This is a genomic window from Streptomyces sp. A0642 (assembly GCF_004795105.1).
In the GTDB taxonomy this organism is placed as follows: domain Bacteria; phylum Actinomycetota; class Actinomycetes; order Streptomycetales; family Streptomycetaceae; genus Streptomyces.
Genome location: NZ_SSBL01000008.1, coordinates 57,672 through 115,342 on the forward strand (window position 1 = coordinate 57,672; position 57,671 = coordinate 115,342).

Here is a 57,671-nt window from a genome sequence, read left to right on the forward strand (position 1 = left end):
TCGGCCGCCTCGCGGCCGGTCACGTAGTTGACCACCACGTCGGCTCCGGCCCGCCCCAGCCCGATGGCGGTCGCCTTGCCGATGCCCGAATTCGCACCAGTCACCAGGGCTGTCTGGCCCTTCAGCAGGCCGGCCGGCAGAGCACCCCGTACTGCCCCGGCGTGGGAATCCATGACGCTTCGTCTCCTTGCTGCGGCACTCCGGCCCGCCCGGCTCCTGCCCGGCAGGCGGGGTACAGGCAATCACCGATGGGCGCGGCCGTACCCCCGGCGGGCCGCTGCCGAGCCGTGGGGCGGGGCAGCTTCCCCCGGTTGGCCTCACCCCGGCACCGGCCGGTCAGCTCATGCGCTCACGCGGACTGCCATGCCGTCAGGCCCCATCGGAGGACGTGGGTCTCGCCCCGGTTCAGTACCTCGGCCCCGGGGCCGCTGCGAAAGGCGTCGGGCGGGCAGGACATCGGCTCCACCGCGACGCCTCTCCGGCGTTCGGCCGCCGCCAGGGTGTCGCCCGTGTAGATCTGCACGTACCGGACGCCTGCACCGAGCCGGACGTCCAGTCCATGGGCCCCGGAGGGGTGCGCCAGGCGTACGACGTCCGGTTCCCCGTCGACGCGGTCGAGGCTGAAGGCGGTGTCCAGCCTCGTGGCGCCGATGGGACGAGCCGTACGGAAGTCGAACGCCGAACCTTCGACGGGCTCCCGGCCGGTCGGCAGCCCTCGGTCGTCGGTGAGAACGCGCTCCCGTGCGGGAACGGTGAGCACCAGGGCGTCGACCACATCGGTTCCGAGCATGAGATACGGGTGCTGCCCCACGCCGTAGGGGGCGGGCCCGTTCCCCACGTTGGCCGCGGAGATCGTGACGTCGAGGCCGGCGGGGCCCAGCCGGTATTCGGCGGTCACGTCCAGCGAGAACGGATAGCCGGGTTGCGGACGGATGACCGTGCCCGCCCGCAGCGACTCCTCGCTCCGGGTGAGCAGCCGCCACGGGACCCAGCGGACGAGGCCGTGGATCGCGTTGCCGTTCTCCGGTTCGGTGAGCGGGAGCTGGAGGTCCGCCCCAGCGAAGCGGTAGCGGCCGTCGCCGATGCGGTTGGGCCACGGGACGAGCAACTGCCCTCTTCCGCCGGTGACGGGGGCGTCGGCGGCGAAGCCGTCCAGCAGGGCCCTGCCGTCCACCTCGTACTGGCGCAGGGCGGCGCCCAGTTGGACGACGACGGCCGTCTGCCCCTCCCACCTCAGGGTCCACTGTTCACCTGTCGGGCTCACGGGAGCCGCCTCTCCCCCGGCGCTCCCGCGAACGGGGGCGGGCTGCAACGACGAAGCCAGCTCGGCGACGATCGCCTCGGGCGGCTGGTCGATCTCCACCACCAGCGGGTGCTCGTCCGGTTCCGGCTCCTCGAAGGCGGCGATCTGGCTCTCCAGCAGCGCGGCCGGGAAGAAGTGGCCGCGCCTGGCGGCCAGCCGGGACCGGATCAGCTCCGGAGCACCGTGCAGATACACCAGGCGCACCTGCGGCCGCCCGCGCCTCAGACGATCACGGTAGGCGCGCTTGAGGGCGGAACAGGTGACGACCGCCGGCCGGTGCGCGGCGATCTCGTGGTCCAGCCATGCGGAGACGGCGTTCAGCCAGGGGTCGCGGTCGGTGTCCGTGAGTGCCTGACCGGCTGACATCGCGGCCCGGGCGGCCGGGGAGTGGAATTCGTCCGCGTCCCGGTAGGACCAGCCGAGCCGCTCGGCGAGAAGCCGGCCCACCGTCGTCTTGCCCGAGCCGGACATGCCGACGATCAGCGCCAGTGGAGACGGCGATTCGCCGGCCCCGGCATCCGCGGCTCCTGCCGGCGACCCGGACGTCAGATCCTCCCCGGGCCGGGGGCCCTGCGCGGGCCCGGTGCGTCGAGTGCCCGGGGCGGCGCCTGCGGCAGTCCTCCGCCGCTCGTGGCGCGGGGTGCGGTTCGCTCTCTCGTCATACGGGTTCCTCCGCATCACGTGGCCGGTGCGACGGAGGTCGCCCGCCCGGGTGGCCGGTACCTCCAATCTCGGCCCCCCGGCCCGATGGCGCATCTCGGGCGGGGGCCGGGAACACGGCCTCAGGTGGTCCGGGCGGTTGTGCCGACGACGGCCGCGCTCCGGCCCGCCCCGGGGAGAAGGACCGGGTGCGGGGCGGTGCGGTCGGTGCGGTGTCGGCTCAGCCGAGCGGGTCGGTGGTGTCGCGCAGGGTGGCGACAGCCGGGGCGTACATGCGGGCCTTGATCGTGCCGAGGGTGTCGCCGGCCTTGTCGACCTGTGCCTGGGCGATCTCGATCGCGGTGGAGCGCACGGAGTCCTCGCCGACCGCGTGGTCGACGATGCCGGCGGCCTCGGCATCGGACCCGCCGTAGCGGTGGGCGGTGATCATGGCCCGGTGTGCGGTCTGCGGCGCCAGCCGCGCCTGGATGAGGGCGGCCATGCCGGGAGTGAAGGGGATGTTGATGTCCGCCTCGGGCAGACACCAGTAACCGCGGTCGGCGCGCATGACGCGGAAGTCGTGGGCGAGCGAGAACATCGCACCGGCGGCGAAGGTGTGCCCCTGCAGCGCGGCCACCGTGACGACCGGCAGCGACAGGACCCGGGCGAGGAGCTCGTGGACCGCGACCACGTAGTCCTGATGCTGGTCGGCATGGGCGAACAGCCAGTCCAGGTCGAGCCCGTTGGAGTAGAACTTGCCGGTGGCGGCGGTGACCAGCGCGCGCGGCCCCTCCGCTTTCTCCACTTCGTCGAGCGCGGCGCCGACGGCGGCGAGCCAGTCGGGATGGAAGCGGTTCTCGCCGTCTCCGAGGTCGAGGACGAAGACGTTGTCGTGGCGGTCGAGCGAGGGCATGGCGACTCCTTCGGACTGAGCTGACATGGGTCGAAGAGGAGTGCGGGCTGCGTCCCGGGCAGCGGTCCGGCTTCCGGACCCTCCCGCAGGGCGTGGCGGAGAAGGCCGTGGATCTCGGCGGCGGCCTCGATCGGGCCGGTGCTCGGCTCGGCCCGGCACGGGATCACCACGCCTTCGCCCGCGGCGATGAGGAGACACCGAGCCTGCGGCCGCGTTCCGCCGCAGCGGAGCGGCGGCGCCGAGGAGCATCCGCTCCCGACCGTCGCTTCTGCGCCGGCTCACCCGCCCCACCTCCACACGGCCGGGCGAGCCGCACATGGACTACCCACCGGTAACTTATGGGGTCCCTCGCAGCACAGGCAAGTGCGAGGACCGCGGAATTGCTCAGCCACGGAATTGCCCGACCACGGAGTTGCTCGGCCGCGGCCACAAGACAGCGCCGTCCGGCGGCTCTCGGCTCAGGCGAAACCGCCTAGGGCGAATCGACACGTCGGCGTCGCGTCCCGGGGCGGCGAAGCCGACGACCGTGAAGCCGCCGAGAACACCTCGCCGCACCCGGTCCGGGGACGCCGGGAATCAGGCGCCGCTTGTCGCGAGGGGGTCGCAGCTTCGGAGCCCCGTGACGTAGTTGCCGTCCGTTCCGTAGCCGGCGAAGGTCGCCCAGGCACCGGGCGCAAGGACGCGGCACGGGGCAGACTGGCCGTTCGTGTACTCGGCCGTGACGGCGACGGTCTCGCCGCAGCCGTTGAAGACATCGGTGTAGCGCCAGCTCTGGTAGGACTGCACGCACTCCGGAGCGGGGACGTCGGTCGCGGCCGAGGCGGACGGGGCGGCGGTCAGCGCCACCAGGAGCCCGGCCGCGGTCATCGCGCCGAGGGTGGCCGGTCGGGATATGCGCTTCAGGAGGTTCGTCATGCCCCGCATCCTCGACGGGGCCGACGGTTTGCGCAAACTCTTGCAAGAAGTTTCAGCCATGGCCGGGCGTCGAACCTTAACCAACACGTCAGAAGGCATTCTTGCGCCTGCAACACGTTTCACTGATCCACCGGCTGAGCGAGGAAAGATCCGGCGTCAGCGCGCCCTCGCTCCCCCTTGGCGGCGTCGGCCACTGCCCGTAACGCCGCAGGAACCGCAGCTCAGCGTGACCGATAATCGACGCCCCGCGAGCAGCGCGGCGAGCGGGGCCGGGGCGGCCCTCGCCGCGCCCGGCCGGAGCAAGGACGACGGCGGCACCGCGGGCCGGGGCGGCGGAGCTCCACTCGAGCGCCGGGGCGTCCGCGGCAGCGTTTACCGCCCCTCTCATCGGCGTTGCCGCCCGGGAGCCGATCGTGGCGGTCTCGAATTGGCTGGGCCATATGAACGCGTCGATCACCTGCGGATCTATGCGCACATGATGCAGGAGGCCGATGGCCGGGGCAGGACTGCGATGCAGGCGTGGTTCGAAGGCTAAAAGATCTCCCCAGACCCTCCCCGCGCCCCTGACTGCACGAGCAAGGCGCCCCATCCGAGACCCGGAGCGGGGCGCCCCTTCGTGACCTTAGAGGAGGTCGAGGCCCCGCAGAACTGCCCTCTGAGCTGCGGAAACGCGGACCGGCCAGAAGATGTAACAGACACCCCCCGTACCGCTTCTGACCTTGCCGTTCGCGTCGTAGCGCTTCGTACGCAGCCAGATGTTCTCCCACTCGGCGCGCAGGTAGACCCGCCGCACCGCCTCATCACTCGGCGACGCCGGGTCGTTGGCGATCACATCGCCGTCCTCGGTGAAGCCGATCACCGTCATCAGGTGGCCGGACGTGCCGTAGCCCGCGCCGGTCAGTTCGGTCTTGAGGAACGACTGTGACGTGATGACCGGGATTCCGGCCCGGACCAGGGTCTCCAGGTCCTCCAGCGAGCCGAGCCGGGTCACCGCGGCGTTCATGTCCTCGTACGTCGCCGCATAGGCGGCGTTGAACGGCCAGTTCCCGCAGCCCTCGTACTGATGGTCGTACGTGAAGCGCGCGGCGTGGCAGACCTGGGGGTCCTCCAGGCCCGGCTTGACCCAGGCGAGGTCCTCGGCTGTGGGCCTGCGGCCCCAGTACTCGATGATCATCTGCGAGGAGGTGGGACTGCACCACGCCTCGCCGCCGTTGTCGTACTCGGGGTACTGCCCCACGTGCACGTTCTGCGAGTAGCGCGGCACCGGCAACTCCCGGGCGAGGCCGGGGGCGGAAGCGGGCACGGTGAAGCGGTCGGGGATGTCCGAGGCCATCGCGCCGACGCGCCACACCGTCGGCGTGAGCCGGGTGCCCGGCGTGCGGTACAGGGTCAGCCGCAGCCGGTACGAGAGCAGGCGCAGGCCGCTCGCCGCGTCGTCCACCGAGAAGGTGTCGGTCCAGATGGAGCTCTTGCCGTCGGTCTGGTCGTCGACCGAGGTACGGCGGATGTCCCCGTCGCCCGCGGCCCAGCGGCCCATGACGTACCAGGGGGTCTCGGTCCCGTCCGAGTAGTCGCCCCGCAGTTCGATCTGGATCCAGGTGCCGGCGGGCGTGTCCGCGTTCCAGGAGGCGATCACCTCGGTGGCCGGGACGGTGGAGCGGTGGACCGGTGAGGTCCAGGTCGCGTAGTCCCAGGCCGCGGTGGTGCCGGTGTGCGGGTCGGTGTAGTCGGTACGCCCCAGCGGGTGTCCGATCACCAGCCCCGCGCGGCGGCCCGCGACGGCACGGGTTCCCGCGCCGGATCCGCAGCGCCACTCGGTGTACGTCGACCAGAATCGGTTGTCCACGGAGGAGGGCGCCGCCGAAGGCGCGTCGGTCCGGGTACGGGGTTGAGCAGCGGCGGAAGCGGAAGCGGCGGACGACACCGCTCCGGTGCCGGCCGCCGCCGCGATCGCGGCGGTGAGCACGGTTCTGCGTGAGGTCGGACTGGGCATGGGCGAGACCCCCGGTCGTCAGAGGAATGGGGCTGCGGGTGCACGACAGTGCGCCAACTATTGCGGGTCGGCCCCCGTTTCGGCCAGCGATTCGGCCCGTGCCGAAGGACCAATATGGGTCTGGACCACTGGCGTGACCTGGGGTTGCTCCGCACCGGCTCGTAGGCTGGGGCCATGAACGACCTCTCGCGCCTCGTCGCACGCCTGCGCGCCCTGCCGCCGTCCTGCGGGCCGGTCCGGCTGATCGCCGTCGACGGCCACGCGGGATCCGGCAAGAGCACCTTCGCCGCCCGGCTCGCGGCGGCGCTCGGCGACGCCCCCGTGCTGCACCTGGACGATCTGGCCACGCACGAGGAACTGTTCGGCTGGACCGGAAGGCTCCGGGACCAGGTGACCGGCCCGCTGTCGCGCGGCGAGACCGCCCGCTACGCGCCGTACGACTGGACGGCGCGCAGCTTCGGGCCCCCGCGCTCGCTGGCCGCGGCCCCGCTGGTGGTGATCGAGGGCGTCGGCGCGGGACGGCGGGACCTGCGCCCGGCTCTCGCGCACCTGCTGTGGATGGACCTGCCGGCCGCGGAGTCCTGGGAGCGGGGCCGGCGGCGCGACGGACCGGCGCTGAGCGCCTTCTGGAACGGCTGGACGGCTGCCGAGGCGGCTCATTTCTCGGCCGATCCCTCGCGCCCCTGGGCCGATGCTCTGGTACGTCAGTTGCCTGTGGGGTACGAGTGGCTGGAGGGAACTCCCGCGACAGCAGGAATGAACCATTCCGTCACTCAGTGCGACGACCCGGTGCGGCCATACTGAGCAGTCGGAAAACAGACCGGAAGTGCCTCAACTCTGCTTGACCCGGGGGCGGTACAGGTCTTACGTTCTCAATGTGCGGCTTTTCGGAGCCCCCGCAGACGCGAAGCCCCCGGTTGTTCCCCCGTGATCGGGGGCTTCGCTCTGCGCCTGGCGCCCGTTTCCGTCTTCCTCGCACCCGCTTTCGCCTACCGTGGGTAATGGCCGCCTTCGGCTTGCGGCGCCCTTAGTCGCATACTCCCTGCGCAGGTACGATGCCTCTCGGTGCGGTCAATTCCCGTCCATGGCACAGTGATTCGGCGCGCCCCGGCGGACCGGCGTGCCCGGCGGGACATCCTGGGGGCACGGTTTGTGGGGGACCTGATGGACATCGGCACGCAGGGCACACAGGCCCCGGCCGACCTCGCGTGGCTGCGCGGCGTGGACGCCTACACGATGGGCGCTTATCCGCAGGCCGAGGAGGAGTTCAGAGCCGCGGTGCGGCTCGATCCCGGCATGGCGGACGCCTGGCTCGGCCTTCACGCGCTGCGGGTCGACACGACGGCGGCGCTGCTGCACATGTACCGCCACCGCGACCGGTTCGGCGACCAGCGCGGGCGTTACCGACGCACCCTCAACTCCTGGTACTGGCTCGGCTGGTGGGTACAGCCGGTCCTGGAGAGCCCGCGCGACCTGCTGCTCGCGCACGCCTCGCACTGGCTGGACGGCCGTCATGTCCCCGAACTCGACCGGGCGCTGGCGGGACTGCCGCCGGTGGACGCCGACCCGCAGGTCCGCTTCCTGCACGCCTGCCGTTCCTACCTCGTCAAGGACTGGGACCAGCTCGTACGCCATACGGAGCAGCTGCTCGACGATCCGCTGCTGGGCATCGAAGCAGGGCTCTTCGGCGGGATGGCGCGGGTGCGGCTGGAGATGTACGGGCAGGCCGAACCCCTGCTGTCCACCGCACTCATGCGCTGCCGAAGCGAGCAGCCCCAGCGCAAGGAACTGCGCTACTGGCTGGCCCGCGCGCACGAGGGCACCGGCCGCAGCGCGGCCGCGCTGCCCCTGTACCGGGCGGTCCACCGCATCGACCCCGCGTTCATGGACACCTCCGCGCGGCTGGCCGCGATCGCGGACTACGACGGGCTGGACGGCTCCGAGGAGGCGTCCGGCCTGGCCGCCGTCTCGCTGACCGGGCTGGGCGCGGACGGGGCGTTCGCGGAAGCCCAGCCGGACGGCGACTCGCTGCTGGGCACCGATCTGGTGGACGGCAGGGAGCTGCGGCCCGGCGGCGAGGCGCCGAACCTGCCGGGCGTCGGGGCGCCGGCGGGCGGGGCACGACAGAAGCGGGCGGCCCCCACGCCGCACCCGTTCCCGGCGGGACCCGCCGATCCGGTGCTGCTCGCCGAGGCGCTGGCGGAGCTGGAGCGGATGGTCGGTCTGGAACCGGTGAAACGGCAGGTCAAGGCGTTGTCGGCGCAGCTGAACATGGCGAGACTGCGGTCGGGCCAGGGGTTGCCCGTACAGCCGCCGAAGCGGCATTTCGTCTTCTCGGGGCCGTCCGGGACCGGCAAGACGACGGTGGCCCGGATCCTCGGGCGGGTGTTCTACGCGCTGGGTCTGCTGGGCGGGGACCATCTGGTCGAGGCCCAGCGGGCGGACCTGGTCGGCGAGTTCCTGGGGCAGACGGCGGTCAAGGCCAACGAGCTGATCGACTCGGCACTGGGCGGGGTGCTCTTCGTCGACGAGGCGTACAGCCTCTCCAACACCGGGTACAGCAAGGGCGACGCGTACGGCGACGAAGCCCTGCAGGTCCTCCTCAAGCGCGCGGAGGACAACCGGGACCATCTCGTCGTCATCCTGGCCGGCTACCCGGAGGGCATGGACCGGCTGCTGTCCACCAACCCCGGGCTCTCGTCCCGCTTCACCACCCGGGTGGACTTCCCCAGCTACCGCCCGCTGGAACTCACCTCCATCGGCGAAGTGCTGGCCGCGGAGAACGGGGACGCGTGGGACGAGGAGTCGCTGGAGGAGCTGCGCTCCATCAGCGGCCATGTCGTCGACCAGGGATGGCTGGACGAGCTGGGCAACGGGCGTTTCCTGCGCACGCTGTACGAGAAGAGCTGCGCCTACCGCGATCTGCGGCTCTCGGGGTACGCGACGGTGCCGACGCGGGACGATCTGGCGACGCTGCGGCTGCCGGACCTGATGCAGGCGTACGGCGAGGTGCTGTCCGGGCGGGGCCCGGTGGGGCGGGACCGGCAGGAACCGCCCGAGGTGTGAGCGCCTCCTGCCGGCCCGGCCGGGCCTACCCGACCAGGGCGGACAGTTCGTCCGAGCCGGTCTGCCGTTCCTCGGTGCGGCGGGGCTCCGAAACCCGGTGGGCCGGGTCCCGTACCTCTCCGACCAGCATTTCCAGTACGTCCTCCATGGCCACGAGGCCCAGGACGCGGCCCGACGCGTCGGCGACCTGCGCCAGATGCGTCGCCGCGCGGCGCATCACCGTCAGGGCGTCGTCCAGGGGCAGTTCGGCCCGTACGGTCGCCATGGGGCGCCACACGTGCTGCGGGACGGCCCGCTCGCCGTCCTCCAGGTCGAGGACGTCCTTGACGTGCAGGTAGCCCATGAACGGGCCGCCGCCCTCCGCGCAGACGGGGAAGCGCGAGTAGCCGGTCCGTACGGTGAGCTCCTCGATGCGGCGCGGGGTGACGGACGGGTCCACCGTCACCAGCGACGCCCGGCGCAGCAGCACGTCGGTGACGGGCCGGCTGCCGAGTTCGAGGGCGTCCTCCAGCCGTTCCTGCGCCTCCGGCTCCAGGAGCCCGGCCTGTCCGGAGTCCTCGACGAGCCGGTTGAGCTGCTCGCTGGTGAAGACGGCCTCCACCTCGTCCTTCGGCTCGACCCCGAAGATCCGGAGCACCAGCCGGGCGCAGGCGCCGAGCGCCGAGGTGACCGGCCGGCAGAGGCGGGCGAAGCCGACGAGGCCGGGGCTGAGCCACAGCGCCGTCTTCTCCGGGGCCGCCATGGCCAGGTTCTTCGGGACCATCTCGCCGACGACGAGGTGGAGGAAGACGACGAAGGCCAGCGCCAGCACGAAGCCGAGCGGGTGGATCATCCCCTCCGGCAGGTGCCCCGCGTGGAACACCGGCTCCAGCAGCCGGGCGACGGTGGGTTCGGCCACGGCGCCGAGGGTCAGCGAGCAGATCGTGATCCCGAACTGGGCGGCCGCCATCATCTGCGGCAGGTTCTCCAGGCCGTGCAGCACCTGGCGGGCCCGGCTCGACCCGGCTGCCGCCAGGGGTTCGACCTGGCTGCGGCGCACCGAGACGAGGGCGAACTCCGCCCCGACGAAGAAGCCGTTCGCCAGGACGAGAAGCCCGGCGAAGACCAACTGGACCAGGCTCATCGTGCGGCCTCCAGAACACGGCGGGACGCCCGCGGCGCGGCGGCCGGTGCGGGTGCCTCGGCCAGGCGCACGAAGCGGACCTTCTCGGCCCGGTAGTGGCCGACCTCGCGGACGGCGATCCGCCATCCGGGCAGTTCGGCCCGGTCACCCGGGGCGGGAATCCGGCCCAGCAGGTCGGCGACCAGCCCGGCGACGGTCTCGTAGGGGCCGTCGGGGACGTCGAGGCCTATCCGGTGCAGGGTCAGCACGCGGCAGCTTCCTTCGGCGTCCCAAGCGGGCCGCCCGTCCTCGGCGGCCGCGGCGGTCAGCTCGGGGCGGTCGGCGCCTTCGGCGTCGTGCTCGTCGCGCACCTCGCCGACGAGCTCCTCGATGATGTCCTCCAGCGTGACGACTCCGGCGGTGCCGCCGTACTCGTCGACCACGACGGCGATCGGCTGCTCGTTGCGCAGCCGCTGGAGCAGCTGCTCGACGGGCAGGGTCTCGGGCACCAGCAGCGGCGGCACGGCGATCCGGCCCGCGGGGGTCCGCAGACGGTCCGGGGCGGGAACGGCCAGCGCGTCCTTGAGGTGGACCATGCCGACGACCTCGTCGATGCGCTCCCGGTAGACGGGGAAGCGGGAGAGGCCGGTGGCGCGGGTGAGGTTGAGGACGTCCGCCGCGGTCGCGGAGGACTGGAGGGCACTGACCTTCACGCGCGGCGTCATCACGTGCTGGGCGGTGAGCCCGGCGAGCGACAGGGTCCGTACGAAGAGGTCCGCGGTGTCCTGTTCGAGGGTGCCGGCCTCGGCCGAGTGCCGCGCGAGGGAGACCAGCTCCCCCGGCGTACGGGCGGACGCCAGCTCCTCGGTGGGCTCGACGCCCAGGAGCCGTACCAGCCGGTTGGCGACGGTGTTCAGCAGTCCGATCACCGGGCGGAAGACCCGGGTGAATCCCAGCTGGGGTCCGGCGACGAACCGTGCGACCTGAAGCGGCTTGGAGACCGCCCAGTTCTTCGGTACGAGTTCGCCGATGACCATCTGGACGGCTGCCGCGAGCAGCATGCCGAGGACCACGCTGATGCCGGGGACGGCGCCGCCGGGCAGGCCGGTCAGGGACAGCGGGGCGTGCAGCAGCCGGGCCAGCGCCGGCTCGGCGAGCATGCCGACCACCAGCGAGGTGATCGTGATGCCGAGCTGGGTGCCGGAGAGCTGGAAGGAGAGTTCGCGCAGGGCGTCGACGACGGTGCGGGCCCGTCGGTCGCCCTCGGCGGCGGCGCGCTCGGCGTCCGCCCGTTCCACGGTGACGAGCCCGAATTCGGCCGCCACGAAGAATCCGTTGGCGAGGATGAGGAGGAATGCCGCACCGAGAAGCAGCAGGGGGGTGGTCATGCCGCCGCCTCCACGGAAGGGGCGGCGCAGGTACTACCGGACGATCCGTCCATTGCTGGAGGGAGTCACTCCTTGGGTCGCAGGAAAGCCCCGCGGGCTCGAAGGCCTCTGGTGCGGGGCGGGGCGCACAGGGCGCCACCGCCCTCCAGAGTAATCAACGAGCGGCCCGTCGGGGCAGGGGGCTCAGCGGTTGTCCGTGCCGGTGCCGTGGTTCTCGGCGAGGGCGCGGAGCGTGCGGGCGTCGCGGATGGCGTGTTCCCTGGCGATTCCGGGCTGGATGCCGAGGGCGGGCATGCTGGTCCCGTCGCTGAGGTCGAGGAAGACCCACGGGTCGCCGACGCGCAGGTTGACGCGCACGATCTCCGCCCAGGACAGCCGCCGGGTACGGGTGATGTTGACCACGGTCACCCCGCTGTCGTCCGCCACGATCTTGGGGCGGCTGAGCAGTGCCAGGACACCGAAGAAGAGCAGCGCCGTGAAGACGAAGCTGACCCTCTCTCCCCCGCTGAGCTGTTCCAGGGTGAACGCGACGACGGTGATGACGGCGAACATCGCCGCCCCGACGCTCAGCAGGACCACCCGGGTGAGGGTGGGCCGGAAGGTGACCGGAAGGGCGGGCAGTGCAGGGGCTGGCATGGTCTTCTTCCGTCTCCCGCCGTCAGAGGCGGCAGGCGTGGATGGCCGTGGTGAGGATGGCGCGGGCGCCGAGGTCGTACAGGTCGTCCATGATCCGCTGCGCCTCCTTCGAGGCGACCATGGAACGGACGGCGACCCAGCCCTCGTGGTGCAGCGGGGAGATGGTCGGCGACTCCAGGCCCGGGGTGAGGGCGACGGCACGTTCCAGGTGCTCGACGCGGCAGTCGTAGTCCATCATCACGTAGCTGCGGGCCACCAGGACGCCCTGCAGACGACGCAGGAACTGCTGGACCTTCGGGTCGTCGGCGGGGGCGCCGCTGCGGCGGATGACGACCGCTTCCGACTTCATGATCGGCTCGCCGATGACTTCGAGTCCGGCGTTGCGCAGGCTGGTGCCGGTCTCGACGACGTCGGCGATGATCTGGGCGACGCCCAGCTCGATGGCGGTCTCCACGGCTCCGTCGAGGTGGACCACGGAGGCGTTGACGCCGGTGTCGGCGAGGTGCTTGGCGACGATGCCCTCGTAGGAGGTGGCGATCGTCATGCCGTCGAAGTCCTGCGGGCCGGCGGCGATGCCGGGCTTGGTGGCGTAGCGGAACGTGGAGCGGGCGAAGCCGAGCTGGAGGATCTCCTCGGCATCGGCACCGGAGTCCAGCAGCAGGTCGCGGCCGGTGATGCCGATGTCGAGGCGGCCCGAGCTGACGTAGATCGCGATGTCGCGCGGCCGCAGGTAGAAGAACTCGACCTGGTTGTCGGGGTCGACGAGGACGAGTTCCTTGGACTCCTTGCGCTGCTTGTAGCCCGCCTCATGGAGCATCGCCATCGCCGGCCCGGAGATAGCACCCTTGTTGGGGACGGCGATGCGCAGCATGAGGTCGGGTTTCCTTTGCGAAAGGGGCGGCTGGAACGTGCGGACGGGCGCGGAGGTCGTGCTCAGGGGCGGGCGCGGGTGCCGTGCTCAGAGATGGGCGTAGACGTCGTCGAGGGAGATTCCGCGCGCGACCATCATCACCTGGACGTGGTACAGCAGTTGCGAGATCTCCTCGGCGGCCGCGTCCTTGCTCTCGTGCTCGGCGGCCATCCAGACCTCGGCGGCCTCCTCGACGACCTTCTTGCCGATGGCATGCACGCCCTTGTCCACCAGTTCGGCGGTACGGGAGGTGGAGGGGTCGCCGTTGGCGGCCTTGAGCTGCAGCTCGGCGAAGAGCTCTTCGAAGGTTTTGTTCGCCATGATGTCCTTAAGAATAAGGGGTCCCGGACGCGCACTCAGCGCCAGGGTTCGCTGACCGAGCGCAGCGTGGTGGCGGTGGCGACGGCGGCGGTGACCGCTTCGTGCCCCTTGTCCTCGTTGGAGCCCTCCAGGCCGGCGCGGTCGAGTGCCTGCTCCTCCGTGTCGCACGTGAGGACGCCGAAGCCGACGGGGACACCCGTGTCGACGGCGACCTGGGTGAGGCCGTTGGTGACGCCGTGCGACACGTATTCGAAGTGCGGGGTGCCCCCGCGGATGATCACACCGAGGGCGACGATCGCGTCGTACCCGCGGCCGGCCAGCACCTTGGCGACGACCGGGAGCTCGAAGCTGCCGGGGACCCGCAGCAGGGTCGGCTCGTCGATGCCGAGCTCGTGCAGCGCGCGCAGCGCGCCGTCGACGAGTCCGTCCATGACCTTCTCGTGCCACTGCGCCGCGATGACCGCGACGCGCAGGTCTCCGCAGTTGCGTACGGACAGTTCGGGTGCGCCCTTGCCGCTCATGTCTCTCCTACCGCTCTTTTCCTGGGGTGGTGTGCCGGGTTGAGGGGGTTACTGGTTGCCGCAGGTCGACGCGGTGGCGGCGTCGAGCCAGGGCAGGTCGTGGCCCATGCGGTCGCGCTTGGTGCGCAGGTACCGCAGATTGTGCTCGCCGGCCTGGACGGGCATCGGCTCGCGTCCCGTGACGGCCAGACCGTGCCGCAGGATCGCGGCGGTCTTCTCGGGGTTGTTCGTCATGAGCCGCAGACTGCGGACGCCGAGGTCCTCGAGGATCTGGGCGCCGGCCGCGTAGTCCCGGGCGTCGGCGGGCAGGCCCAGCTCCAGGTTGGCGTCGAGGGTGTCGACGCCACGCTCCTGGAGTTCGTACGCGCGCAGCTTGGACAGAAGCCCGATGCCGCGGCCCTCGTGGCCGCGCAGATAGACGACGACGCCGCGGCCCTCCTCCGTGATGCGCCGCATGGACGCGTGCAGCTGGGGACCGCAGTCGCAGCGCTGGGACTGGAAGATGTCGCCGGTCAGGCACTCGGAATGGACCCGGACCAGGACGTCCTCGCCGTCTCCGATGTCTCCGTGGACCAGCGCGACGTGCTCGACGCCGTCCACGATGGAGCGGTAGCCGTACGCGGTGAAGGCGCCGAAGGTGGTGGGCAGCCGCACCTCGGCCTCGCGGCGGACCGTCGGCTCGGCGCTCCTGCGGTAGGCGATCAGGTCCTCGATCGAGATGATCGTCAGCCCGTGCTTGCGGGCGAACGGGACCAGCTCGGGCAGGCGCAGCATGACGCCGTCCTCCCCGGCGATCTCGACGATCGCGCCGGCGGGCCGCAGTCCGGCAAGCCGGGCGAGGTCGACGGCGGCCTCGGTGTGGCCGTTGCGCACGAGGACCCCGCCGGAGCGGGCGCGCAGCGGGAAGATGTGGCCGGGGCGCACGAAGTCGCCGGGTCCCGCCAGGCCGCCCGCGAGCAGCCGGAGCGTGGCGGCGCGGTCGGCGGCGGAGATGCCGGTGCTCACCCCGTGGGACGGCGAGGCGTCCACGGAGACGGTGAAGGCGGTCTTCATCGACTCGGTGTTGTGCTCGACCATCTGCGGCAGTTCGAGCCGTTCCAGCTCGTCGTTCTCCATCGGCGCGCAGATCAGTCCGCGGCACTCGCTCATCATGAAGGCGACGATCTCGGGCGTGGCCTTCTCGGCCGCGATGACGAGGTCGCCCTCGTTCTCCCGGTCCTCGTCGTCGACGACGACGACGGGCCGGCCGGCGGCGATGTCACGGATGGCCTGCTCGACGGGGTCGAGGGAGAGGTCCTCGGCGGGCCCGCCGTGTTCGCGGTGCAGCCAGGTGGGCTGGGCAGTCATGCCGTGGCTCCTTCCAGAGCGGGTGTCCGCGTACGCAGCCACCAGTCGCGCATCCCCCACAGGACCAGGGCCCCGTAGACGACGTAGATGAGGCCCGAGAAGGCGAGACCGCTGTGGAAGTTGAGCGGTACGCCGACCAGGTCGACGAGGAGCCAGGCGAACCAGAACTCGACCATGCCGCGGGCCTGGGCGAGCATCGCCACGAGCGTGCCGGCGAAGATGTACGCGTCCGCCCACGGGCTCCAGGAGAGCGAGGGGAACGCGGTGAACAGGCCGCCGACCGCGAGGGTGCCGAGGGCGGCGCCTCCGAGCAGGTAGCCGCGCTCGCGCCAGGTGGCGAACCGTACGGCGAGGGTGCCGTCCTGGGCCTGCTGCCGGCCGCGGGTCCACTGCTGCCAGCCCCAGACGGCCACGGCGATGACGATGACCTGCTTGCCGACGCTGCCCGCCTGGTGGACGGAGACGTTGGCGGCGACCAGCACCGCGCCGGACAGGAGCTGGGCGGGCCAGGTCCAGATCGAGCGCAGCCAGCCCAGCGTCAGGGCGATCAGACCGATCGTGTTGCCGATCATGTCGGACCAGATGATGTGCTGGTCGAAGGCGGTGAACGCCTCCGAGTTCAGCCAGTGCAGCGCGCTCACTTCGCCGCCTCCCCGTTCTCCTGCGCGGGGTTGCCGAGCAGCCGCTCGACGTACTTCGCGATGACGTCCACCTCGAGGTTGACCGGGTCGCCGGGCCCCTTGATGCCGAGCGTGGTCAGGGCGAGAGTGGTGGGGATGAGGCTGATGGTGAAGTAGTCGGGTCCGGCGTCCACGACGGTCAGGCTGACGCCGTCGACGGTGATCGACCCCTTCTCCACCACGTAGCGGGTGAGGTCCGCGGGCAGGGAGATCTTCACGATCTCCCAGTGCTCGGAGACCTTGCGTTCGACGATGCGGCCCGTGCCGTCCACGTGGCCCTGGACGATGTGTCCGCCGAGCCGGCCACCGAGCGCCATGGGGCGTTCCAGGTTGACCCGGGAGCCCGTGGCCAGGGCGCCGAGGCTGGAGCGGTTCAGGGTCTCGGCCATCACGTCGGCCGTGAACTCGTGCTCGCCGAGGTCGACGACGGTCAGGCAGACGCCGTTGACGGCGATCGAGTCGCCGTGCTTGGCGCCCTCGGTGACGACGGCACCCCGCAGGCGGAATCGTGAGGCGTCGCCGAGCTTCTCGACGGCGGTGACCTCACCCAGTTCTTCGACAATTCCGGTGAACACTCAGATTTCCTTCCGGGCGGGGCCGGGGACGGCGGTGATGCGCAGATCGGGGCCGATGGACACGGTCTCGGTCACATCGAGCCGCAACGCCTGGGCGATGGTGGAGATTCCGGCGTCGGCGAGGGCCGCGGGGCCGGCGCCGAGGAGGACGGGGGCGAGGTAGCCGACGACCCTGTCGACCAGTCCCGCCGCGACGAAGGCCCCGGCCAGGGTCGGGCCGCCTTCGAGGAGTACGGAGCGCACGCCGCGGCCGTGGAGGGCAGCGAGCAGGGCGGCGAGGTCCAGTCCGGGGCCGTCGGCGGCGCGCGGCAGCCGCAGCACGGCCTCGTCGGGGAGGTGGCGGGCGTCGGCGTCGTCGGCGACCGCGACCACGGTGGGCGCGCCGCCGTCGAGGACCCGGGCGCCGGGCCGTACGGCGGTGGCGGCGGTGTCGACGACGACCCGGAGCGGCTGGACGGCGCGGTCGATGCCCCGGACGCCGAGCTGGGGATCGTCGGTCCGGGCGGTGCCGGAGCCGACCACCACGGCGTCCGCCTCGGCGCGCAGCCGGTGGACGTCGGCGCGGGCCTCGGCGGAGGTGATCCAGCGGCTGGTGGCGTCGGCGGCCGCGATCCTGCCGTCCAGGGTCGCCGCGTACTTCCACGTGACGTGCGGACGGCCGAGGCGCACCGAGGTCAGCCAGGCGGCGTTGACCGCTTCCGCCTCCTCGCCGAGCAGGCCGCGCTCGGCGGTGATCCCGGCGGCGCGCAAGGTGTCCGCCCCGCCGGTGGCCTGCGGATTCGGGTCGCCGACCGCGTACACGACACGGGCGATCCCGGCCTCGATGAGCGCCTGGGCGCAGGGACCCGTGCGACCGGTGTGGTTGCAGGGTTCGAGGGTGACGTAGGCGGTGCCGCCGCGTGCCTTCGCGCCGGCGGCGCGCAGGGCGTGGATCTCGGCGTGCGGCCCCCCGGCGCGCTGGTGGAAGCCCTCGCCGACGGTCTGTCCCGTCGCGTCGAGGACGACGCATCCGACGACCGGATTGGGGCTGGTGGAGCCGAGACCGCGGGCGGCGAGCGTGACGGCTCGGCGCATGGCGGTCGTGTCGGCTGCGGTGTCCACCGGGTCCTCCTGCCTCTTCGGGCACGGACTCCGGGGCCTGTCGATGACGACAGATGAAGCGGAACGCTGCACAGGAAGACGCCGAATGCCCGAAAAACGGATGGATCGGTCGCCCGAAAACCATCCGCCGACGGCGGCGTACCCGCATAACGGCCCGCCGCGCACTGCCTCCCATCCGGACTTTAACCGTCGGTCCAGGAATCTCACCTGGTCAACCGGCCGCTGGATGCGGACGGGTCGCGGACTGTAACCGCCGGTTCGGAATTGCACCGACCCCGGAGTGCGCTGCTGCTGGTACACGATCAGTGTGCCACGAGTGGCCGTGACCCATACGGGCGAACGCTGTGGAGTGGCTCACAGACAGCCCGTGACAAGGGCTCTTTTCAGGCACCCGCACCCAGTTGGTCCAGACCTATTGACGCAGTGGTCTAGTCCTCTTAATCTCTGCGTCACCTCCGAGGAGCGGTTCCGCGGGTGTGCGCACACCCGCGAACCAACACGACCCACCCCCCTGCCAGTTGTGTTCTGCCGACCTCCCCAGGAGGAACCGAACGTGCTGTCCCCCACTCGCGCGAGAACCACCCTGCTCGCAGCCGGCGCCGGTATCGCCGCACTGCTGGTCGGTTCACTCGCCGCAACCCCCTCGCAGGCCGCCGACCAGGAATCCTGTCGCCCCGACGGGCTCTACGAGACCCCGGGCGTCGCCGTCCCGTACTGCTCCGTGTACGACTCCGAGGGCCGCGAGAAGATGGGCGCCGACCACCCGCGGCGCGTCATCGGCTACTTCACCAACTGGCGGACCGGCAAGGACGGCAAGCCCGCCTACCTCGCCTCCGACATCCCGTGGGACAAGGTCACCCACCTCAACTACGCGTTCGCCCACGTCGACGGGGCCCACAAGATCTCCGTCGGCGGCGACGGACCGGCCAACGCCTCGACCGGCATGACCTGGCCGGGCGTCGCCGGCGCCGAAATGGACCCCGGCCTCCCCTACAAGGGCCACTTCAACCTGCTCAACAAGTTCAAGAAGCAGCACCCGAACGTGAAGACGATGGTGTCGGTCGGCGGCTGGGCCGAGACCGGCGGCTACTTCGACGACAGCGGCAAGCGGATCGACTCCGGCGGCTTCTACTCCATGGCCACCAACGCCGACGGCTCGGTCAACCAGAGCGGCATCAACACCTTCGCCGACTCCACCGTCGACTTCATCAAGAAGTACGGCTTCAACGGCGTCGACATCGACTACGAGTACCCGACCACGATGAAGGACGCGGGCAACCCCCTCGACTGGACCCTGTCCAACGCCCGCCGGGCCGGTCTGGTCAAGAGCTACGCCGCACTGATGAAGACCCTGCGCGAGAAGCTCGACCGCGCGTCCGCCTCAGACGGCAAGCACTACCTGCTCAGCGTCGCCGCCCCCTCGTCCGGCTACCTGCTGCGCGGCATGGAGACCTTCCAGGTCCAGAAGTACCTGGACTACGTCAACATCATGTCGTACGACCTCCACGGCGCCTGGAACGAATACGTCGGCCCGAACGCCGCCCTGTTCGACGACGGCAAGGACGCCGAACTCGCCCAGGCGAGCGTCTACTCGACCTCGCAGTACGGCGGAACCGGATACCTCAACACCGACTGGGCTTACCACTACTTCCGCGGTTCCATGCCGTCCGGCCGCATCAACATCGGGCTGCCGTACTACACCCGCGGCTTCAAGAACGTGCAAGGCGGCACCAACGGCCTGTGGGGCAGGGCCGCCACCACCGACTGCCCGGCCGGCGCGGGTCTGACCACATGCGGCGACGGCGCCGTCGGCATCGACAACCTCTGGCACGACCAGGACACCAACGGCAAGGAGGCACCCGCCGGCTCCAACCCCATGTGGCACGCGAAGAACCTGGAGAAGGGCGTCGTCGGCGACTACGTCACCGACTACGGGTTCCCCGCCGGCACGAAGCTGACCGGCACGTACGTCCGCAACTACGACTCGACGCTGGTCGCGCCGTGGCTCTGGAACGCCGAGAAGAAGGTCTTCCTCTCCACCGAGGACGAGCAGTCGGTGAAGGCCAAGGCGGCCTACGTGGCCGACAAGGGCATCGGCGGCACGATGATCTGGGAACTCGCGGGCGACTACGGCTGGAACGCAGCGAAGGGCCAGTACGAGCCGGGCTCCACGCTCACCTCCGCGATGTACGACGCCTTCAAGTCGGCGGCCCCGTACGGCGCCGAACGCTCCACCATCGACCTGCCCACCCGGGCGCTGAACATCGACGTCTCCTTCGACCAGTTCCCGCTGGGTGACTCCAACTACCCCATCAGCCCCAAGCTGAAGATCACCAACCACACCTCGGCGACGCTGCCCGGCGGCACCGAGTTCCAGTTCGACTACGCGACCTCGGCACCCGCCAACGCCAAGGACCAGTCGGGCTTCGGCACCACGATCGTGCGCAGCGACCACACCGCCGCGAACAACATCGGCGGCCTGAAGGGCGACTACAACCGCGTCTCGCTCAAACTGCCGGCCTGGCAGACGCTGGCGCCCGGTGCGTCCGTGCAGGTCGACTTCGTGTACTACCTGCCGACGTCCACGCCGTCGAACTGGACCGTCACCTTCGGTGGCCAGTCGTACGCCCTGGCGGCGGACCTGGCGCGCGGCACGACGCTCGTCGAGCCGGGCGGTTCCACGCCGTCGCCGGACCCGACCGGCACCACGCCGTCGCCGGACCCGACGGGCGGCGCCTGCGCCGCGGCCGCGTGGAGCGCGACGGCGGAGTACGGCGCGGGGGCGACGGTCAGCCACGGTTCCCACCAGTGGAAGGCCAAGTGGTGGACGAAGGGCGAGACGCCGGGGTCCACCGGTGAGTGGGGCGTCTGGCAGGACCTCGGCGCCTGCTGACGGCTTCGCGGGGCGGCGGGTGCGCCGTGTTGTGCGGGGTTCCGTCCTCAAGCGCCGGACGGGCTTGGTGGTGCGGGTCCTCCGCGGGGCGGCGGGGTTCCGTCCTCAATCGCCGGACGGGCTTGATGTGCGGGTCCCCCGCGGGGCGGCGGGGTTCCGTCCTCAATCGCCGGACGGGCTGTGGTGGTGCGGGTGCGCGGTGTTGTGCGGGTGTTCGCCTCTGTCCGGTGGGTGGGGGTGGGGACCCTCCGGGGAGACTCCTCAGAAATGGCATGTGCGGGCGGGTGGGAAAACGACCCGAGTCGTACGCCATTTCCTGCGGGGACTCCCCTGCACGCCCCCACCCGGCCTCGTCTGCGTCTGCACACCGGCGACACGACGGCTGCAGACGCACGGCGGGCGGGTTCGGGGGCGTGCAGGGGAGTCCCCGCAGGACGACGAACACCGACCCGGGTCCGACTGCGTACCCGCCGAACGTTCGTCGTTTGAGGAGACGCCCCGGAGGGACCCCGAACCCCCACCCACCCGGGTACCGCGCCTCCGCACCACGGAGCACCCGCACACCCCAAGCCCGTCCGGCGCTTGAGGACGGAACCGGCCCGCCGGAGCAACCCGCACCCCGCGCGGGGCCCGCGCCCACCAAGCCCGTCCGGCGATTGAGGACGGAACCCCGCGCCCCGGCAAGGGGCAACCACCACAAGGCGCCCCGCCCAGCAAGGGACCCGCGCCCCGGACAGGGGCAAACAAAACAAAGCGCACCGCCCCCCGCAGGGGACCGTTAGCGGGGCGGGGCGAACAAGGAGTCCTGGGCCGCCTCGCGAGCGGCCAGCACCGCGCCGTGGAGGACCGCCGTGCCGCCGAGCCGCCCGGCCCGGACCTCCGTGCGCAGCGGGGACATCATGGCGAGCCGTTCCTCGACGCACGCGGCCAGCTCGTCGCCGCCCGCCGAACCGACCTCGCCCGCCAGCAGCACGCAGCCCGGGTCGAGGACCGAGGCGACGGCGGCCACGCCGAGGGCGAGGCGGTCGGCGAGGGAGCCGAGGAACGCTGCGCTGTCGCCCTCCCCCGCAAGCGCCGCACGGACGGCGGCCGCGGCACCGGGCTCCTGGCCTCCGTCGCAGGCGGTGATGCCGTGCGCGGCGGCCAGTTCGCAGAGCGGCGCCGAGCCCACGAGCGAGTGGAAGCCGCCGTCACAGTTGACGGCCGAGGGGATGCCGATCGTGCCGGGAACCGGCAGGAAGCCGATCTCGCCGGCGCCGCCCGACGCCCCGCGTCGCAGCTTCCCGTCCAGCATGACGGCCGCTCCGACCCCGTGGCCGAGCCAGAGCAGGACGAACGTGTCATGGTCCTGGACGGCTCCGACCCGGTGTTCGGCGACGGCGGCGAGATTGGTCTCGTTCTCCACGAGCACGGTGGCCGGCAGCCGCTGCTGAAGGGCCCGCACCAGCCGGCGGTGCCAGGCCGGCAGGCCGGTCGTGTCCCGCAGTTCACCGGTGACCGGGTCGATGAGGCCGGGGGCGCCGATGCCGACACTGTGCAGGGGCGCCGTGCCGGCGGCGCGCGCCGTGCGTTCCAGGAGGGCGACGGCCTGTTCGACGGCGTCGTCGGTGGCGGTGTCGCTGCCGATCGGCAGGGTGGCTTCGGCAAGGGTCGCGCCCAGCAGGTCGGCGACGACGACGGCGACGCTGTCGGTGCGTACGTCGAGACCGGCCAGGTGGGCGCGGTCGGCGACGATGCCGTAGAGCCGGGCGTTGGGCCCGCGGCGCTCGGCCCCGGTCTCCCCGACCACGCTGATGAGTCCCGCGTCCTGCAGCCGTTCCACCAGGTCGGCGACGGTGGGCCGGGAGAGCCCGGTCAGGGTCTTCAACTGGGTGGCCGTCAGCGGGCCGTCCTGCTGGAGGAGGCGCAGGGCGAGCCGGTCGTTGATGGCCCGGGCGGTGCTCGGAGATGCGGGCATGCCGGGATCCTTCCAGATCTCCGCCGTGGTCCGGGACCAGGCGGGCTATTTATCAGGCAGGGTTCCTGATAGTTTACTGCCCGCATCGTGGAGAAGGGCGCCGGGGGCGTCGCGGACCGCGGCGGACAGAGAACTCCCAGGGGAGGGCACAGCGGTATGACGACGGATTGCACGGAGACGGGCTTCGGTACACGAGAGGTGCGGCGGGCCCGGTATGCCGTCGCCGCGGTCTTCACCGTGCACGGCGCGGTGACCGGGAGTTTCGCCACGCGCGTGCCCTGGATCCAGGACCACGCCGGGGTCAGCGCCGGGCAGCTCGGGATCGCCCTGGCCTTCCCCGCGATCGGGGCCTCGCTCGCGATGCCGCTGGCCGGAACGGTCAGCCACCGCTTCGGTGCCAGGACCGCGCTGCGCGGGCTGCTGGCGATGTGGACGCTGGCCCTGATCCTGCCGGCCCTGGCCCCGAACCTGCTGACGCTGTGCGCGGCGCTCTTCGTGTACGGAGCATCCGCCGGCATGTCGGACGTGGCGATGAACGCCCTCGGTGTCGAGGTGGAGAACCGTCTCGACAAGTCGATCATGTCCGGACTGCACGGGATGTGGAGCGTCGGCGCCCTGATCGGTTCGGCGGGCGGCACCGTGGCCGCGCATGTGGGGGCCGACGCGCGGCTGCATCACACGGTGGTCGCGCTGGTGCTGACCCTCCTGGGCCTGATCGCCTGTCAGCGGGTGCTGGACCTGCGCAGCGAACCGGACGAGGAGCCCCCGCCGCGCTTCGCCCTGCCGCCGAAGTCGGCGCTGATCATCGGCGCGGTCGGCTTCTGTGCGGTCTTCGCCGAGGGGGCCAGTCTGGACTGGTCGGCGGTCTATCTGCGGGACGTACTGGACAGCTCGGCGGGCCTGGCGGCCGCTTCGACGACCGCGTTCGCCCTCACCATGGCCATCGCCCGGATCGCCGGGGACCGGATCGTCGACCGCTTCGGTGCGGTGCGGACCGTGCGCGCCGGCGGTGTTCTGGCGACGGTCGGCGGGGTGATGGTCGTCACCGCCCCGAACGCGGCCCTGGCGATGTCCGGTTTCGCGCTGATGGGTCTCGGCATCGCCGTGGTCGTGCCGCTCGCCTTCGCTGCGGCCGGCCGCAGCGGGCCGAACCCGAGCCAGGCGATCGCGGGCGTCGCGACGATCACGTACACCTCGGGGCTCATCGCCCCGTCGGCCATCGGCTCCCTGGCGGAGGCCACTTCGCTGGTCGTCTCGTTCGGTGTGGTGTCGGTGCTGGCGTTCGGACTGGTGCTCGGCGCCGGAGTGCTGAGGGCCGGTGACCGCAAGCCCGTGGCGGTCCCGGCCACCGCCGCCGCGAGCAGGCCGGCAGCCGGTCCGCGTCCCTGACGTGCGACGAACGGCTCCCGGGAGTCCGGAGCCCGGCCGGGACGGCGTCACGTCGCGGCACTACCATGGCGCTGATCTTTTCCGCGGTGGCGCCGTGCCCGGCAGGCACCGGACTCCGCATCTACACACAGGGAGCAACCATGGGCGGCCTCGGCGTGCGCTGGACCTTGCACGGCGACGGGAAGACGCCCGCACCGGGAGCGGTGGTCCGCCCCGACGAGCGGCTCTCCTGGCCCCGGACCTTCGGGCTCGGCGCCCAGCACGTGGTGGCGATGTTCGGCGCCTCGTTCGTCGCGCCCGTGCTCATGGGCCTGGACCCGAACCTGGCGATCATGATGTCGGGTGTCGCCACGGCCATCTTCCTGCTGGCCACGCGCGGCCAGGTGCCCAGCTACCTGGGCTGCTCGCTCTCCTTCGTCGGTGTCGCCGCGACCATCCGGGCCGGCGGCGGCAGCAGCGCGGTCGTCACCGGTGCGGTGTTCGTGGTCGGCGGGGTGCTCTTCCTCGCGGGTCTCGCCGTACAGCGCTTCGGCGCGCGGATCATCCATGCGGCCATGCCGCCGGTGGTGACGGGCGCGGTCGTCATGCTGATCGGGTTCAATCTGGCTCCCGTGACCGCGTCGACGTACTGGCCGCAGGACCAGTGGACCGCCCTGCTGGTGATGCTCTTCACCGGACTGGCCGTGGTCTGTCTGCGCGGGTTCTTCTCCCGTATCGCGATCTTCCTCGGCCTCGTCTTCGGCTACGTGCTGTCGTGGGTCCTGGACCGCGTCTTCGGGAAGATCCACTCCCCCGTCGGCGGGGCCGAGGCCGTGGACCACTGGCGGCTGGACCTCTCGGGTGTGGGGAAGGCCGACTGGGTCGGGCTCCCCTCGTTCCACGCCCCCGCTTTCGAGTGGTCCGCGATCCTCGTCGCGCTGCCTGTCGTCATCGCCCTGATCGCCGAGAACGCCGGTCATGTGAAGGCCGTCGGCGAGATGACCGGCCGTTCCCTGGACGCCAAGCTGGGCACCGCGATCGCCGCGGACGGCGCCGCCTCGATGCTGTCGACCGCGGTGGGCGGGCCGCCGAACACGACGTACTCGGAGAACATCGGGGTGATGGCCGCGACCCGGGTCTACTCCACCGCCGCCTACTGGGCCGCAGCCTGCTTCGCCCTGCTGTTCGGTCTGTGCCCCAAGTTCGGCGCGGTCGTCGCCGCCATCCCCGGCGGGGTCCTCGGCGGCATCACCGTGATCCTGTACGGCATGATCGGGCTGCTGGGCGCCCAGATCTGGCTCAACGCCAAGGTGGACCTGCGCAATCCGCTCAATCTGGTGCCGGCCGCCGCGGGCATCATCATCGGGGTCGGCGGGGTCAGCCTGAAGATCTCCGACAACTTCGAACTCAGCGGGATCGCGCTCGGCACCATCGTCGTGATCACCGGATACCACGTGCTGCGGGCCTTCGCCCCGGCCCATCTGAAGACCCAGGAACCCCTTCTGGACTCCGGCACCTCGGCGTACGACGAGGAGCGGCCGGCCGCCGGAGCGTGACCCCTCAGCCCGTGCCGGGGCGAGGGCGTCGGGCGGACGTCCGCCGCCCGGGCCCGGCAGCGACGCTCTCCCCCGGCCGGGCCGAGGAGATCACCGGAGTGGCCGAGACCTACCCTTGGCTGACCGATGACGTCTTCGTTGCGGAGCACCTCGATGCCTGGCCTTCCTGAAACCGCCGACCGCTCCCGGGTCGTCGTCGCCGTACCGCCGGGCCTGCGGGCCCAGTTCTTCACCGCCGAGGTGTGGCAGGAGCTGGAGCGGGCGGCCGAACTCACCGTCGTCGACGACCACTCCGACCGGGCGGCGGTCGCGGCCGCCCTGCCCGGCGCCCGTGCGCTGATCACCTCGTGGCGGGCGCCGAAGGTGGATGCCGCCCTGCTGGCCCACGCGGACCGGCTGGAGCTGGTGGCGCACACCGGTTCGGCGGTCGCCCCCTATGTCACCGAGGACGTGTTCCGGCGCTCCATCCTGGTGACCCAGGCCGGCGACGAGATGGCCCGCCCGGTCGCCGAGATGGCGCTCGCCTTCACGTTGTCGCTGCTGCACCGCATCCAGCGCTTCGACCACGCGCTGCACGGAGGGCTGGAGTGGGCGGCGGCGAGCGAGGCTCCGCCGCGCCACGAGATCCACGGCAGCGACATCGGCGTGATCGGGGCCTCCCGGACCGGGCGCGCGTACATCAGGCTGGTGCGGGCGATGGGAGCGCGGGTCGGCGTGACCGATCCGTTCCTGTCGGAGGCGGACGCCCGGGAGCTCGGGGTGACGTCCGTGCCCCTGGAGACGCTGCTCTCGCGCAGCCGGATCGTGGCCGTGCACGCCCCCGTCACCGAGGAGACCCACCACATGATCGGTGCCCGGCAGCTGGCACTGATGCCGGACGGGGCGGGCCTCGTGAACACCGCCCGGTCGTGGCTGGTCGACGAGGAGGCGCTCCTCGCCGAACTGGCCACCGGCCGGCTCGATGCGGCGCTCGACGTCTTCGACGCCGAGCCGCTGCCCGTGGACCACCCCTTCCGCGGGCTGCCCAACGTGCTGCTCACCCCTCACCAGGCGGCGGGCAGCATCGAGTGCCGGCAGCGGCTGGGCACCAGCGCCGTCAACGAGGTGCTGCGGCTGCTCGCCGGACGGCCCCCGGTCCACGCGGTCACCGTCGACGCCCTCACCCGCCTGCACTGAGCCCGCTCCGCGCCCCTCCCGGTACCCGTCGGGCAGCGCTGCGGCCCGACGGGTCCCGAGCCGCCCCTCAGTCCTCCGGGAGTTCGACCGGGGCGATCTCGTCGAAGAGGTCGCCGGGGCCGGGGTTGGTGGCGTCGGTGGTCCCGCCGAACTGGTTCATCACGCCCCAGACGGCGTTCAGGGCGGTCTGCACGGCCCCCTCGGCCCAGCCGGCCGTCCAGGAGATGTCGTCGCCCGCCAGGAACAGTCCCCTCTTGTCGGCGGGCAGGCGGTCCTGCATGAAGTGGGTGAACAGCCGGCGCTGGTACCGGTAGTGGCCGGGGAGGTTGGCCTTGAACGCGCCCATGAAGTACGGCTCGTTCTCCCACGACACCGTCACCGGGTTGCCGGTGATGTGCTTGCGGATGTCCACGTTCGGATAGATCTCGCCGAGGGATTTCAGCATGACGTCCATGCGCTCGGTCGCGGAGAGCGGCAGCCACTTCAGGCTGTCGTCGCACCAGGTGTAGGACAGGCAGATGCTGGCCGGCTTGTCCGGGCCGTCGTCCAGGAGGTACGTGCCCCGGGTCATCCGGTCGGTCAGCGTCATCGACATGGCGTCGCGTCCGGTGGTCTCGTCCTTGTCCAGCCAGAACGGCCGGTCGACGGGGACGAACAGCTTGGACGACTCCATGTAGTGGGTGCGCTCCATCGCCGTCCAGTGGTCGATCGGGAAGAGCGCGTCGTCGCAGGCGATCTTGGACAGCAGCAGCCAGGACTGGCCGGTGAAGACGGCGGCCCGGAAGGTGCGGATGTCCCCGGTGGCGTCGGTGACGGTGATCCGGTTTCCGGCGGTGCGGTTCAGCCGGGTCACGGCTCCACGCGGCTCGCCGCCGTGCAGGGAGGCCAGCGAGGTGCCGAGCGGCCAGTGCACGATCTTCTGCGGTTCGCGTTCCCACAGGCGCAGCGGGAGCTGCTGGCTGCCGCCGACGATGGAGCGGTGGTGGTCGTCCGCCTCGCTGTAGACGACGCGCAGGATCTCCAGGATGGAGTTGGGGAAGTCGGTGTCCCAGCCGCCGGTGCCGAAGCCGACCTGGCCGAAGATCTCGCGGTGGCGGAAGGACTTGAAGGCGTCGGAGTCGCAGAGGAAGCCGTAGAAGGTCTGGTTGTCGAGCTTCTCGACGAGCCGGGCCCAGATCTCGCGGATCCGCGGCACGTCGCGCTCACGCATCGCCCGGTTCATGTCGGAGAAGTCGGCGCCCTCCTCCAGGCAGGCGTTCCAGGCGTCCATCACGTCGCGGTAGACCTGCGGGAGGTCGTCGATCGTCCGGGCGTAGTGCGACTCGCCCTTCAGGTCGACGACGGTCGAGGGGGTGACCGGGGAGAGCGGGTTGGGGAACGGCTTGGTCTCCAGTCCGACCAGGTCGATGTAGTGCTGGAGGGCCGTCGAGGAAGGCGGGAAGCGCATGGCGCCCATCTCGGCGGTGAGCGGTTCGCCGTCCGAGGTGCAGCCGTCGAACTCGACGGTGCGCAGCCGTCCGCCGATGCGGTCCGCCTCGTAGACGACGGGCCTCAGCCCCATCTTCATGAGTTCGTAGGCGGTGACGATGCCGGACAACCCGCCGCCGATGACGGCCACCTCGCTGCCGTGCTCGGTCGCCGGTATCTGCCCGATTCCGGCGGGGTGTGCGAGGAAGTCGTCGTACGCGTACGGGAAGTCCGGCCCGAACATGGTGATCGGCGGGGCTGCGTCGGTGTGCGGAACGGCCGGGGGCACCGTGGACGTCATGGGGTACGGACTCCTTGCGGGAAAGCGGGTGGGCGAACGGGGCGGCGTACTCAGGCGAGGGAGCCGTACAGGGCGGGGCGGCGATCGCGGAGGTAGGGATTGCCCGCGCGGGAGGCGGTCAGGAGGGCGGGGTCGACGTCCCCGATGACGAGTTCCTCACCGCGTCCGGCCCGGGTGCGGACCGTGCCGTCGGGGCCGGCGAGAGCGCTCAGGCCGACGAATTCGTAGGGCCCCTCGATGCCGGTCCGGTTGGCGTAGGCGACGTACATCTGGTTCTCGAAGGCGCGGACCGGGACGACGGACTCCGCCACGAACGGGAAGGGGTGCATCAGCGCGGTGGGCACCAGCAGCAGATCGGCGCCGGCCAGGGCGTGCGCCCGGACGTTCTCCGGGAACTCGACGTCGTAGCAGATCAGCAGGCCGATGCGGACGCCGTCGAGCTCGGCCTGGACGACCGGCTGGTCGCCCGGGGTGAACCACTGTTCCTCGAAGTCGCCGAAGAGGTGGGTCTTGCGGTAGTTGGCGAGCGCGGTGCCGTCGGGCCCGATGAGCTGCGCGGAGTTGTACAGGGTGCCGCCGTCGCGTTCGGGATAGCCGTAGTGGACGGCGACCCGGTGCCGTGCGGCGATCTCGGCGACCGCCTGGGCAGCGGGCCCGTCCGCGGCTTCGGCGAGGCGGGGCACGTCGTCCCCGATCGCGTACCCGGTCAGGAACATCTCGGGGCAGACGAGCAGCCGGGCGCCGCTCGCCGCGGCGCGTGCGGCGGCGCTCTCCAGCACGTCGAGGTTCCGGGACACCGAGCCCGGGCAGCCGGAGCTCTGGAGCAGGGCGGTGCGCAACGGCGGCATGGCTGACCTCGGACGATGCGGGCGGGGAGGGGACGTATTGACGGTACGTTCCGCGCTTCCCCCCGGACAAGGCGCGAGCGTTGCGCACCGACCGTCGATCCGTTGCGTGGGAACGCGCGGGCGCAGCGATTCATTGCACGAGGGGGGGTGGAGCCGACCCGTCCGACGACCGGGGACGGAGCCGTGGCCGAAGCACCGCGCTCCCTCCGTCACGGGCCGGCGGACCGGACCATCAGCGGGGAGCACCGCCCTGCCAGGGCCTTTCGTCCGGATCACGCCGGACTGCGGGGTCCGTCCGGAGAGGCCTGAGGGCTGTCCCGCGATTCCTGGTGGATCAGCGCGCGGCGTCGGATGCGGTGCATCGCAAGGCGGAGGGGCGCCCGCATGCGCCCGCCAGGCATTGCGGGACAGCCGTTAGCCCGGCGACCCCGACGAGTACCGCCGCAGCAACGGCGAAAGCACCAGCACGGACTTCGTCCGCTCCACGTACGGCTCGCCCGCGATCCGCTCCAGCACCTGCTCGAAATGACGCATGTCCGCCGCGAACACCTGGACGAGCGCGTCCGCGTCGCCCGTGACCGTGGACGCCGAGGCGACCTCCGGGTAGCGGGCGAGCCCTTGCTTGATGGAGTCGGGTGAGGTGTTGCGGCTGCAGTAGATCTCGATGTACCCCTCGGTCTCCCAGCCGAGCGCCGCCGGATCCACTCGGACGGTGAAACCCGTGATCGCCCCCTCGGCGCGCAGCCGGTCCACCCGGCGTTTCACCGCGGGTGCGGACAGCCCGATGATCGAGCCGATGTCGGCGTAGGAGCGGCGGGCATCTTCGGCGAGGGCATGGACGATGCGTTCGTCGAGGTCGTTCAGTCGCACGTCGTACGGGTCACTTCTCTGCGATGGCGAGGGCCGGGGCACGGCTGTTCCGGGGGCGGTGGTGCCGCCCCCGGAAGTAGACCACGGCCCGCCCCGCGGGGCGCGCTCAGCGCAGGTCGCGCCGGATCAGAAGGGGAACTGCGAGCGTCCGTGCTGCACGGAGATCCACTTCTGGGTGGTGAAGGCCTCCAGCATGGAGTCGCCGTTCAGCCGTCCGAGCCCGGAGTTCTTCTCGCCGCCGAACGGGACGATGGGCTCGTCGTGGACCGTGCCGTCGTTGATGTGGATCATGCCGGTACGGATGCGCTGCCCGACGCGGACGCCGCGCTCGATGTTGCCGGTGTGCACGGCGCCGCTCAGCCCGTACGGGGTGTCGTTGGCGATGCGGACCGCCTCGTCCTCCCCGTCGAACGGGACGAGGAGGGCGACCGGACCGAAGATCTCCTGGGACAGCACGGGGGAATCGGGCGCCAGCCCGGTGAGGACGGAGGGGCTGACGACGTTCCCGTCGGCCCGTCCGTGCAGCAGCGCGGTCGCTCCCGCCTCGACGGTCTGGTCGACGAGGGCGGAGATGGCCTCGGCCTGGGTCGAGTTGATCAGCGGGCCTATCTGGGTCGCCGGGTCGGCCGGGTCGCCCACGCGCAGGGAGGCGACCTTCGCGACGAACTTCTCGGTGAACTCCTGCTCCACCGCGCGGTCCACGAGGATGCGGTTGGCGGCCATGCAGACCTGTCCCTGGTGCACGTACCGGCTGAACACCGCCGCGTCCACGGCGTAGTCCACATCGGCGTCGTCGAGCACGATCAGCGCGCTGTTGCCGCCGAGTTCGAGCACGGAGCGCTTGAGGTTCGCCGCGCAGACCGTCGCGACGTGGCGTCCGACCTTGTCGGAGCCGGTGAAGGAGATGACCTGCGGTACCGGGTGCTCCAGGAGCGCGTCACCGATCTCCGCGATGTCGGTGACGACGACGTTCAGCAGACCGGCCGGAAGGCCGGCGTCCTCGAAGACCTTGGCGACCAGCGTGCCACCGCAGACCGGGGTGTTCTGGTGCGGCTTGAGCACCACGGCGTTGCCCAGCGCCAGGGCCGGAGCCACGGACTTCAGGGACAGCAGGAAGGGGAAGTTGAAGGGGCTGATGACCCCGACCACGCCGACGGGCACCCGGTAGACCCGGTTCTCCTTGCCCGGGGTGGGCGAGGGCAGGATCTGCCCGGTGGAACCCAGCGCGAGCCGGCTCGCCTCACGCAGGAACTCCTTGGCCAGGTGCAGTTCGAAGGCCGCCTTCAGCCGGGTGCCGCCGAGCTCGGCGACGATCGCGTCGCCGATCTCCTCCTCGCGCTCCTCCACGATCCGCAGGGCTTTCTCCAGCACCGCCCGCCGGGCGTACGGGTTGGTGTCCGCCCAGGCCTGCTGAGCGGTCTCCGCCGCACGGTAGGCCTGGTCCACCTCGTCGGCCGTGGCGACCGTGATGGAAGCGAGCTTCTCCCCGTCGAACGGGTTGAAGTCGATGATGTCCCAGGACCCCTTGCCCGGCCTCCACTCTCCGTCGATGTACTGATGGGCCAGGTCAGTGAAGAAGGACATGAGATCCCTTACCGCAGAGTGGCGGGCAGCTGAGTGGGATTCATATTACTTATTTCTCGGCGCAGTTGGTACGGATCCCGGCCCGCCCCGGGGCGCCCCCTTCGAGCCGTGCCCGGCCCTCGATCGCCTGGAAGACAACCGTGCCCCCGCCGGCTCGAACAGCCGGCGGGGGCACGGTGGATGCGCGCGGGAAGGATCAGTTCCAGCTGGCGTGCAGCGGCTTGCCCTCCGCGTAACCGGCGGCGCTCTGCACTCCCACGACCGCCTTCTCCGCGAACTCCGCGAGGGAGCCTGCGCCGGCGTAGGTGCAGGAGGAACGGACGCCCGCGATGATCGAGTCCACCAGGTCCTCGACGCCCGGGCGGGACGGGTCCAGGAACATCCGCGAGGTGGAGATGCCCTCCTCGAAGAGCGCCTTGCGGGCCCGGTCGTACGCCGACTCGTCGGAGGTGCGGTTCTTCACGGCGCGCGCGGACGCCATGCCGAAGGACTCCTTGTAGAAGCGCCCGTCCGCGGACTGCTGGAGGTCGCCGGGCGACTCGTACGTCCCCGCGAACCAGGAGCCGATCATCACGTTGGAGGCGCCGGCGGCGAGCGCCATGGCCACGTCGCGCGGGTGGCGGACGCCGCCGTCGGCCCAGACGTGCTTGCCGTACTTCTTCGCCTCGGCGGCGCACTCCAGGACCGCGGAGAACTGGGGCCGGCCCACACCGGTCATCATCCGGGTGGTGCACATGGCGCCGGGCCCGACACCGACCTTGATGATGTCGGCGCCGGCCTCGATGAGGTCGCGCACACCCTCGGCGGCGACGATGTTGCCGGCGACGATCGGCACCTGGGGATCCAGCGCCCGCACGGCGCGCACCGCGTTGATCATGGATTCCTGGTGCCCGTGCGCGGTGTCGACGACGAGGGTGTCGGCGCCGGCGTCGAGGAGCTGCTTGGCCTTGCCCGCCACGTCGCCGTTGATCCCGACGGCGGCCGCGATCCGCAGCCTGCCCGCCGCGTCGGTGGCGGGCGTGTAGAGGGTGGCCCGCAGCGCGGCCTTGCGAGTGAGGATGCCGGCGAGCCTGCCGTCCGCGTCGACCGCGGGGGCGAGCTTGCGGTTGGCTCCGTCGAGCTTGTTGAAGGCGTCGCGGGGGTCGATGTCCGCCTCCAGCAGCACCAGGTCCCTCGACATGACCTCGGAGAGCTGGGTGAAGCGGTCGACGCCGGTCAGGTCGTGCTCGGTGACCACGCCGACGGGACGGTAGTCGCTGTCGACGACGACCCCGGCGCCGTGGGCACGCTTGGGCAACAGCGACAGGGCGTCGGCGACCGTCTGGCCGGGGGCCAGCACGATGGGGGTGTCGAGCACGAGGTGGCGCGTTTTCACCCAGGTGATGACCTCGGTGACGACCTCGATCGGGATGTCCTGCGGGATGACGACGAGCCCACCGCGACGAGCGATGGTTTCGGCCATCCGGCGGCCGGCGATGGCCGTCATGTTCGCGACGACGAGCGGGATGGTGGTGCCGGTGCCATCGGGCGAGGACAGGTCGACCCCCTGGCGGGATCCGACCGCCGACCTGCCCGGAACCATGAAGACGTCGTCGTACGTGAGGTCGTACGGGACGGCGGGAGACTCTGTGTATCGACCGGTGCCGGGCTCAAGAAAACGCATAACACTCATTTTTTCATACGAAATGGCGCAGGTCGTTTCCACGAAGACACAGCAAATGACTCCCGCCTTCGTATGTTCCTCCAAGGAACAGTTCGGGAGTCCCGGGCAAGTGGAACCTGCCTTACCCGCAGACCTTACCCGAGGGGTGTCTCCCTCATTCGCGATCATCTTCCCTGGACCTGGTGACTGGGGGTCAGGTAGCTTCAAACGCGCAGGTCCCGCGGGTCCCCCAACACCCCGGAGCATCAGGCGGAACCATCACAACTGCCGCCACACGTACGACCGGAGAGGATGGCGACCCGCCGTGGAGAGCGAACTTCCGGACATCTACTGCCCGTTCCCCCAGCGCACGAACCCGCACGTCGCCCACGTACGGGAACACCTCGACACCTGGACCCGCAACACCGGCCTGGTGCACCGGGATTCAGCCAGGGAACGCTTCGAGCAGGCGGACTTCGGGGCCTTCGTCGGCATGGTCTACCCGACCGCCGACAGCAGGAATCTGGACCTCGTCGCCGACTGGTTCGTCTGGCTGTTTCTCGTCGACGACCAACTGGACGACGGGCATCTGGGCCGCAGCCCCGAGCGGGTACGCGACGTCGTCGCGCTGATGCAGTCCGTGGTCGAGGGAGCCGGCACCGGCACCCTGGCGAACGAGCAGCTGCCGGCCGCGGTCGTCGCGCTGGCGGACCTGTGGGAACGCACGACGCCGGCCGCGGCGGCCCACTGGCGGCGGCGCTTCGCCTGGCACCTGATGACGTACCTCACCACGGCCACCACCTGGGAGGCCGGGAACCGCGCGAACGGTGTGATCCCTTCCGAGGCGACGTACATCGAGAAGCGCCGCCACACGGGCGCGATACACGTCTGCATGGACCTGATAGAGATCGTGGCCGGCATCGAGGCGCCCGAGTCGATCCACAACGACCCGCGCTTCATCACCGCGCTCGAAGCCTCGTGCAACGTCGTCTGCTGGGCCAACGACGTGTACTCGTACGAGAAGGAACAGGTGCTCGGCGAGATCCACAACCTCGTCCACCTGGTCCGGCACCACCGCGGCCTGGGCAAACAGCAGGCGCTGGAGCTCGTCTGCGCGGAGATCGCCACGGAGACCGAGCGCTTCCTGACCGCTCAGTCCGAGCTGCTGACCGCCTACCCGCAGCTCGCGTGGATGCTGGAGCCGTATCTGGACGGGATGCGGAGCTGGATGCGCGGCAACCTGGACTGGTCCCGGCAGACACCGCGCTACAACCCGGCCGACGTCAGCCAGTACAAGGAGCCGGAGCAGTATCTGGAGGCGACGGTCCTCGGCGTCCGGCAGGACTGACCGGGGGCGCGGCCGAGCAGACGGGAGGGGGCGGGCGGTGATCACACCGCCCGCCCCCTCCCGTCGTGTTCCCGCTCAGACCCCGTCAGGGTCGGCCCGCTCGAGCGCGGGCCGACGCGGCGCGGCCGATTCCGTCAGCAGGTAGTCCGCCGCCGCCGTGTCGGTCACCAGGCTGGTGACGAGACCGGACCGCAGCACCGCGCCGATCGCCGCGGCCTTGCGCTGGCCGCCGGCGATCGCCACCACCTCGGGGATCCGGCGCAGCCGGTCCGCCTCGACCGTGATGCAGCGCTCACCGAGGTCCCGGCCGACCCGCCGCCCGTCCGCGTCGAAGAGGTGGGCCGACATCTCGGCGGCCACTCCCAGGGAGGCGTAGTGCTCGCGCTCCTCGTCGGAGAGCATGTCGTGGACCGTGGAGATGCCGGGCTCCCAGGAGCCGATGGAGACGGCCGCGACCGTCACCTTGTCGAAGTACTCGAAGGCGCGCGCGATGCCCGTCTGGTGGCGCAGAGCGGCCGCCGTCGCCGGGTCCGGGAGCAGCATCGGGGCGTAGATCGGATGAGCCTCTCCGCCGGAGACCTGCGCGGCGCGCCGCACGGCCTCCACCGAGCCGCGCTCGGCCGTCCCCGCGTCGTACACGCCGGTGAGCTGCACGACCGTGCAGGGCGGCAGCCGGTCGAGGGCGGCCGCCATGTGGATGGTGGACCGCCCCCAGGCGAGCCCGAGCACATCGCCCTCGTTCACCAGTTCGCCGAGCAGGTCGGCCGCGACCTCACCCAGGTTCTCCGGATCGGCGGCGTCGTCCTGCTCCTCCGCCGGGGATTCGACCACGACCGCGTGGCGCAGCCCGTAGCGGGCGCGGAGCGCGTCCGAGCGCTCGGCGTCCAGCTCCGCGGGGACCCGGATCTCGATGCGTACGAGGTCACGCTCCAGGGCCGTCTCCAGTACCCGGGCCACCTTGAAGCGGCTGACGCCGAACTCCTCGGCGATCTGGATCTTGGATTTGCCCTCGAGGTAGAAGCGGCGGGCCATGGCCGCCGCCTGCACCAGCTCCGCGGGCCCCATCCGCAGGGCGGACCGGCCCGCCGACATTGCAGACACCGCGTTCTCCTCACTGCTGTTCACGCTCGATACGCCGTCATCCTGTCAGATACGGCGATCCTTGATCGGTCCCGTCGGACCGCGTTCATCTGCACGTGGCCCGGCCGACGTGTGATCGGGGACCCGGAACGGGTGCCGGCGCCGTAGCCGGCGTCAGTGGCCGCACGCCCATCCCGCCGAGGCGATGACCCCGTCGGCCTTGGCGCGCAGCGCCCGGACGGCTCCGGCCGGGTCGTCGGCGCCGTACACGGCGGAACCGGCGACGAAGACATCCGCGCCCGCCTCCGCGCAGCGTTCGATGGTGGACTCGGAAACCCCGCCGTCGACCTGGAGCCACAGTTCGAGTCCGTGCTTGGAGATCAGCTCACGGGTGCGGCGGATCTTCGGCAGCATGATGTCGAGGAACGACTGGCCGCCGAAGCCCGGCTCCACCGTCATGATCAGCAGCATGTCGAGCTCGGGGAGCAGGTCCTCGTACGGCTCGATGGGCGTCGCCGGCTTGAGCGCCATGGACGCGCGGGCGCCCTTCGCCCGGATCTCGCGCGCCAGCCGGACGGGAGCCGCCGCGGCCTCCACGTGGAAGGTGACGGAACCCGCCCCCGCCTCGACGTACTGCGGGGCCCAGCGGTCCGCGTCCTCGATCATCAGATGGCAGTCCAGCGGCGTGCTGGTGGCCCTGCTGAGCGATTCCACGATCGGGACGCCGAGCGTCAGATTGGGCACGAAATGGTTGTCCATGACATCGACATGGAGCCAGTCGGCGCCTTCGACGGCCTGCGCCTCGTCGGCGAGACGTGCGAAGTCGGCGGAAAGAATGCTGGGGTTGATCTGGGCCATGGGTCAAGCCTGCCATGTTCTGGGGCACTTCCCCGCTTCGGTGTGTTCCAAAGACTCACGGGATCATTACAGTTCACGCATTCCAGGTCTTTTCGCCCCCGGTCCGGGAGGCCGGGGCTCAGCCGGTACGCCTCAGCAGAGCCAGGTACATCGCGTCGGTGCCGTGCAGATGCGGCCAGAGCTGGACGTCCGGCCCGTCGCCCAGGGCGGCCACGCCCGGCATCAGCGGGCGGGCGTCCACCCACTCGGCCTCGACGGGCGCGCCGCCGCGGCCCTTCAGCACGTCCTCGACCACGACCCGTGTCTCAGCCAGGTGCGGTGAGCACGTCGCGTATCCGACGACGCCGCCGACCCGTACGGCCTTCAGCGCCTCCCGCAGCAGACCGCGCTGCAGGGGCGCGAAGCTCTCCAGATCCTCCTTGCGGCGGCGCCAGCGGGCCTCCGGACGGCGGCGCAGCGCACCGAGACCCGAGCAGGGGACGTCCATCAGGATCCGGTCGAAGGTGTCGGGCAGCCACGGCGGGCGGGTCCCGTCCGCCGTGATCACCTGGTACGGGCCGGGGTTGCCGGCCAGCGAACGCTCGACGAGGCGGGCCCGGTGGGGCTGCTTCTCGGCGGCGAGCAGGGCGGCCCCGCGGCCCGCGGCGAGGGCGGCCAGCAGCGCGGCCTTGCCGCCCGGGCCGGCGCAGCCGTCGAGCCAGCGGGTGTCTCTGCCTTCCAGCGGGGCGTTGGCGAGGGCGGCGGCGACGAGCTGGCTGCCCTCGTCCTGGACGCCGGCCCGGCCTTCCTGCACGGCCGTCAGGGCGCCGGGCTCGCCGCCCTCGGCCATCCGCACGGCGTACGGGGACCAGCGGCCCGGCAGGCCGTTCTCCTCGCCGAGCGCGTCGAGCAGCTCCTCCGTGGTGGAACGCCCGGGGCGGGCGACCAGAGTGACCTCGGGCCGCTCGTTGTCGGCCTCCAGGAGGTCCTCGATGCCGGCGCGGCCACCGCCCAGCGCGTCCCAGAGGGCCGAGACGACCCACCGGGGGTGCGAGTGGACGACCGCCAGGTGGTCCTCGGCGTCGTCCTCGTAGGAGGGGGCGACCCGCGCCACCCAGCCCTCGAGGTCGTCCGCGGACACCTTGCGCAGCACGGCGTTGACGAACTTGGCGCGCCCCTCGCCGAGCACCACGCGGGCCAGCTCCACGCTCGCGGAGACCGCGGCGTGGGTCGGGATGCGGGTGCCCAGCAGCTGGTGCACGCCCATGTTCAGGACGTCCAGGACGGGCGGGTCGACCTCGACCAGCGGCCGGTCGATGCAGGCCGCGACGATCGCGTCGTACGTGCCCTGGCGGCGCAGCGTCCCGTAGACGAGTTCGGTCGCCAGAGCCGCGTCCCGGTTGTCGAAGTCGCCCTTGGCCCGGGCCTTCTTCAGCAGCGGAGGGAGAACGAGGTTGGCGTAGGCGTCGCGTTCGTCCACCGCCCTGAGGGCCTCGAAGGCGAGGAACCGCACCGGATCCTTCTGGGGGCGGCGGTGCGGCTTGGCGGGACGGCGACGCGGCTGGTCGTTCACGTGAAAGGTGCTCCGCTGATGGTGAGAGGGCGAACCCTCCCAGCCTACGTCCCCGCCCCGGCCCGCCGGTCCGTCAGCTGCCCAGGAGCTCGCCGGGGACGATGCGCACCCCGCGCGCCCAGTCCGCGGCACGCATCGGCTTCTTGCCCTGCGGCTGGACCCAGAGCAGCTCGATCGCGTGCGATCCGGTGCCCACGAAGACGTTGTTCTTGGCGGCGGACAGCTCGCCGGGCGCCAGATGGGCCCGGTCCACGGCGGGCACGGCCTGGATCAGCTTGAGGCGCTCCCCGCGGAAGAGGGTCCACGCACCGGGCGCCGGGGTGCAGCCGCGGACCACCCGGTCGACGCGCAGGGCGGGCGCCGACCACTGGACCTGGGCGTCCTCGACGGTGATCTTCGGCGCGAGGGTGACCCCCTCGGCGGGCTGCGGGACCGCGTGCAGGGTGCCGTCCTCGATGCCGTCCATCGTGGCGGCGAGGAGACCGGCTCCGGCGAAGGCCAGCCGGGTCAGCAGATCGCCGCTGGTGTCGGTGGGCCGCACCACTTCGGTGAGCACGCCGTAGACCGGCCCGGAGTCGAGCCCCTCCTCGATGAGGAAGGTGGAGGCCCCCGTCACCTCGTCCCCCGCCATGACCGCGTGCTGCACGGGCGCGGCGCCGCGCCAGGCGGGCAGCAGGGAGAAGTGGAGATTGACCCAGCCGCGGGCCGGGACGTCGAGTGCGGCCTTGGGCAGCAGAGCCCCGTAGGCGACCACGGGGCAGCAGTCCGGCGCGATCTCCCGGAGCCTCGCCAGGAACGCCTCGTCCCTGGGCCTGGCCGGCTTGAGCACCTCGATCCCGGCCTCCTCCGCGCGCTCGGCCACGGGACTGGCCACCAGCCGGCGACCGCGCCCCGCGGGCGCGTCCGGCCTCGTCACGACCGCGGCCACCTCATGGCGGCCGGAGGCGATCAGGGCGTCCAGTGCGGGTACGGCTACCTCGGGGGTGCCTGCGAAGACGAGCTTCATGGGTGGCTGACTGCCTCTCAGGCGGAACGTTACGGTGACGAGCAACGCACCAGTCTATGGGCCCTGGGCCCGAGCGGCCGCCGGGGGGCGTACGCACCGTTGCGCGCCCCTCGCGTGTGCGTATACGCCCCCGGAGCGTGACCAGATCCCCCGGTGAGGCGTTGGTCAAGAGAGATTGACCGAAGCGAGCCGCCCTGGTGCGGCCCGATCCCTTTCAACGCCGGTTCGAGAGGCTTCTTCATGGCCGACCACGCAACCCACGACGCCCAAGCGCGGGCCAGCCTGCATCTTCTGGTGCGGGACATCGAGCGGGTTCGGCGGCAGGTGGACGCACTGCGCACACTCACCGCCCAGCTGGGCAATGTCTACCGTCCACGCCGCTCCGGACCCTCCGCGGGCTTCGTCGTCTACGGCAGGGCCCCGGCCCCCACCGTCAGGCTCGCCCAGGAACTGCGGGACAGCGTCGAGACCCTGGTCACGGCGGCGGTGGACTTCGACCGTTCGCTGGGCTTCTCCTGGGACGCGGTGGGCTCCGCGCTCGGAGTCACCAAGCAGGCGGTCCACCGTCGCTACGGCGCACGGCGCGCGGCCCCCCAGCCGGTGGCGGCCGAGGGTGCCCCGGAGAGCGCTCCCGCGCTGCCGTCCGTCCCGGCCGCGCGCTCGATGCCGCCGCAGCCGTCGGCGGAGCGGGCGCCTTCGCGCGAGGACCTGCGCCCGGGCGCGTTCCCCGGACCGCGCAACGGCTGAGCCTTGCCCTGTGCGTGTGCCCTTGCGGGGTCCGGGTGCTCCGTGCTCCGCGGGGCGGCGGTGCTCCGGCGGGCCGGTTCCGTCCTCAATCGCCGGACGGGCTTGGCGGTGCGGGTCCCCTGCGGGGTGCGGGTCCCCTTGCGGGGGTGCGGGTGCTCCGCGGGGCGGCGGGGTTCCGTCCTCAATCGCCGGACGGGCTGTGGGGGTGCGGGTGCGCCGTGTTGTGCGGGCCTTCGCCTCTGTCCGGTGGGTGGGGGTGGGGTCCCTCCGGGGAGACTCCTCAGAAATGGCATGTGCGACCCGGCGGTAAAACAACCCGAGTCGTACGCCATTTCCTGCGGGGACTCCCCTGCACGCCCCCACCCGGCCTCGTCTGCGTCTGCACACCGGCGAGACGACGGCCGCAGACGCAAGACGGGCAGGGTTCGGGGGCGTGCAGGGGAGTCCCCGCAGGACGACAAACATCGACCCGGGTCCGCTGCGTACCGGCGGAACGTTCGTCGTTTGAGGAGACGCCCCGGAGGGACCCCGAACCCCCACCCACCGGACATGGGCGCCTCCGCAGCACGGAGCACCCGCGCATCTCAAGCCCGTCCGGCGATTGAGGACGGAACCCCGCGCCCCGGAAAAGGGCAACCACGACAAGGCACCGCCCCCCGCAGGGGCCCGCACCCCGCAGAGGCCCCGCACACCCCAAGCCCGTCCGGCGATTGAGGACGGAACCCCGCGCCCCGGCAAAGGGCAACCAAAACAGGGCGCCGCGCCCCGCAACGGACCCGCCCCCCGCAGGGACCCGCACTCCGCAAGGGCCGGGCAGGTTGCCGTTAGCCGATGTCTGGCGGGTCCACCCGGATCCGGACCGGGCCCGCGCCGCCCCCGCGGGACATCCGCGCGGCCTGGGCCGCCTTCAGCGCGGCCGCCAGTGCCGCCCCGCTGCCTGGTGGCACCCTGATCAGGGCCCGTTCCCACGCCTCGCCCACCGGCGCGTCGGAGGGGCGGCGGGGACGGCCGGGCTCGCCTCCCGGGACCGGCACCGGACCGAGCACCTCCGCATCCGGCGGCAGCTCCGCGGCGGACAGGAACGCGGCGAGCGCCTCGGGTGTCCCGGTGACCGACGCCATCCGGGACACCGGGGGGAAGCCCAGCTCGGACCGGTCCGCGAGTTCGCGCCGGGCGTGTCCGACCGGGTCCCAGCGCACCAGAGCCTGGACGGGCCGCAGCGTCGGCTCGGCGACGATCACCACCGTGCCGCCCTCCGGCTGGCCCCGGACCAGCGCGGCGGCGGCCGTCCAGCGGCGCAGCGCCTCCTCACCGGCCCGCAGGTCGGGGCGGCCGACCATCGCCCAGCCGTCCAGGAGGAGCGCCGCCGTGTACCCGCCCTCGGCGACCGGCTCCGCGCCCGGGGTGCTGACGACCAGGGCGGGCTGGTCGGGCACCGAGTCCAGGACGTGGTCGCGGCCGGAGGTCCGTACCGGCACCGCCGGAAAGGCACGGCCCAGCTCCTCGGCGGTACGGCGGGCTCCGACGATCTGGGCGCGGAGCCGGCGGGAGCCGCAGGCGACACAGTGCCAGGACGTCTCGGCGCGCCCGCACCAGGCGCAGTTCAGGTCCTGCTGGTCGGGCGCCTCCAGCGGCCCCGCGCAGTGCCGGCACCGGGCGGGCTCCCGGCACCGCTCGCAGGCCAGCCGGGGGGCGTAGCCGCGGCGCGGCACCTGCACCAGCACGGGGCCCGAGCGCAGTCCGTCGCGGACCGTCTGCCAGGCCAGGCTCGGGAGCCGGGCTGCCCTGGCCGCACCGTCCCGGGCGAGTTCGCCGTCGCCGACGGTGCGGACGAGGGGGGCGGCGATCCGCAGCTGTTCCCGGTCCGCGCGCAGCGGCAGCGCCCAGCCGGTCTCGACCAGCTGCGCGGCCTCCACGGTGCAGCTCGTGCCGCCCAGCAGGAAGGCGCAGCGGCCGTGCGCGGCCCGCAGCTCCAGGACCTCGCGGACGTGCGGGAAGGGGGCGTTGTCGTCGCTGTGGCTGGAGTCCCCGTCGTCCCAGATCGCCACCAGGCCGAGATCGGCGACGGGCGCGAACATGGCGGCCCTCGTCCCGACGACCGCCCGGACGGAGCCGCGGCTCACGGCGAGCCACTCCCGGTAGCGCTTCTCGGGCCCTGATCCCGCCGTCAGCAGGGCGTGGCGGCCTTCGCCGAGCAGCCCGGTCAAGGCAGCGTCGACGCGGCCGGCTGTCCGCCCGTCGGGTACGACGACCAGGGCGCCGCGTCCCGAGGAGAGCGTCGCGGCGACGGCGGCGGCCAGCTCCTGCGGCCAGTGCGGTCCCGGCAGCGCGGTCCAGACGGCCCTGGGCGCGCCCCCGTCGGCCAGGGCGGTCAGGAAGGCGGGGCCCTGCGCGTACCGCTGCCAGGTGCCGGGCGCGGGTGGCGGGGGCGGTGGCAGCGGCTCCGGCGCCGGCTTGGCCTCGGCCCGGGCGTTCCTCGGCGGGATCGCGAGCTGGAGGACGTCGGCGAGGCTGCCGGCATAGCGGTCGGCGACGGCGCGCGCGAGGGAGAGCAGCTCCGGGCTCAGGACGGGTTCGGGCGAGACGACGGAGGCCAGCGCGGCCAGCGCCCCGGTGTAGTCGGACTCGGCCAGCCGCTCGACCAGGAATCCGTCGATGAGGCCGCCGCCCTCGCGGCGCCCGCCGCGGACGTTGCGCCCTCCGGCCCCGAACCGCACCCGTACCCGCACGCCGGGCTGCGCCTGGGCGTCGAGCTCCTCGGGGACGGCGTAGTCGAAGTACTGGTCGAGGTGGAGCGCCCCCTTGTTGACCAGTACCCGGGCGACGGGCAGCTCCTTGGCGAGTGCGGCACCGCGCCAGGTCCGCGGTTTGGCGCGGGGCACGTCGGCCCGGCGCACGGTCTCCCGGATCAGCGCGAGTTGCTCCGGGGCCCCGGCGCCGGGCTCGTCGGACCGCTTGTCGTCGCTGCTCACAGCCAAATTCCTACCAGACACCACTGACACTCGACGCCACGCGCCGGAGCCCGGACACCGTGACGGCATCCGGGCTCCGGCGGTACGACGGGGCAGGCGGCGGGCTTAAAGGCCCGCGGCCTTGCGCAGTGCGTCCACGCGGTCGGTGCGCTCCCAGGTGAAGTCGGGGAGCTCCCGGCCGAAGTGGCCGTACGCCGCGGTCTGGGCGTAGATCGGGCGCAGCAGGTCGAGGTCGCGGATGATCGCGGCCGGGCGGAGGTCGAAGACCTCGCCGATGGCGTGCTCGATCTTCTCGGTCTCGACGGAGGCCGTGCCGAAGGTCTCGACGAAGAGGCCGACCGGCTCGGCCTTGCCGATGGCGTACGCGACCTGCACCTCGCACCGGGCCGCGAGGCCCGCCGCGACGACGTTCTTGGCGACCCAGCGCATCGCGTACGCGGCGGAGCGGTCCACCTTCGACGGGTCCTTGCCCGAGAAGGCGCCGCCACCGTGACGGGCCATGCCGCCGTACGTGTCGATGATGATCTTGCGTCCGGTCAGGCCGGCGTCGCCCATCGGGCCGCCGATCTCGAAACGCCCGGTCGGGTTGACCAGCAGGCGGTAGCCCTCCGTGTCGAGCTTGATGCCGTCCTCGATCAGCTGGTTCAGGACGTGCTCGACGACGAACTCGCGGATGTCGGGTGCGAGCAGCGAGTCGAGGTCGATGTCGCTCGCGTGCTGCGAGGAGACGACGACCGTGTCGAGACGGACGGCCTTGTCACCGTCGTACTCGATGGTGACCTGGGTCTTTCCGTCGGGGCGCAGGTACGGGATGGTCCCGTTCTTGCGGACCTCGGAGAGCCGGCGCGACAGCCGGTGCGCGAGGTGGATCGGCAGCGGCATCAGCTCGGGCGTCTCGTCGCAGGCGTAACCGAACATCAGGCCCTGGTCGCCCGCGCCCTGCTTGTCGAGCTCGTCCTCATCGCCTTCGACACGCTGCTCGTACGCCGTGTCGACGCCCTGCGCGATGTCGGGCGACTGCGCGCCGATGGACACCGAGACACCGCACGAGGCGCCGTCGAAGCCCTTCTTGGAGGAGTCGTAGCCGATCTCCAGGATCTTGTCGCGCACCAGCTGGGCGATCGGGGCGTAGGCCTTGGTCGTGACCTCACCCGCGACGTGCACCAGACCGGTGGTGATCAAGGTCTCGACGGCGACACGCGACGTCGGGTCCTCACGCAGAAGCGCATCGAGAATGGTGTCGCTGATCTGGTCAGCGATCTTGTCGGGGTGACCCTCGGTGACGGACTCCGAGGTGAAGAGACGGCGGGACACATCGCTCCCTGGGGTTGCAGCGGCTGCTGGCTGATCATGGGCGGCCGGCCCGGGAGCTGCGCCCGAGTACGAACCGGGGCCAGTTTATCGGTCGGCTCCGGCTGCCGGACAGCGTGTCTCGCCCTTTGGGAGATCTGTGACATGTGACACCGGTGCCCGGAGGTCCCGTGAACGCCGCTCTTGCCCGGATTTTACCTGTAATCAGGGGCTTCAGGGCATCGACCGGCGACCCGGAAAATTCACCCGAGACGCGCCGACACGAGGTCCCAGACCGTGTCGGCGAGCGCTTCCTTGGGTCCGTGGGGTACCGGCGTCTCGCTTCCGTCGGCCGCGAGCACGATCGCCTCGTTCTCCTCCGAGCCGAAGGTCTTGCGCTCCCCCACCTCGTTGACCACCAGCAGGTCGCAGCCCTTGCGGCGGAGCTTCTCCCGGCCGTTGGCGAGCACGTTGTCGGTCTCGGCGGCGAATCCGACGACGACCTGCCCCGGCGCGGCGCGGTCGGCGGCGACCTCGGCGAGGATGTCGGGATTGCGTACGAGGACCAGGGGCGCGGGTTCCTGGCCGTCCTTCTTCTTGATCTTCCCCGCCACGTACTCGGCCGGGCGGAAGTCGGCGACGGCCGCCGCCATCACCACGACATCCGCTTCCTCCGCGGCCTTCAGTACGGCCTCGCGCAGCTGCACGGCGGTGCCGACGCGCACGACGTCGGCGCCGGAGGGGTCGGGCAGGCCGGTGTTGGCCTCGACGAGTGTGACCCGCGCGCCGCGGGCGACGGCGGTACGGGCGAGTGCGTAGCCCTGCTTGCCCGACGAACGGTTGCCGAGGTAGCGGACCGGGTCGAGCGGCTCGCGGGTGCCGCCCGCACTGATCACCACATGCCGTCCTGCGAGGTCGGGTGCGACGGGGCCGCGGGCGAGGACCCGGCGGCAGACCTCGTAGATCTCCCCCGGGTCCGGCAGCCGGCCCTTGCCGGTGTCGACTCCGGTGAGCCGCCCGACGGCGGGCTCGATGACGACGGCGCCCCGGCGCCGCAGGGTGGCGACGTTCTCCTGGGTGGCCGGGTGCTCCCACATCTCGGTGTGCATGGCGGGCGCGAAGACGACCGGACAGCGGGCTGTGAGCAGAGTGTTGGTGAGCAGGTCGTCGGCCAGGCCGTGGGCCGCCTTGGCGAGCATGTCGGCGGTGGCGGGGGCGACGACGACGAGGTCGGCGTGCTGTCCGATCCGCACGTGCGGGACCTCGTGGACGTCGTTCCAGACCTCGGTGGAGACCGGGTGGCCGGAGAGCGCCGACCAGGTGGCGGCGCCCACGAAGTGGAGCGAGGACTCCGTCGGGACGACCCGTACGTCGTGTCCCGACTCGGTCAGCCGGCGCAGCAGCTCGCACGCCTTGTAGGCGGCGATGCCCCCGCTGACCCCCAGGACGACCTTCGGCTTGTCCACTGCGTCTCCCCGCACTCGGTTCCGTACGCGCTCCGTACATCCCCCATGCTGCCTCACGGCCGCCGGCGCGGGTCCGTCGCCCCGGGACACACCACAGGCCCGGCGGTGGTGACCGCCGGGCCTGTGGTGAAGGTGCGTTCTCCTGCTTACTGCGCGGGGCCCTCGATGGCCTCGGAGGTGAGCAGGCCCGCGTTGATCTCGCGGAGCGCGATCGAGAGCGGCTTCTCGTGGACGTGGGTGTCGACGAGCGGACCGACGTACTCGAGGAGTCCCTCACCGAGCTGCGAGTAGTACGCGTTGATCTGGCGCGCGCGCTTGGCGGCGTAGATCACGAGGCTGTACTTCGAGTCGGTTGCTTCGAGGAGCTCATCAATCGGCGGGTTGATGATGCCCTCGGGCGTGGTGATGGAAGAGGACACTCTCTGCCTTCCGAAGGGGGTGAAGATCAAAGAAATCTTTGACAGTCAGGGGCTTTGTGGCCGGTGCCCCCGTGTCGGTGCGGTCGTGATGTTCATGCGCCGCCGGCACGGTGGCCGGAAGCCTCCAGCATCAAGGCTAGCAGCTCGCGTGCCACGTCCTCGACCGAGGTGTTGACCAGCGTCGTATCGAACTCGGATTCGGCGGCCAGTTCGACCTTCGCCGCGCCGAGACGGCGCTCGATCACCTCGGGCGCCTCGGTCCCCCGGCCGGTGAGCCGGCGCACCAGCTCGTCCCAGCTCGGGGGCGCGAGGAAGACCAGCTGGGCGTCCGCCATGGACTGCCGGACCAGCCGGGCGCCCTGGAGGTCGATCTCCAGCAGCACCGGCTCACCGGCCTCCAGCCGCTCCTGCACGGCCCGGCGCGGGGTGCCGTAGCGGTTGCCGGCGAACTCGGCCCACTCCAGCAGCTCGCCGTTGGCGATCAGCTTGTCGAACTCCTCGTTGTCCACGAAGAAGTAGTGGACACCGTTGCGTTCGCCGGGGCGGGGCTTGCGGGTCGTCGCCGACACCGAGAGCCACACCTCGGGGTGGACCTTGCGCATATGCGCGACGACCGTGCTCTTGCCGACCCCCGAGGGGCCGGAGAGCACGGTCAGCCGCGGACGTACGTCCGGGGGTACGGGGGACGTCCCCCGGGATGTTGCAGCCATGGAACGATTATCCCGGTTCTCAGGAGTGCCTGAGACCGTCAGGCGGCGCTGCCGCCGAACTCACGCTCCAGGGATGCGATCTGGTTGGAGCCGAGACCCCGGACCCGGCGGCTCTCGGAGATGCCGAGCCGCTCCATGATCTGCTTGGCGCGGACCTTGCCCACGCCCGGCAGGGACTCCAGCAGGGCGGAGACCTTCATCTTGCCGATGACGTCGTTCTCCTGGCCCGACTTGATGACCTCGTGGAGGGAGGCGCCGGAGTGCTTGAGTCGATTCTTGACCTCGGCCCGCTCCCGGCGAGCCGCGGCGGCCTTTTCGAGCGCGGCTGCGCGCTGTTCAGGGGTAAGGGGCGGAAGAGCCACGCCTACGTCACCTCGGATGTCGATCTGTCGGATACGGACCGGTGAGGCGACTGGATCGCCCCTCACCTGGTGAGCCGCGAACAACCTGTGCTCGTTGGCTCTCGACGGAGACTAGCGGCCAGGGCCGCCGGAGTCAGCGAGAACAGACGAAAAGTCCTGGTCAGCCTGAGCCGACCAGGACATTCCTGGCATAACACCTGAGTTTTTTGGTCAGGATTCCGTCAACGGGCTGTTACGTGACAGTGTCAGCCGTCCGAGACGGCCGCGCGGACCTCGTCCGCGAACCGTCCGGCGGCTTCGCGCAGCCCTGACGCGTCCGGACCGTGGCGCAGCACGCCCCGGCTCACGCTGGGCACCACGTTGCCGACCGCGGCGCCGAAGACGCCCGGAAGATCCGCGGGCGTGGCGCCCTGGGCGCCGATGCCGGGCGCGAGCAGCGGGCCGTTGATCGCGAGGTCCGCCCCCGCGTCGCCGAGGGTCGCACCGACCACCGCGCCGACGGAGCCGAGCGGGGTGGCCCCCTCGTTCTCGGCGGCCATGTGGTCGAGCATCACCTGGGCCAGCGAACGGCCGTCGGCGGCGGTGGCGCGCTGCACCTCGGCGCCCTCCGGGTTGGAGGTGAGGGCCAGCACGAAGACGCCCGAGCCGGAGACCGCCGCCGCGTCGAGCGCCGGCCGCAGCGAACCGAAGCCGAGGTACGGCGAGACCGTCACCGCGTCGGAGTACAGCGGTGAGTCCTTGTCCAGGTAGGTCGCGGCGTACGCCTCCATGGTGGAGCCGATGTCACCGCGCTTGGCGTCCATCAGGACCAGCGCGCCTGCTGCCCTGGCCTCCTCGACGGCCTTCTCCAGCACGGCGACGCCGCGCGAGCCGAACCGCTCGAAGAACGCGGACTGGGGCTTGAGGACGGCGACCCGGTCGGCCAGGGCCTCGACGACCGTACGGGTGAAGCGCTCCAGGCCAGCGACATCGTCGCCGAGCCCCCAGGAGCTCAGCAGGGCGGCGTGCGGGTCGATGCCGACGCAGAGGGGGCCACGGGTGTCCATGGCGTGGCGCAGGCGTGCGCCGAAGGGCTCCTGGGTCATTTCACGGCCTTCCTGGTTTCCGCGCCGACGGCGTCGGCGAGGGTGGCGTGGGGGGAGGCGGCCAGGCGCGCGGCCAGGCCCTTGTGGATCGCGCGGGCGTAGAACGGTCCCTCGTAGATGAAGGCGCTGTAGCCCTGGACGAGCGTGGCGCCGGCGAGGATGCGCTGCCAGGCGTCCTCGGCGTTCTCGATGCCTCCGACGCCCACCAGGGTGATCCGGTCGCCCACGCGGGCGTACAGGCGGCTCAGGACCTCCAGGGAGCGCTCCTTGAGGGGTGCTCCGGACAGGCCGCCGGTCTCCGCCACCAGGGAGGCCGGGGACTTCAGTCCCAGCCCCTCCCGGGCGATCGTGGTGTTGGTGGCGATGATGCCGTCGAGACCCAGTTCGACGGCGAGGTCGGCGACGGCGTCGACGTCCTCGTCCGCGAGGTCGGGGGCGATCTTGACGAGCAGCGGGACCCGGCGGGCCGTGACGGTCCGGTCGGCCGCCTCGCGCACGGCGGTCAGCAGCGGGCGCAGGGACTCGGTGGCCTGCAGGTTGCGCAGTCCGGGGGTGTTGGGCGAGGAGACGTTGACGACGAGGTAGTCGGCGTGGGCGGCCAGGCGCTCGGTGGACTTCACGTAGTCGGCGGCCGCGTCGGCCTCGGGGACGGCCTTGGTCTTGCCGATGTTGACGCCGACCGTGGTGCGGAAGACCGGGTTGCGGGCGGCCAGGCGCTCGGCGACGGCGGCGGAGCCCTCGTTGTTGAAGCCCATGCGGTTGATGAGCGCCCGGTCGGCCACGAGGCGGAACAGGCGCTTCTTCGGGTTGCCCGGCTGCGGCTCGCCCGTCACGGTGCCGATCTCGACGTGGTCGAAGCCGAGCATGGCCATGCCGTCGATCGCGATGGCGTTCTTGTCGAAGCCGGCGGCGAGGCCGAAGGGGCCGTGCATCCGCAGGCCGAGCGCCTCGGTGCGCAGCTCCTTGTGGCGGGGGGCGAGCGCGGCGGCCACGAAGGTGCGCAGGACCGGGGTGCGGGCGGCGAGGCGGATCCAGCGGAAGGCCAGGTAGTGGGCCTGCTCGGGGTCCATGCGCTTGAAGACGAGCTGGAAGAAGAGCTTGTACATCGGGGGTGTGTCCTCGGGGGTGTCTCGGCGCGGCGGCGCGCATCGGTGGTCTCGCGAAGAGGGGGACACCGTTTCCGGTGTCCCCCTCTGGGCTGCTATTCGCGCGCTGCCGTCAGATGCTCGGCGTGTTCCTGGAGGGAACGTACGCCGACGTCTCCCTGGTTGAGGGCGTCGATGCCCTGGACGGCCGCGGCGAGCGCCTGGACCGTGGTGAGGCAGGGAACGGACCGCGCGACGGCCGCGGTGCGGATCTCGTACCCGTCGAGCCGGCCACCGGTTCCGTACGGCGTGTTGACGATGAGGTCGACCTCGCCGTCGTGGATGAGCTGGACGATCGTCTTCTCGCCGTCCGGGCCCGGGCCCTCCGACTGCTTGCGCACGACGCGGGCGTTGATGCCGTTGCGCTTGAGGACCTCGGCCGTGCCGGAGGTGGCCATCAGCTCGAAGCCGTGGGCGACCAGCTCGCGGGCCGGGAAGATCATCGAGCGCTTGTCGCGGTTGGCGACGGAGATGAAGGCGCGGCCCTTGGTGGGCAGCGGGCCGTACGCGCCGGCCTGCGACTTGGCGTACGCCGTGCCGAAGACCGAGTCGATGCCCATGACCTCGCCGGTGGAGCGCATCTCCGGACCGAGGACCGTGTCGACGCCGCGGCCGTGGATGTCGCGGAAGCGCGACCACGGCATGACGGCCTCCTTGACGGAGATCGGCGCGTCGAGCGGGAGGGTGCCGCCGTCGCCGTGCTTGGGCAGCAGGCCCTCCGCGCGCAGCTCCGCCACGGTCGCGCCCAGCGAGATGCGGGCGGCGGCCTTCGCGAGCGGGACCGCGGTCGCCTTCGAGGTGAAGGGGACGGTGCGGGAGGCGCGCGGGTTGGCTTCGAGGACGTAGAGGATGTCGCCGGAGAGCGCGAACTGGATGTTGATCAGTCCACGGACGCCGACGCCCTTGGCGATGCCCTCGGTGGAGGCGCGCAGCCGCTTGATGTCGTAGCCGCCGAGGGTGATCGGGGGCAGGGCGCAGGCGGAGTCGCCGGAGTGGATGCCGGCCTCCTCGATGTGCTCCATGACGCCGCCGAGGTACAGCTCGGTGCCGTCGTAGAGGGCGTCGACGTCGATCTCGATGGCGTCGTCGAGGAAGCGGTCGACCAGGACCGGCCGGGTGGGGCTGATCTCGGTGGACTCCGCGATGTACGAGGAGAGCCGGGTCTCGTCGTACACGATCTCCATGCCGCGGCCGCCGAGCACGTACGACGGGCGTACGAGGACGGGGTAGCCGATCTCGTCGGCGATGGCCTTGGCCTCGGCGAAGGTGGTGGCGGTGCCGTGCTTCGGGGCGGGCAGGCCGGCCTCGGCGAGGACCCGGCCGAACGCGCCGCGGTCCTCGGCGGCGTGGATGGCCTCCGGAGAGGTGCCGACGACGGGCACGCCGTTGTCCTTGAGCGCCTGCGCCAGGCCGAGCGGGGTCTGGCCGCCGAGCTGGACGATGACACCGGCGATCGGGCCTGCGAGGGACTCGGCGTGCACGATCTCCAGCACGTCCTCGAGCGTCAGCGGCTCGAAGTACAGGCGGTCGGAGGTGTCGTAGTCCGTGGAGACCGTCTCCGGGTTGCAGTTGACCATCACGGTCTCGTAGCCCGCGTCGCTCAGGGCGAAGGAGGCGTGGACGCAGGAGTAGTCGAACTCGATGCCCTGGCCGATGCGGTTGGGGCCGGAGCCGAGGATGATCACCGCGGGCTTGGTGCGGGGGGCGACCTCGCTCTCCTCGTCGTACGAGGAGTAGAAGTACGGCGTCTTCGCGGCGAACTCGGCGGCGCAGGTGTCGACCGTCTTGTAGACCGGGCGGATGCCGAGCGCGTGCCGCACCTCGCGGACGACGTCCTCGCGCAGGCCGCGGATCTCGGCGATCTGCACGTCGGAGAAGCCGTGCCGCTTGGCCTCGGCCAGGAGCTCGGGGACGAGCTTGTCGGCCGCGGCGAGCTCGTCGGCGATCTCCTTGATGAGGAAGAGCTGGTCGACGAACCAGGGGTCGATCTTCGTGGCGTCGAAGACCTCTTCCTGGGTGGCGCCGGCCCGGATCGCCTGCATGACGGTGTTGATCCGGCCGTCGGTCGGGCGGACCGCCTCGGCCAGCAGCGCGGCCTTGTCGCCGGGCTCGCCGGTGAAGGCGAACTGCGAGCCCTTCTTCTCCAGGGAGCGCAGTGCCTTCTGGAGGGCCTCGGTGAAGTTCCGGCCGATCGCCATGGCCTCGCCCACCGACTTCATGGTGGTGGTGAGGGTGGAGTCGGCGGAGGGGAACTTCTCGAAGGCGAAGCGCGGGGCCTTGACCACGACGTAGTCGAGGGTCGGCTCGAACGAGGCCGGCGTCTTCTCGGTGATGTCGTTGGGGATCTCGTCGAGCGTGTAGCCGACGGCCAGCTTGGCGGCGATCTTGGCGATCGGGAAGCCGGTGGCCTTGGAGGCGAGCGCCGAGGAGCGGGAGACGCGGGGGTTCATCTCGATCACGATGACCCGGCCGTCGGCCGGATCGATGGCGAACTGGATGTTGCAGCCGCCGGTGTCGACGCCGACCTCGCGGATGATCGCGATGCCGATGTCGCGCAGCCGCTGGTACTCGCGGTCGGTGAGCGTCATCGCGGGGGCGACGGTGATCGAGTCACCCGTGTGGACGCCCATCGGGTCGAAGTTCTCGATGGAGCAGACGACCACGACGTTGTCGTTCTTGTCCCGCATCAGCTCCAGCTCGTACTCCTTCCAGCCGAGGATGGACTCCTCCAGGAGCACCTCGGTGGTCGGGGAGAGCGTGAGGCCCTGGCCGGCGATGCGGCGCAGCTCTTCCTCGTCGTGGGCGAAGCCGGAGCCGGCGCCGCCCATGGTGAAGGAGGGGCGTACGACGACGGGGTAGCCGCCGAGGGTGTCGACGCCCTCGATGACGTCGTCCATGGTGTGGCAGATGACGGAGCGGGCGGACTCGCCGTAGCCGATCTTCGCCTTGACGGCTTCGACGACACCCTTGAAGAGGTCGCGGTCCTCGCCCTTGTTGATGGCCTCGACGTTGGCGCCGATGAGCTCGACGCCGTACTTCTCCAGGACACCGTTCTCGTGCATGGAGATCGCGGTGTTGAGCGCGGTCTGGCCGCCCAGGGTCGGGAGCAGCGCGTCGGGGCGCTCCTTGGCGATGATCTTCTCGACGAACTCGGGGGTGATCGGCTCGACGTACGTGGCGTCGGCGATCTCCGGGTCGGTCATGATCGTCGCCGGGTTGGAGTTCACCAGGATGACGCGCAGGCCCTCGGCCTTGAGGACGCGGCAGGCCTGGGTGCCGGAGTAGTCGAACTCGGCGGCCTGTCCGATGACGATCGGACCGGAGCCGATGACCAGGACGGACTGGATATCGGAGCGCTTAGGCACGCTGGCCCTCCATCAGGGAAACGAAGCGGTCGAAGAGGTACGCGGCGTCGTGCGGGCCGGCGGCCGCTTCGGGGTGGTACTGGACGCTGAAGGCAGGCCGGTCGAGGAGCTGGAGGCCCTCGACGACCTGGTCGTTCAGGCAGACGTGGGAGACCTCGGCGCGCCCGTAGGCGGTGTCGGAGACCTTGTCGAGCGGGGCGTCGACGGCGAAGCCGTGGTTGTGCGCGGTGACCTCGACCTTGCCGGTCGAGCGGTCCTGCACGGGCTGGTTGATCCCGCGGTGGCCGTACTTCAGCTTGTACGTGCCGAAGCCGAGCGCGCGGCCCAGGATCTGGTTGCCGAAGCAGATGCCGAAGAGGGGGGTCTGCCGCTCCAGGACGCCCTGCATGAGGGAGACGGGGTGGTCGGCGGTGGACGGGTCGCCCGGGCCGTTGGAGAAGAAGACCCCGTCGGGCCGGACCGCGTACACCTCCTCCAGGGTGGCGGTGGCGGGCAGGACGTGGACCTCGATGCCCCGCTCGGCCATCCGGTGCGGGGTCATGCCCTTGATGCCGAGGTCGATCGCGGCGACGGTGAACTTCTTCGTGCCGACGGCGGGGACGACGTACGTCTCCTTGGTGGCGACCTCGGCGGAGAGGTCGGCGCCCTTCATCTCGGGGGCCTGGCGCACCTTGGCGAGCAGGACGCCTTCGTCCTCCAGGGCGTTGCCCGAGAAGATGCCGACCCGCATCGCGCCGCGTTCGCGCAGGTGGCGGGTGAGGGCGCGGGTGTCGATGCCGCTGATGCCGACGACGCCCTGGCTCGCGAGCTCCTCGTCGAGGGAGCGGCGGGAGCGCCAGTTGGAGGGCACCCGGGCGGGGTCGCGCACGACGTATCCGGCGACCCAGATCCGCTTGGACTCGGGGTCCTCGTCGTTCACCCCGGTGTTCCCGACGTGCGGCGCGGTCATCACGACGACCTGGCGGTGGTACGAGGGGTCGGTCAGGGTTTCCTGGTAACCGGTCATGCCGGTGGAGAACACCGCCTCGCCGAAGGTCTCCCCCACGGCCCCGTAGGCGCGGCCGCGGAAGGAGCGGCCGTCCTCCAGGACGAGTACGGCGGGAGCTTTGGCGGCTCCCCGGGTGGAGATCGTCATCGTGCGGTGCCTTCCGTAGTGCTGGTGAGGGGAGTGCGGGTGCGAGGGCCGGCGAGAGCGTTGACGGCTTCGACCCAGGCGGCGTGTTCGGCCGCGTGGTCGGACCGGAATCCGGAGTCGATCAGCTGGTCGCCGAGCGCCCAGGTGATGACCAGGAGGCCGCCCTCGGGCAGGACCTTGCCCGCGAGCGCCTTGTCGGTCCGGGCCTCGCGCAGGTCGGCGGCGGGGACGAAGAAGTCCGTCGCGCCGGGCCGTACGACGTCGAGGCCCTGAGCGGTGAGGGTGAGCTCGACGCGGCTGCGGGTGCCGAGGCCGTGGGCGACGATGCGGTCGAGCCACTGCCCGGCCGTCGTCGAGGCGTGGTAGCGCCCTGTCAGCGTGAGCAGCTTCTCGCCGTCCGCGTAGCCGGCCGGGGTGGTCGCGAGGTCGGAGAGTCCGGACTGGAGGCTGCCGCGCCACTTCCATCCCTGGCGCATCAGCCAGTAGACGAATGCGATGAGGACGATGAGTCCGATCACCCAGCTGATGCGGGCGGACCAGTCGGTGACCTCCGCCGATTTCCGCTCGGCGGCCAGTCGGTACAGCTGGTGGGTGGGGCTGAGTGTTGTCACGCGAGTTTCCCGTCGACGACCGTGGCACGGCCCCGCAGGAAGGTGTGGGTCACTCGGCCCGGCAGCTCGCGCCCCTCGTAGGGGGTGTTGCGGCTGCGGGAGGCGAAGCCCGCGGGGTCCACTGCTCCACGGTATGCCGGATCGACGAGGGTGAGGTTGGCGGGCTCGCCCTGCGAGACGGGCCGGCCGTGTCCGTCGAGGCGGCCGATGGCGGCGGGGCGCGCGGACATGCGGTCGGCGACACCGGCCCAGTCGAGCAGTCCGGTGTCCACCATCGTCTCCTGGACGACGGAGAGCGCGGTCTCCAGGCCCACCATGCCCATGGCGGCCGCGGCCCACTCGCAGTCCTTGTCCTCGTGCGGGTGCGGGGCGTGGTCGGTGGCGACGCAGTCGATCGTGCCGTCGGCGAGGGCCTCGCGCAGGGCCATGACGTCGGCCTCGGTGCGCAGGGGCGGGTTCACCTTGTAGACCGGGTTGTAGGAGCGTACGAGCTCGTCGGTGAGGAGCAGGTGGTGCGGGGTGACCTCGGCCGTGACGTTCCAGCCCTTGGACTTGGCCCAGCGGACGATCTCGACGGAGCCGGCGGTCGAGAGGTGGCAGATGTGCACCCGGGAGCCGACGTGCGCGGCGAGGAGAACGTCGCGGGCGATGATCGACTCCTCGGCGACGGCGGGCCAGCCGCCGAGACCGAGCTCGGCCGAGACGATGCCCTCGTTCATCTGGGCGCCCTCGGTGAGGCGGGGCTCCTGGGCGTGCTGGGCGACGACCCCGTCGAACGCCTTCACGTACTCCAGGGCGCGGCGCATGATCACCGCGTCGTCGACGCACTTGCCGTCGTCGGAGAAGACCTTCACTCCGGCGGCCGAATCGTGCATGGCGCCGAGTTCGGCAAGCTGCTTGCCCTCCAGGCCGACGGTGACGGCGCCGATGGGCTGCACGTCGCAGTAGCCGGACTCCTTGCCGAGCCGCCAGACCTGCTCGACGACGCCGGCGGTGTCGGCGACCGGGAAGGTGTTGGCCATGGCGTGCACGGCGGTGAAGCCGCCGACCGCGGCGGCCTTGGTGCCGGTGAGGACGGTCTCGGAGTCCTCACGGCCGGGCTCGCGCAGGTGGGTGTGGAGGTCGACCAGGCCGGGGAGCAGGATCTGGCCCGCCGCCTCGATCACGGTGGCGTCGCCGGCATCGAGCCCGGTGCCGACCGCCGCGATGGTCTCGCCGTCGATGAGGACGTCCTGGGGCTCGCCGCCGAGGATCTTCGCGCCGCGGATCAGGGTCTTGCTCATGGTTACTTGTTCTCCTCGGTACGGGCGTGAAGGGCGGGGGCGGCCGGGGCTGCGGGCTCGGAGCCGCCGAGCAGCAGGTAGAGCACGGCCATGCGGATGGAGACGCCGTTGGCGACCTGCTCGACGACCGTGCACCGGTCGGAGTCGGCGACCTCGGCGGTGATCTCCATGCCGCGGACCATCGGGCCGGGGTGCATGACGATGGCGTGTCCGGGCATCTTCGCCATGCGCTCGCCGTCCAGGCCGTAGCGGCGGGAGTACTCGCGCTCGGTCGGGAAGTAGGCGGCGTTCATCCGCTCACGCTGCACACGGAGCATCATCACAGCGTCCGACTTCGGCAGCACCTCGTCGAGGCTGTAGGTGACGTCGCAGGGCCACTGCTCGACGCCGACCGGGACGAGGGTGGGCGGGGCCACCAGGGTGACGTGCGCGCCGAGGGTGGTCAGCAGGTGGACGTTGGAGCGGGCGACGCGGCTGTGCAGGATGTCGCCGACGATCGTGATCCGCCGGCCGTCGAGGTCCTTGCCGAGCCCGGCGTCGGCCCCGACCAGCCTGCGGCGCATGGTGAAGGCGTCCAGGAGGGCCTGGGTGGGGTGCTCGTGGGTGCCGTCGCCGGCGTTGACGACCGCGCCGTCGATCCAGCCCGAGGTGGCCAGGCGGTACGGGGCGCCGGAGGCGCCGTGCCGGATGACGACGGCGTCCGCGCCCATCGCCTCCAGGGTCAGGGCGGTGTCCTTGAGCGACTCGCCCTTGGAGACCGAGGAACCCTTGGCGGAGAAGTTGATGACGTCGGCGGACAGCCGCTTGGCGGCCGCCTCGAAGGAGATGCGGGTGCGCGTCGAGTCCTCGAAGAAGAGGTTGACGACGGTACGTCCGCGCAGGGTCGGGAGCTTCTTGATCGGCCGGTCCGCGACCCTGGCCATCTCCTCGGCGGTGTCGAGGATCAGGACGGCGTCGTCGCGGGTGAGGTCGGCGGCCGAGATGAGGTGGCGCTTCATCTGGGTGTTCTCCGGGTGGCTGGAGGGTTCAGGCGTGCGGGCGTGCGGAAGCCGCCGTACGGCAGGGGGCCGTGACGGAGGGCAGCTACCGCTCGACCGCCGGGGCGGCCGGCTCGACTCCGAGCAGCACGGCGTCGCGGCCGTCCTCCTCGGCGAGCTGGACCTTGACCGTCTCCCGCAGCGACGTGGGGAGGTTCTTGCCGACGTAGTCGGCGCGGATCGGGAGTTCGCGGTGGCCGCGGTCGACGAGGACCGCGAGCTGCACCGCGCGGGGCCGGCCGATGTCGCCGAGCGCGTCGAGTGCGGCGCGGATCGTGCGGCCGGAGAAGAGGACGTCGTCGACGAGGACGACGAGGCGGCCCTCGATGCCCTCGCCGGGGATCTCGGTGCGGGCCAGGGCGCGCGCGGGGCGCATCCGCAGGTCGTCGCGGTACATCGTGATGTCGAGCGATCCGACCGGCATCTTCCGGCCGGTGATCTCCTCGAGCTTGTCGGCGAGCCGGCGGGCGAGGAAGACGCCCCGGGTGGGAATGCCGAGAAGCACCACGTCGTCGGCGCCCTTGGCGCGTTCGACGATCTCGTGGGCGATGCGGGTCAGTACGCGGGCGATGTCGGGAGCCTCGAGAACGGGGCGTGCCGCATTGCCGGTGGCGTCGTGCTGTGCGTCCATAAGAAACGGACCTCCTTCTCCGCCTCACCGGACGGATCTTAAAGGACGTCGAAATTGCGTCATCCACGTTACCAGGGCCCGGGCAGGGCACTGGTACCACCCCCGGGAGGTGCCGGTCCGTACCGTTCAGCTTGACGCACACAAGTAACGCTGCGTAACCTCACAGTGAGTTACCAGCCACGCGGCGGAGCCGCGCAATGTTCCAGCGTCCGGGGAGCCTTATGTCCAGCGAATACGCAAAACAGCTCGGGGCCAAGCTCCGCGCCATCCGCACCCAGCAGGGCCTTTCCCTCCACGGCGTGGAGGAGAAGTCCCAGGGCCGCTGGAAGGCCGTCGTGGTCGGCTCGTACGAGCGCGGCGACCGCGCCGTGACCGTACAGCGCCTTGCCGAGCTGGCTGACTTCTACGGGGTTCCGGTGCAGGAGCTCCTGCCCGGCACGACGCCCGGCGGGGCCGCCGAGCCGCCGCCGAAGCTCGTGCTCCAGCTGGAGCGCCTC

The 57,671-nt window shown here is 71.5% G+C and carries 48 protein-coding genes and 1 riboswitch (2 of these 49 cut by a window edge); of the genes, 9 read left to right on the forward strand and 39 right to left on the reverse strand.

What is annotated here, in order from left to right:
• The 5 genes from E6R60_RS16860 to E6R60_RS16885 form a co-directional block, all read right to left on the reverse strand.
• On the reverse strand, positions 1–173 hold the 5' portion of the coding sequence (locus E6R60_RS16860; RefSeq protein WP_136327390.1) for an SDR family oxidoreductase. Its footprint begins 667 nt before the window's first position; the window shows 173 of its 840 coding nt (coding positions 1–173); it begins with the start codon at positions 171–173; the stop codon falls past the left edge of the window.
• Between the two features lie 176 nt (positions 174–349).
• Positions 350–2,059, reverse strand: coding sequence for a gluconokinase, GntK/IdnK-type (locus E6R60_RS16865; protein WP_136327391.1), 1,710 nt, complete (start codon positions 2,057–2,059; stop codon positions 350–352).
• A gap of 124 nt (positions 2,060–2,183) precedes the next feature.
• Complete coding sequence (locus E6R60_RS16870; protein ID WP_136327392.1) at positions 2,184–2,855, reverse strand: enoyl-CoA hydratase-related protein; 672 nt, start codon at positions 2,853–2,855, stop codon at positions 2,184–2,186.
• Between the two features lie 576 nt (positions 2,856–3,431).
• Positions 3,432–3,770 carry an alpha-amylase gene (locus tag E6R60_RS16880; RefSeq protein WP_240802605.1) on the reverse strand — a complete coding sequence of 113 codons (339 nt, stop codon included), beginning with the start codon at positions 3,768–3,770 and terminating at the stop codon, positions 3,432–3,434.
• Between the two features lie 622 nt (positions 3,771–4,392).
• Positions 4,393–5,763, reverse strand: coding sequence for a peptidase C39 family protein (locus tag E6R60_RS16885; RefSeq protein ID WP_136327393.1), 1,371 nt, complete (start codon positions 5,761–5,763; stop codon positions 4,393–4,395).
• Between the two features lie 174 nt (positions 5,764–5,937).
• On the opposite strand from E6R60_RS16885, the gene E6R60_RS16890 reads away from it, so the two are divergent.
• Both E6R60_RS16890 and E6R60_RS16895 read left to right on the forward strand, forming a co-directional pair.
• Positions 5,938–6,567 carry a hypothetical protein gene (locus tag E6R60_RS16890; RefSeq protein WP_136327394.1) on the forward strand — a complete coding sequence of 210 codons (630 nt, stop codon included), beginning with the start codon at positions 5,938–5,940 and terminating at the stop codon, positions 6,565–6,567.
• A gap of 360 nt (positions 6,568–6,927) precedes the next feature.
• Positions 6,928–8,829 (forward strand): AAA family ATPase, encoded by a 1,902-nt coding sequence (locus tag E6R60_RS16895; protein ID WP_240802606.1) that lies wholly within the window; start codon positions 6,928–6,930, stop codon positions 8,827–8,829.
• Positions 8,830–8,854: 25 nt separating this feature from the next.
• Here E6R60_RS16895 and E6R60_RS16900 read toward each other — a convergent pair whose 3' ends face one another.
• The 10 genes from E6R60_RS16900 to ribD form a co-directional block, all read right to left on the reverse strand.
• Positions 8,855–9,952, reverse strand: coding sequence for a hemolysin family protein (locus tag E6R60_RS16900; protein WP_136327396.1), 1,098 nt, complete (start codon positions 9,950–9,952; stop codon positions 8,855–8,857).
• Positions 9,949–11,319, reverse strand: a complete 1,371-nt coding sequence (locus E6R60_RS16905) for a hemolysin family protein (RefSeq protein WP_136327397.1) — start codon at positions 11,317–11,319, stop codon at positions 9,949–9,951. Before E6R60_RS16905 ends, E6R60_RS16900 begins: the two co-directional genes overlap by 4 nt.
• 183 nt (positions 11,320–11,502) lie before the next feature.
• Positions 11,503–11,955 carry a PH domain-containing protein gene (locus E6R60_RS16910; RefSeq protein WP_136327398.1) on the reverse strand — a complete coding sequence of 151 codons (453 nt, stop codon included), beginning with the start codon at positions 11,953–11,955 and terminating at the stop codon, positions 11,503–11,505.
• A gap of 22 nt (positions 11,956–11,977) precedes the next feature.
• Positions 11,978–12,826, reverse strand: coding sequence for an ATP phosphoribosyltransferase (hisG, locus tag E6R60_RS16915; protein WP_136327399.1), 849 nt, complete (start codon positions 12,824–12,826; stop codon positions 11,978–11,980).
• Positions 12,827–12,913: 87 nt separating this feature from the next.
• Positions 12,914–13,186 carry a phosphoribosyl-ATP diphosphatase gene (locus tag E6R60_RS16920; RefSeq protein ID WP_018524273.1) on the reverse strand — a complete coding sequence of 91 codons (273 nt, stop codon included), beginning with the start codon at positions 13,184–13,186 and terminating at the stop codon, positions 12,914–12,916.
• A gap of 35 nt (positions 13,187–13,221) precedes the next feature.
• A complete protein-coding gene (gene ribH / locus E6R60_RS16925; protein WP_136327400.1) occupies positions 13,222–13,707 on the reverse strand; it encodes a 6,7-dimethyl-8-ribityllumazine synthase in 486 nt (161 codons plus the stop codon).
• 48 nt (positions 13,708–13,755) lie between these two features.
• Positions 13,756–15,054, reverse strand: coding sequence for a bifunctional 3,4-dihydroxy-2-butanone-4-phosphate synthase/GTP cyclohydrolase II (locus E6R60_RS16930; RefSeq protein ID WP_136327401.1), 1,299 nt, complete (start codon positions 15,052–15,054; stop codon positions 13,756–13,758).
• The gene (locus E6R60_RS16935; protein ID WP_136327402.1) at positions 15,051–15,695 is read right to left on the reverse strand and encodes a nicotinamide mononucleotide transporter family protein; all 645 of its coding nucleotides are present in this window, start codon (positions 15,693–15,695) and stop codon (positions 15,051–15,053) included. Before E6R60_RS16935 ends, E6R60_RS16930 begins: the two co-directional genes overlap by 4 nt.
• Entirely contained in the window at positions 15,692–16,309 is a 618-nt protein-coding gene (locus E6R60_RS16940) for a riboflavin synthase (protein WP_136327403.1), read from the reverse strand. Before E6R60_RS16940 ends, E6R60_RS16935 begins: the two co-directional genes overlap by 4 nt.
• Entirely contained in the window at positions 16,310–17,410 is a 1,101-nt protein-coding gene (gene ribD / locus E6R60_RS16945) for a bifunctional diaminohydroxyphosphoribosylaminopyrimidine deaminase/5-amino-6-(5-phosphoribosylamino)uracil reductase RibD (RefSeq protein WP_136327404.1), read from the reverse strand.
• A gap of 157 nt (positions 17,411–17,567) precedes the next feature.
• Positions 17,568–17,698: riboswitch (FMN riboswitch) on the reverse strand.
• Between the two features lie 265 nt (positions 17,699–17,963).
• Here ribD and E6R60_RS16950 point away from each other — a divergent pair.
• Positions 17,964–20,303: a chitinase C-terminal domain-containing protein gene (locus E6R60_RS16950; RefSeq protein WP_136327405.1), complete on the forward strand. Its 2,340-nt coding sequence runs from the start codon at positions 17,964–17,966 to the stop codon at positions 20,301–20,303.
• A gap of 778 nt (positions 20,304–21,081) precedes the next feature.
• Here the strand turns inward: E6R60_RS16950 and E6R60_RS16955 are convergent.
• On the reverse strand, positions 21,082–22,260 hold the full coding sequence (locus E6R60_RS16955) for an ROK family transcriptional regulator (RefSeq protein WP_136327406.1): 1,179 nt from the start codon (positions 22,258–22,260) through the stop codon (positions 21,082–21,084).
• Between the two features lie 156 nt (positions 22,261–22,416).
• Here E6R60_RS16955 and E6R60_RS16960 point away from each other — a divergent pair, with 156 nt between their 5' ends.
• The 3 genes from E6R60_RS16960 to E6R60_RS16970 all read left to right on the forward strand — a co-directional run bounded on the left by E6R60_RS16960 (position 22,417) and on the right by E6R60_RS16970 (position 26,360).
• Positions 22,417–23,649: an MFS transporter gene (locus E6R60_RS16960; protein ID WP_136327407.1), complete on the forward strand. Its 1,233-nt coding sequence runs from the start codon at positions 22,417–22,419 to the stop codon at positions 23,647–23,649.
• 140 nt (positions 23,650–23,789) lie between these two features.
• Positions 23,790–25,184, forward strand: a complete 1,395-nt coding sequence (locus E6R60_RS16965) for a solute carrier family 23 protein (protein WP_136327408.1) — start codon at positions 23,790–23,792, stop codon at positions 25,182–25,184.
• A 153-nt stretch (positions 25,185–25,337) separates the two neighbouring features.
• Positions 25,338–26,360: a hydroxyacid dehydrogenase gene (locus E6R60_RS16970; RefSeq protein ID WP_136327409.1), complete on the forward strand. Its 1,023-nt coding sequence runs from the start codon at positions 25,338–25,340 to the stop codon at positions 26,358–26,360.
• Positions 26,361–26,427: 67 nt separating this feature from the next.
• Here E6R60_RS16970 and E6R60_RS16975 read toward each other — a convergent pair whose 3' ends face one another.
• The 5 genes from E6R60_RS16975 to E6R60_RS16995 form a co-directional block, all read right to left on the reverse strand.
• Positions 26,428–28,128, reverse strand: coding sequence for an NAD(P)/FAD-dependent oxidoreductase (locus E6R60_RS16975; RefSeq protein WP_136327410.1), 1,701 nt, complete (start codon positions 28,126–28,128; stop codon positions 26,428–26,430).
• Between the two features lie 50 nt (positions 28,129–28,178).
• The gene (locus E6R60_RS16980; protein WP_136327411.1) at positions 28,179–28,976 is read right to left on the reverse strand and encodes a carbon-nitrogen hydrolase family protein; all 798 of its coding nucleotides are present in this window, start codon (positions 28,974–28,976) and stop codon (positions 28,179–28,181) included.
• 414 nt (positions 28,977–29,390) lie between these two features.
• Positions 29,391–29,846, reverse strand: a complete 456-nt coding sequence (locus E6R60_RS16985) for an Lrp/AsnC family transcriptional regulator (protein WP_093709736.1) — start codon at positions 29,844–29,846, stop codon at positions 29,391–29,393.
• 126 nt (positions 29,847–29,972) lie between these two features.
• Positions 29,973–31,430 (reverse strand): aldehyde dehydrogenase family protein, encoded by a 1,458-nt coding sequence (locus E6R60_RS16990; RefSeq protein ID WP_136327412.1) that lies wholly within the window; start codon positions 31,428–31,430, stop codon positions 29,973–29,975.
• A 196-nt stretch (positions 31,431–31,626) separates the two neighbouring features.
• Complete coding sequence (locus E6R60_RS16995; protein WP_136327413.1) at positions 31,627–33,093, reverse strand: GuaB1 family IMP dehydrogenase-related protein; 1,467 nt, start codon at positions 33,091–33,093, stop codon at positions 31,627–31,629.
• A 304-nt stretch (positions 33,094–33,397) separates the two neighbouring features.
• On the opposite strand from E6R60_RS16995, the gene E6R60_RS17000 reads away from it, so the two are divergent.
• Positions 33,398–34,420: a terpene cyclase gene (locus tag E6R60_RS17000; protein ID WP_136327414.1), complete on the forward strand. Its 1,023-nt coding sequence runs from the start codon at positions 33,398–33,400 to the stop codon at positions 34,418–34,420.
• A gap of 75 nt (positions 34,421–34,495) precedes the next feature.
• On the opposite strand, the gene E6R60_RS17005 is transcribed toward E6R60_RS17000, so the two are convergent.
• The 4 genes from E6R60_RS17005 to fmt form a co-directional block, all read right to left on the reverse strand.
• Positions 34,496–35,512: a sugar-binding domain-containing protein gene (locus E6R60_RS17005; protein ID WP_136327549.1), complete on the reverse strand. Its 1,017-nt coding sequence runs from the start codon at positions 35,510–35,512 to the stop codon at positions 34,496–34,498.
• A 162-nt stretch (positions 35,513–35,674) separates the two neighbouring features.
• Positions 35,675–36,358, reverse strand: coding sequence for a ribulose-phosphate 3-epimerase (gene rpe / locus E6R60_RS17010; protein ID WP_136327415.1), 684 nt, complete (start codon positions 36,356–36,358; stop codon positions 35,675–35,677).
• 118 nt (positions 36,359–36,476) lie between these two features.
• Entirely contained in the window at positions 36,477–37,910 is a 1,434-nt protein-coding gene (locus E6R60_RS17015; protein ID WP_136327416.1) for a transcription antitermination factor NusB, read from the reverse strand.
• Between the two features lie 73 nt (positions 37,911–37,983).
• Positions 37,984–38,916, reverse strand: a complete 933-nt coding sequence (gene fmt / locus E6R60_RS17020) for a methionyl-tRNA formyltransferase (protein ID WP_136327417.1) — start codon at positions 38,914–38,916, stop codon at positions 37,984–37,986.
• A gap of 240 nt (positions 38,917–39,156) precedes the next feature.
• Here fmt and E6R60_RS17025 point away from each other — a divergent pair, with 240 nt between their 5' ends.
• Positions 39,157–39,663: a hypothetical protein gene (locus tag E6R60_RS17025; protein WP_136327418.1), complete on the forward strand. Its 507-nt coding sequence runs from the start codon at positions 39,157–39,159 to the stop codon at positions 39,661–39,663.
• A gap of 824 nt (positions 39,664–40,487) precedes the next feature.
• Here the strand turns inward: E6R60_RS17025 and E6R60_RS17030 are convergent.
• The 14 genes from E6R60_RS17030 to pyrR form a co-directional block, all read right to left on the reverse strand.
• Positions 40,488–42,635 carry a primosomal protein N' gene (locus tag E6R60_RS17030; RefSeq protein WP_136327419.1) on the reverse strand — a complete coding sequence of 716 codons (2,148 nt, stop codon included), beginning with the start codon at positions 42,633–42,635 and terminating at the stop codon, positions 40,488–40,490.
• Between the two features lie 105 nt (positions 42,636–42,740).
• Positions 42,741–43,949: a methionine adenosyltransferase gene (metK, locus tag E6R60_RS17035; RefSeq protein WP_136327420.1), complete on the reverse strand. Its 1,209-nt coding sequence runs from the start codon at positions 43,947–43,949 to the stop codon at positions 42,741–42,743.
• A gap of 239 nt (positions 43,950–44,188) precedes the next feature.
• Positions 44,189–45,391 carry a bifunctional phosphopantothenoylcysteine decarboxylase/phosphopantothenate--cysteine ligase CoaBC gene (gene coaBC, locus E6R60_RS17040; protein ID WP_136327421.1) on the reverse strand — a complete coding sequence of 401 codons (1,203 nt, stop codon included), beginning with the start codon at positions 45,389–45,391 and terminating at the stop codon, positions 44,189–44,191.
• Positions 45,392–45,537: 146 nt separating this feature from the next.
• Complete coding sequence (rpoZ, locus tag E6R60_RS17045) at positions 45,538–45,810, reverse strand: DNA-directed RNA polymerase subunit omega (RefSeq protein WP_003970369.1); 273 nt, start codon at positions 45,808–45,810, stop codon at positions 45,538–45,540.
• A gap of 92 nt (positions 45,811–45,902) precedes the next feature.
• Entirely contained in the window at positions 45,903–46,520 is a 618-nt protein-coding gene (gene gmk, locus E6R60_RS17050) for a guanylate kinase (protein ID WP_136327422.1), read from the reverse strand.
• Positions 46,521–46,558: 38 nt separating this feature from the next.
• Entirely contained in the window at positions 46,559–46,882 is a 324-nt protein-coding gene (locus E6R60_RS17055; protein ID WP_018524251.1) for an integration host factor, read from the reverse strand.
• Positions 46,883–47,127: 245 nt separating this feature from the next.
• Complete coding sequence (gene pyrF / locus E6R60_RS17060; RefSeq protein WP_136327423.1) at positions 47,128–47,967, reverse strand: orotidine-5'-phosphate decarboxylase; 840 nt, start codon at positions 47,965–47,967, stop codon at positions 47,128–47,130.
• Positions 47,964–49,073, reverse strand: coding sequence for a quinone-dependent dihydroorotate dehydrogenase (locus tag E6R60_RS17065; RefSeq protein ID WP_136327424.1), 1,110 nt, complete (start codon positions 49,071–49,073; stop codon positions 47,964–47,966). Before E6R60_RS17065 ends, pyrF begins: the two co-directional genes overlap by 4 nt.
• A 95-nt stretch (positions 49,074–49,168) precedes the next feature.
• Positions 49,169–52,477, reverse strand: coding sequence for a carbamoyl-phosphate synthase large subunit (gene carB / locus E6R60_RS17070; RefSeq protein WP_136327425.1), 3,309 nt, complete (start codon positions 52,475–52,477; stop codon positions 49,169–49,171).
• Positions 52,470–53,612, reverse strand: a complete 1,143-nt coding sequence (gene carA / locus E6R60_RS17075) for a glutamine-hydrolyzing carbamoyl-phosphate synthase small subunit (protein ID WP_136327426.1) — start codon at positions 53,610–53,612, stop codon at positions 52,470–52,472. Before carA ends, carB begins: the two co-directional genes overlap by 8 nt.
• Positions 53,609–54,223, reverse strand: coding sequence for a hypothetical protein (locus E6R60_RS17080; RefSeq protein WP_136327427.1), 615 nt, complete (start codon positions 54,221–54,223; stop codon positions 53,609–53,611). Before E6R60_RS17080 ends, carA begins: the two co-directional genes overlap by 4 nt.
• On the reverse strand, positions 54,220–55,506 hold the full coding sequence (locus tag E6R60_RS17085) for a dihydroorotase (RefSeq protein WP_136327428.1): 1,287 nt from the start codon (positions 55,504–55,506) through the stop codon (positions 54,220–54,222). The genes E6R60_RS17080 and E6R60_RS17085 overlap by 4 nt, the downstream gene beginning before the upstream one ends.
• Positions 55,507–55,508: 2 nt before the next feature.
• On the reverse strand, positions 55,509–56,504 hold the full coding sequence (locus E6R60_RS17090) for an aspartate carbamoyltransferase catalytic subunit (RefSeq protein ID WP_136327429.1): 996 nt from the start codon (positions 56,502–56,504) through the stop codon (positions 55,509–55,511).
• An 85-nt stretch (positions 56,505–56,589) separates the two neighbouring features.
• A complete protein-coding gene (gene pyrR / locus E6R60_RS17095) occupies positions 56,590–57,174 on the reverse strand; it encodes a bifunctional pyr operon transcriptional regulator/uracil phosphoribosyltransferase PyrR (protein ID WP_136327430.1) in 585 nt (194 codons plus the stop codon).
• A gap of 221 nt (positions 57,175–57,395) precedes the next feature.
• Between pyrR and bldD the strand changes: the two genes are divergently transcribed.
• Positions 57,396–57,671 carry the 5' portion of a transcriptional regulator BldD gene (gene bldD / locus E6R60_RS17100; RefSeq protein ID WP_136327431.1) on the forward strand. The gene runs 225 nt beyond the window's last position, so 276 of the gene's 501 nt are visible here — the first part of the coding sequence; it begins with the start codon at positions 57,396–57,398; its stop codon lies off the right edge, out of view.

Excerpts from the sequence above, each read along its gene's own strand:
- E6R60_RS16865 (WP_136327391.1), bottom strand. The coding sequence starts at position 2,059 with ATGCGCCATCGGGCCGGGGGGCCGAGATTGGAGGTACCGGCCACCCGG.
- E6R60_RS16870 (WP_136327392.1), bottom strand. The coding sequence starts at position 2,855 with ATGCCCTCGCTCGACCGCCACGACAACGTCTTCGTCCTCGACCTCGGA.
- E6R60_RS16880 (WP_240802605.1), bottom strand. The coding sequence starts at position 3,770 with ATGACGAACCTCCTGAAGCGCATATCCCGACCGGCCACCCTCGGCGCG.
- E6R60_RS16885 (WP_136327393.1), bottom strand. The coding sequence starts at position 5,763 with ATGCCCAGTCCGACCTCACGCAGAACCGTGCTCACCGCCGCGATCGCG.
- E6R60_RS16890 (WP_136327394.1), top strand. The coding sequence starts at position 5,938 with ATGAACGACCTCTCGCGCCTCGTCGCACGCCTGCGCGCCCTGCCGCCG.
- E6R60_RS16895 (WP_240802606.1), top strand. The coding sequence starts at position 6,928 with ATGGACATCGGCACGCAGGGCACACAGGCCCCGGCCGACCTCGCGTGG.
- E6R60_RS16900 (WP_136327396.1), bottom strand. The coding sequence starts at position 9,952 with ATGAGCCTGGTCCAGTTGGTCTTCGCCGGGCTTCTCGTCCTGGCGAAC.
- E6R60_RS16905 (WP_136327397.1), bottom strand. The coding sequence starts at position 11,319 with ATGACCACCCCCCTGCTGCTTCTCGGTGCGGCATTCCTCCTCATCCTC.
- E6R60_RS16910 (WP_136327398.1), bottom strand. The coding sequence starts at position 11,955 with ATGCCAGCCCCTGCACTGCCCGCCCTTCCGGTCACCTTCCGGCCCACC.
- hisG (WP_136327399.1), bottom strand. The coding sequence starts at position 12,826 with ATGCTGCGCATCGCCGTCCCCAACAAGGGTGCTATCTCCGGGCCGGCG.
- E6R60_RS16920 (WP_018524273.1), bottom strand. The coding sequence starts at position 13,186 with ATGGCGAACAAAACCTTCGAAGAGCTCTTCGCCGAGCTGCAGCTCAAG.
- ribH (WP_136327400.1), bottom strand. The coding sequence starts at position 13,707 with ATGAGCGGCAAGGGCGCACCCGAACTGTCCGTACGCAACTGCGGAGAC.
- E6R60_RS16930 (WP_136327401.1), bottom strand. The coding sequence starts at position 15,054 with ATGACTGCCCAGCCCACCTGGCTGCACCGCGAACACGGCGGGCCCGCC.
- E6R60_RS16955 (WP_136327406.1), bottom strand. The coding sequence starts at position 22,260 with ATGCCCGCATCTCCGAGCACCGCCCGGGCCATCAACGACCGGCTCGCC.
- E6R60_RS16960 (WP_136327407.1), top strand. The coding sequence starts at position 22,417 with ATGACGACGGATTGCACGGAGACGGGCTTCGGTACACGAGAGGTGCGG.
- E6R60_RS16965 (WP_136327408.1), top strand. The coding sequence starts at position 23,790 with ATGGGCGGCCTCGGCGTGCGCTGGACCTTGCACGGCGACGGGAAGACG.
- E6R60_RS16970 (WP_136327409.1), top strand. The coding sequence starts at position 25,338 with ATGCCTGGCCTTCCTGAAACCGCCGACCGCTCCCGGGTCGTCGTCGCC.
- E6R60_RS16975 (WP_136327410.1), bottom strand. The coding sequence starts at position 28,128 with ATGACGTCCACGGTGCCCCCGGCCGTTCCGCACACCGACGCAGCCCCG.
- E6R60_RS16980 (WP_136327411.1), bottom strand. The coding sequence starts at position 28,976 with ATGCCGCCGTTGCGCACCGCCCTGCTCCAGAGCTCCGGCTGCCCGGGC.
- E6R60_RS16990 (WP_136327412.1), bottom strand. The coding sequence starts at position 31,430 with ATGTCCTTCTTCACTGACCTGGCCCATCAGTACATCGACGGAGAGTGG.
- E6R60_RS16995 (WP_136327413.1), bottom strand. The coding sequence starts at position 33,093 with ATGCGTTTTCTTGAGCCCGGCACCGGTCGATACACAGAGTCTCCCGCC.
- E6R60_RS17005 (WP_136327549.1), bottom strand. The coding sequence starts at position 35,512 with ATGTCGGCGGGCCGGTCCGCCCTGCGGATGGGGCCCGCGGAGCTGGTG.
- rpe (WP_136327415.1), bottom strand. The coding sequence starts at position 36,358 with ATGGCCCAGATCAACCCCAGCATTCTTTCCGCCGACTTCGCACGTCTC.
- fmt (WP_136327417.1), bottom strand. The coding sequence starts at position 38,916 with ATGAAGCTCGTCTTCGCAGGCACCCCCGAGGTAGCCGTACCCGCACTG.
- E6R60_RS17025 (WP_136327418.1), top strand. The coding sequence starts at position 39,157 with ATGGCCGACCACGCAACCCACGACGCCCAAGCGCGGGCCAGCCTGCAT.
- gmk (WP_136327422.1), bottom strand. The coding sequence starts at position 46,520 with ATGGCTGCAACATCCCGGGGGACGTCCCCCGTACCCCCGGACGTACGT.
- pyrF (WP_136327423.1), bottom strand. The coding sequence starts at position 47,967 with ATGACCCAGGAGCCCTTCGGCGCACGCCTGCGCCACGCCATGGACACC.
- E6R60_RS17065 (WP_136327424.1), bottom strand. The coding sequence starts at position 49,073 with ATGTACAAGCTCTTCTTCCAGCTCGTCTTCAAGCGCATGGACCCCGAG.
- carA (WP_136327426.1), bottom strand. The coding sequence starts at position 53,612 with ATGACGATCTCCACCCGGGGAGCCGCCAAAGCTCCCGCCGTACTCGTC.
- E6R60_RS17085 (WP_136327428.1), bottom strand. The coding sequence starts at position 55,506 with ATGAGCAAGACCCTGATCCGCGGCGCGAAGATCCTCGGCGGCGAGCCC.
- E6R60_RS17090 (WP_136327429.1), bottom strand. The coding sequence starts at position 56,504 with ATGAAGCGCCACCTCATCTCGGCCGCCGACCTCACCCGCGACGACGCC.
- pyrR (WP_136327430.1), bottom strand. The coding sequence starts at position 57,174 with ATGGACGCACAGCACGACGCCACCGGCAATGCGGCACGCCCCGTTCTC.